At 33.8% G+C, this 57,671-nt stretch carries 40 protein-coding genes (1 of these 40 running past the window's edge); 25 read left to right on the top strand and 15 right to left on the bottom strand.

Features of this window, described 5'->3' with window-relative positions:
• Positions 1–100: the final stretch of a VOC family protein gene (locus tag IC221_RS12820; protein WP_188169349.1), read on the top strand. It extends 581 nt beyond the left edge of the window; 100 of the gene's 681 nt are visible here — the last part of the coding sequence; its start codon lies beyond the left edge, outside the window; it ends in the stop codon at positions 98–100.
• Positions 101–237: 137 nt separating this feature from the next.
• Positions 238–606: a phage holin family protein gene (locus IC221_RS12815; protein ID WP_044205843.1), complete on the top strand. Its 369-nt coding sequence runs from the start codon at positions 238–240 to the stop codon at positions 604–606.
• Positions 607–727: 121 nt separating this feature from the next.
• On the opposite strand, the gene IC221_RS12810 is transcribed toward IC221_RS12815, so the two are convergent.
• The gene (locus tag IC221_RS12810; protein WP_188169348.1) at positions 728–2,044 is read right to left on the bottom strand and encodes an O-acetylhomoserine aminocarboxypropyltransferase/cysteine synthase family protein; all 1,317 of its coding nucleotides are present in this window, start codon (positions 2,042–2,044) and stop codon (positions 728–730) included.
• Positions 2,045–2,472: 428 nt separating this feature from the next.
• On the opposite strand from IC221_RS12810, the gene IC221_RS12805 reads away from it, so the two are divergent.
• Complete coding sequence (locus IC221_RS12805; protein WP_188169347.1) at positions 2,473–3,333, top strand: hypothetical protein; 861 nt, start codon at positions 2,473–2,475, stop codon at positions 3,331–3,333.
• Between the two features lie 238 nt (positions 3,334–3,571).
• On the opposite strand, the gene IC221_RS12800 is transcribed toward IC221_RS12805, so the two are convergent.
• From IC221_RS12800 to IC221_RS12770, 7 genes are all read right to left on the bottom strand, one after another.
• Positions 3,572–4,729, bottom strand: a complete 1,158-nt coding sequence (locus IC221_RS12800; protein WP_188169346.1) for a PepSY domain-containing protein — start codon at positions 4,727–4,729, stop codon at positions 3,572–3,574.
• A 159-nt stretch (positions 4,730–4,888) separates the two neighbouring features.
• The gene (locus tag IC221_RS12795) at positions 4,889–5,974 is read right to left on the bottom strand and encodes a heparan-alpha-glucosaminide N-acetyltransferase domain-containing protein (RefSeq protein WP_188169345.1); all 1,086 of its coding nucleotides are present in this window, start codon (positions 5,972–5,974) and stop codon (positions 4,889–4,891) included.
• Positions 5,974–7,785 carry an IucA/IucC family siderophore biosynthesis protein gene (locus IC221_RS12790; protein ID WP_188169344.1) on the bottom strand — a complete coding sequence of 604 codons (1,812 nt, stop codon included), beginning with the start codon at positions 7,783–7,785 and terminating at the stop codon, positions 5,974–5,976. The genes IC221_RS12795 and IC221_RS12790 overlap by 1 nt, the downstream gene beginning before the upstream one ends.
• A gap of 10 nt (positions 7,786–7,795) precedes the next feature.
• Positions 7,796–8,419: a GNAT family N-acetyltransferase gene (locus IC221_RS12785; RefSeq protein ID WP_188169343.1), complete on the bottom strand. Its 624-nt coding sequence runs from the start codon at positions 8,417–8,419 to the stop codon at positions 7,796–7,798.
• A gap of 5 nt (positions 8,420–8,424) precedes the next feature.
• The gene (locus IC221_RS12780; protein WP_188169342.1) at positions 8,425–9,615 is read right to left on the bottom strand and encodes an MFS transporter; all 1,191 of its coding nucleotides are present in this window, start codon (positions 9,613–9,615) and stop codon (positions 8,425–8,427) included.
• Positions 9,612–10,931 carry a lysine N(6)-hydroxylase/L-ornithine N(5)-oxygenase family protein gene (locus IC221_RS12775; RefSeq protein ID WP_188169341.1) on the bottom strand — a complete coding sequence of 440 codons (1,320 nt, stop codon included), beginning with the start codon at positions 10,929–10,931 and terminating at the stop codon, positions 9,612–9,614. The genes IC221_RS12780 and IC221_RS12775 overlap by 4 nt, the downstream gene beginning before the upstream one ends.
• An 11-nt stretch (positions 10,932–10,942) precedes the next feature.
• Entirely contained in the window at positions 10,943–12,475 is a 1,533-nt protein-coding gene (locus IC221_RS12770; RefSeq protein ID WP_188169340.1) for an aspartate aminotransferase family protein, read from the bottom strand.
• Positions 12,476–12,902: 427 nt separating this feature from the next.
• On the opposite strand from IC221_RS12770, the gene IC221_RS12765 reads away from it, so the two are divergent.
• The 5 genes from IC221_RS12765 to IC221_RS12745 all read left to right on the top strand — a co-directional run bounded on the left by IC221_RS12765 (position 12,903) and on the right by IC221_RS12745 (position 20,511).
• On the top strand, positions 12,903–13,757 hold the full coding sequence (locus tag IC221_RS12765) for an AraC family transcriptional regulator (protein WP_188169339.1): 855 nt from the start codon (positions 12,903–12,905) through the stop codon (positions 13,755–13,757).
• Between the two features lie 13 nt (positions 13,758–13,770).
• On the top strand, positions 13,771–16,110 hold the full coding sequence (locus IC221_RS12760; RefSeq protein ID WP_188169338.1) for a TonB-dependent receptor: 2,340 nt from the start codon (positions 13,771–13,773) through the stop codon (positions 16,108–16,110).
• Positions 16,111–16,133: 23 nt separating this feature from the next.
• Positions 16,134–17,381 (top strand): DUF4374 domain-containing protein, encoded by a 1,248-nt coding sequence (locus tag IC221_RS12755; protein ID WP_188169337.1) that lies wholly within the window; start codon positions 16,134–16,136, stop codon positions 17,379–17,381.
• A 503-nt stretch (positions 17,382–17,884) separates the two neighbouring features.
• On the top strand, positions 17,885–19,030 hold the full coding sequence (locus IC221_RS12750) for a PepSY domain-containing protein (protein WP_188169336.1): 1,146 nt from the start codon (positions 17,885–17,887) through the stop codon (positions 19,028–19,030).
• Between the two features lie 458 nt (positions 19,031–19,488).
• Positions 19,489–20,511, top strand: coding sequence for a LacI family DNA-binding transcriptional regulator (locus IC221_RS12745; protein ID WP_188169335.1), 1,023 nt, complete (start codon positions 19,489–19,491; stop codon positions 20,509–20,511).
• A 61-nt stretch (positions 20,512–20,572) separates the two neighbouring features.
• On the opposite strand, the gene IC221_RS12740 is transcribed toward IC221_RS12745, so the two are convergent.
• Positions 20,573–21,136 (bottom strand): carbonic anhydrase, encoded by a 564-nt coding sequence (locus IC221_RS12740; protein WP_044205810.1) that lies wholly within the window; start codon positions 21,134–21,136, stop codon positions 20,573–20,575.
• A gap of 355 nt (positions 21,137–21,491) precedes the next feature.
• On the opposite strand from IC221_RS12740, the gene IC221_RS12735 reads away from it, so the two are divergent.
• Complete coding sequence (locus tag IC221_RS12735; protein WP_156152354.1) at positions 21,492–21,800, top strand: hypothetical protein; 309 nt, start codon at positions 21,492–21,494, stop codon at positions 21,798–21,800.
• Between the two features lie 282 nt (positions 21,801–22,082).
• Positions 22,083–23,237 (top strand): BamA/TamA family outer membrane protein, encoded by a 1,155-nt coding sequence (locus tag IC221_RS12730; RefSeq protein ID WP_188169334.1) that lies wholly within the window; start codon positions 22,083–22,085, stop codon positions 23,235–23,237.
• Between the two features lie 24 nt (positions 23,238–23,261).
• Here the strand turns inward: IC221_RS12730 and IC221_RS12725 are convergent, their stop codons facing one another.
• Positions 23,262–23,873, bottom strand: coding sequence for a trans-aconitate 2-methyltransferase (locus IC221_RS12725; RefSeq protein ID WP_188169333.1), 612 nt, complete (start codon positions 23,871–23,873; stop codon positions 23,262–23,264).
• 419 nt (positions 23,874–24,292) lie between these two features.
• Between IC221_RS12725 and IC221_RS12720 the strand changes: the two genes are divergently transcribed.
• The 3 genes from IC221_RS12720 to IC221_RS12710 all read left to right on the top strand — a co-directional run bounded on the left by IC221_RS12720 (position 24,293) and on the right by IC221_RS12710 (position 28,282).
• Positions 24,293–25,393 (top strand): VWA domain-containing protein, encoded by a 1,101-nt coding sequence (locus IC221_RS12720; protein WP_044205798.1) that lies wholly within the window; start codon positions 24,293–24,295, stop codon positions 25,391–25,393.
• 12 nt (positions 25,394–25,405) lie between these two features.
• Positions 25,406–26,908 (top strand): sigma 54-interacting transcriptional regulator, encoded by a 1,503-nt coding sequence (locus tag IC221_RS12715; protein ID WP_188169332.1) that lies wholly within the window; start codon positions 25,406–25,408, stop codon positions 26,906–26,908.
• A gap of 735 nt (positions 26,909–27,643) precedes the next feature.
• On the top strand, positions 27,644–28,282 hold the full coding sequence (locus IC221_RS12710) for a DNA-3-methyladenine glycosylase (protein WP_188169331.1): 639 nt from the start codon (positions 27,644–27,646) through the stop codon (positions 28,280–28,282).
• 3 nt (positions 28,283–28,285) lie between these two features.
• Here IC221_RS12710 and IC221_RS12705 read toward each other — a convergent pair whose 3' ends face one another.
• Genes IC221_RS12705 through IC221_RS12695 form a run of 3 tightly spaced genes read right to left on the bottom strand, consistent with a single transcriptional unit; the run spans position 28,286 to position 31,317 of the window.
• Positions 28,286–28,942, bottom strand: a complete 657-nt coding sequence (locus tag IC221_RS12705; protein WP_188169330.1) for a protein phosphatase 2C domain-containing protein — start codon at positions 28,940–28,942, stop codon at positions 28,286–28,288.
• A gap of 42 nt (positions 28,943–28,984) precedes the next feature.
• On the bottom strand, positions 28,985–29,896 hold the full coding sequence (locus IC221_RS12700; RefSeq protein WP_188169329.1) for a Rossmann-like and DUF2520 domain-containing protein: 912 nt from the start codon (positions 29,894–29,896) through the stop codon (positions 28,985–28,987).
• Positions 29,896–31,317, bottom strand: coding sequence for an MBL fold metallo-hydrolase RNA specificity domain-containing protein (locus IC221_RS12695; protein WP_188169328.1), 1,422 nt, complete (start codon positions 31,315–31,317; stop codon positions 29,896–29,898). Before IC221_RS12695 ends, IC221_RS12700 begins: the two co-directional genes overlap by 1 nt.
• 624 nt (positions 31,318–31,941) lie before the next feature.
• On the opposite strand from IC221_RS12695, the gene IC221_RS12690 reads away from it, so the two are divergent.
• From IC221_RS12690 to IC221_RS12665, 6 genes are all read left to right on the top strand, one after another.
• Positions 31,942–34,347 (top strand): TolC family protein, encoded by a 2,406-nt coding sequence (locus IC221_RS12690; RefSeq protein ID WP_188169327.1) that lies wholly within the window; start codon positions 31,942–31,944, stop codon positions 34,345–34,347.
• 7 nt (positions 34,348–34,354) lie between these two features.
• Positions 34,355–35,464, top strand: coding sequence for an efflux RND transporter periplasmic adaptor subunit (locus tag IC221_RS12685; protein WP_188169326.1), 1,110 nt, complete (start codon positions 34,355–34,357; stop codon positions 35,462–35,464).
• A gap of 7 nt (positions 35,465–35,471) precedes the next feature.
• On the top strand, positions 35,472–38,576 hold the full coding sequence (locus tag IC221_RS12680; protein WP_188169325.1) for an efflux RND transporter permease subunit: 3,105 nt from the start codon (positions 35,472–35,474) through the stop codon (positions 38,574–38,576).
• A 299-nt stretch (positions 38,577–38,875) separates the two neighbouring features.
• The gene (locus IC221_RS12675) at positions 38,876–40,876 is read left to right on the top strand and encodes a SpoIIE family protein phosphatase (protein WP_188169324.1); all 2,001 of its coding nucleotides are present in this window, start codon (positions 38,876–38,878) and stop codon (positions 40,874–40,876) included.
• 86 nt (positions 40,877–40,962) lie between these two features.
• A complete protein-coding gene (locus tag IC221_RS12670) occupies positions 40,963–43,977 on the top strand; it encodes a response regulator (protein WP_188169323.1) in 3,015 nt (1,004 codons plus the stop codon).
• A gap of 129 nt (positions 43,978–44,106) precedes the next feature.
• Entirely contained in the window at positions 44,107–44,727 is a 621-nt protein-coding gene (locus IC221_RS12665; protein ID WP_188169322.1) for a 3'-5' exonuclease, read from the top strand.
• Here IC221_RS12665 and IC221_RS12660 read toward each other — a convergent pair.
• Entirely contained in the window at positions 44,720–45,265 is a 546-nt protein-coding gene (locus tag IC221_RS12660) for a hypothetical protein (RefSeq protein WP_188169321.1), read from the bottom strand. The genes IC221_RS12665 and IC221_RS12660 overlap by 8 nt on opposite strands.
• Positions 45,266–45,582: 317 nt before the next feature.
• On the opposite strand from IC221_RS12660, the gene IC221_RS12655 reads away from it, so the two are divergent.
• The 6 genes from IC221_RS12655 (at position 45,583) to IC221_RS12630 (ending at position 55,062) form a co-directional block, all read left to right on the top strand.
• The gene (locus IC221_RS12655) at positions 45,583–46,635 is read left to right on the top strand and encodes an efflux RND transporter periplasmic adaptor subunit (RefSeq protein WP_188169320.1); all 1,053 of its coding nucleotides are present in this window, start codon (positions 45,583–45,585) and stop codon (positions 46,633–46,635) included.
• A 7-nt stretch (positions 46,636–46,642) separates the two neighbouring features.
• A complete protein-coding gene (locus tag IC221_RS12650; protein WP_188169319.1) occupies positions 46,643–49,681 on the top strand; it encodes an efflux RND transporter permease subunit in 3,039 nt (1,012 codons plus the stop codon).
• A gap of 5 nt (positions 49,682–49,686) precedes the next feature.
• A complete protein-coding gene (locus IC221_RS12645) occupies positions 49,687–51,000 on the top strand; it encodes a TolC family protein (RefSeq protein WP_188169318.1) in 1,314 nt (437 codons plus the stop codon).
• 275 nt (positions 51,001–51,275) lie between these two features.
• Positions 51,276–52,322 (top strand): sensor histidine kinase, encoded by a 1,047-nt coding sequence (locus IC221_RS29745; RefSeq protein ID WP_188169317.1) that lies wholly within the window; start codon positions 51,276–51,278, stop codon positions 52,320–52,322.
• 1 nt (position 52,323) lies between these two features.
• On the top strand, positions 52,324–53,085 hold the full coding sequence (locus IC221_RS12635; protein WP_188169316.1) for a LytTR family DNA-binding domain-containing protein: 762 nt from the start codon (positions 52,324–52,326) through the stop codon (positions 53,083–53,085).
• Positions 53,086–53,322: 237 nt separating this feature from the next.
• Positions 53,323–55,062, top strand: coding sequence for an ABC transporter ATP-binding protein (locus IC221_RS12630; RefSeq protein ID WP_188169315.1), 1,740 nt, complete (start codon positions 53,323–53,325; stop codon positions 55,060–55,062).
• 293 nt (positions 55,063–55,355) lie between these two features.
• Here the strand turns inward: IC221_RS12630 and IC221_RS12625 are convergent.
• Positions 55,356–57,671: T9SS type A sorting domain-containing protein (locus tag IC221_RS12625; RefSeq protein ID WP_188169314.1), on the bottom strand; the 2,316-nt coding region annotated here is incomplete at its 5' end.

The following is a 57,671-nucleotide window of genomic DNA, read 5'->3' as shown; positions in this document are numbered from 1 at the left end:
CGTTGCTCTGTCATCTAGTTTTAAAATTGACTTGGAAAACGAAGGGGAGGAGATAAGGCTTCAGTTCAAGGAAGAAGAGGGCATTTTTGAAGAAGAATAATATTTCTTTTCATTCAGATTAGAAATTCCGTTAATAAATACAATTACTTAAGTATGGAGCATTAGAATTGAGGTTTTTCAATTATTTTGGAATGACTTTTAAGGTAAACATATTATAATCAAGTATATATACGCATTATGAAAAATTTTGTCATTAGAATTTTAGTCTCAGCGATTGCCGTATGGGCATGTGCAGGCTTTTTCCAATGGATAGCACCTAGTTCGGGAATACATTTAACAGATTATGGGACTGCAATTTGGGCAGCCTTGGCCATTGGTTTTATGAACGCTATTGTAAAGCCAATTCTAACTATACTAACATTGCCAATTACAGTTTTGACGTTAGGTCTTTTCTTGTTGGTTATCAATGCACTGATGTTTTACTGGGCAGGATCATTGATTGATGGTTTTGGCACGGGTGGTCTAACAATGTCATTTTTGTTTAGCCTTGTTTACTCTACAGTATTAACATTTTTGGATAGTGTATTTGGGGTACAAAGAGACTAATTGAAAGATGAATGCTGAGTTAACTATCATCAGCATTGACAATAAAAAATGGTGAATTATTAATGCTTACACTTTATAGAAAGCAATAATAATTCACCATTTATTTTTTAGAGCAAAAAACTTATGCTACAGGAACTTGCGTTTTCTGTAAAGCTTGCTCGATATCTGCTAAGATGTCGTCGATATGCTCATAACCTGTTGAGATTCTGACCATACCTGGAGTTACGCCACTAGTCAATTGCTCTTCAGCACTTAATTGTTCATGCGTAGTAGATGACGGGTGAATCGCTAAAGTTTTAGCATCGCCCACGTTGGCTAAATGAGAAACTAAGTTTAATGAAGAGACAAAAGTTTTTGCTGCTTCATAACCTCCTTTCACCTCAAAACTAAATACACCACCGGCACCATTTGTCAAGTACTTTTGAGCTAACTCATAATATTTACTTGATTTCAAGCCTGGGTAGTTTACTTTTTCTACTAACTCATGTGCTTCCAATTTTTCAGCAAGAGTTTGAGCATTGGCTACAATTCTTTCCATACGAAGAGAAAGTGTCTCTAAACCTTGTGTCAACTGGAAAGAGTTGAATGGGCTGATTGCTGGACCATAATCACGAAGTCCTTCCACTCTGGCTCTGATTGCAAATGCAATATTTGGTAAACCAAGAGGGTTGCCTTCACCAAATACTTCCCAGAATTTCAATCCATGATACCCTTCAGAAGGTTCAGTGAAGATTGGGAATTTACCATTACCCCAATCAAAGTTACCACCATCAACGATGATACCACCAATTGAAGTTCCATGTCCACCAATCCATTTTGTAGCAGATGCTGTTACAATGTTAGCACCATGTTTTAGAGGCTGGAATAAATATCCACCAGCACCAAAAGTGTTGTCTACAACTAATGGAATTTTATTATCTTTTGCGATTTCGGCAATTTTCTCAAAATCGGGAATGTTTAATTCTGGATTACCGATTGTTTCCAAATAAATGGCTTTTGTGTTCTCATCGATTTTAGCTGCGAACGCTTCAGGAGTATCACCTTCAGCAAAGCGAGCCTCAATACCAAGACGTTTAAATTGTACCTTGAATTGATTGTAAGTACCACCGTAAAGGAAAGAAGATGAAACAAAGTTATCTCCATTTTCCATGATGTTAGTCAAAGCAAGGAATTGAGCTGACTGACCTGATGCCGTAGCAACGGCAGCTACACCACCTTCTAAAGCGGCCATTCTTTTTTCAAAAACATCAGTTGTTGGGTTCATGATACGAGTATAGATGTTACCAAACTCTTTTAAACCAAAAAGGTTGGCAGCATGTTCTGCGTTATCAAAAACGTAAGATGTAGTTTGATAAATGGGTACGGCTCTTGAATTAGTTGTTGGGTCTACTTCTTGGCCTGCATGTAATTGTAATGTTTCGAATTTGTAATCGCTCATTTCTTAGTATCTATTTTTAAATAAACAACTTGATTTGAATTAGTTTGGATTCAGGTGAAAAGTAATACTCTACTGAATCTATAGGTAAAGTAAAGGAAAGTTACTTTACCTACAAAATATTCTACATGATTTTTGCAGTTTTTAATATAACCCTTCTTTTCTTTAAAAGATAGAAATTTAAGGCCTATTTTATTGAAATATGATAAAAGTAATGAAGAAATCGTATGTAGAATGGAAATGAGATTTAAGAATGGAATTGTTGTTAAAAAAAGTCAGAAGAGTTAATGTGTATTGCGTTATTTCACAATCTATCTTAATCTTTCTAAATGTATGATTATGGAGTTCACAACTCCTTTTTAAAGCAGGTAACTTTATGATTAAATACTAAATCTGATGTATTGAACTATAATACTTACTACTTTACTAAATTGAGATATATACTTTACATTACCGTCACTATTTCTTTTGGATTTAGTTTGTTCAGTTGTAAATCAATTGAAAATCAAAACGAGATTCCTAAAAAGATAACTTATAAGACTATTCAAAAACAAGAATTAGACTTAAATAAAAAGAATATAACAGGAATGGTTTATTCGGATAATTTGAAGTCCTTGTGGATTCAGACCAAAACCGAAAATGAACCCTATTTATTCCTAGTTAATCCTAAAACCGGGAAAACAAAGGAAAAGGTTTTTGTCCGAAGTATTTCCTTTGGTTGGCAGGGTATTTCCAATTATGAAAATACATTACACATAGGTGATATTGGCGATCCATCTAAAAAGAGAAAAAATATTCAAGTATTTTCAATTGCTGAAAGTGAAATCAGAGATCAATTTGTGGTGCCATCAACTAAGACTTTTATTTACCCTGAGGGTAAAAAAGATGCAAAAGCAATGGTGTATCATCCAAAATTGAAGCAGTTTTTTATTTTTACTTTTGGTAAAGAGAAAACAGAAGTTTATGGAATTTCTTCTAAGTTGGAAAAAGGAACTTTAGAAAAAGTGGGAGAACTAGAACTTACTGAAGTGACTGATGTACAGCTTTCTAGTGATTTGACAGAAATATTAATCGTTACTAATAATGAGGTAAATGTTTATGCGATCCCCACTAAAAATGACATTTTATCATCTATCAATAATGGTGTGCCCATTTTCCATAAGAAATTAAACAAATGTGAGTACAAGAGTGGATGCTTTTATGGTGCTCAAAATGATTTGTGCTTATTGGTTTACAACCCTATCCATGACAAAACATATTATACTTTAGAACAGAAGGAAGGTTATTTTTAAGATAGGTATAAAAACACTGACAACTAAGTTTTCGTTTAATGATAATCCATATTTCTATTAGACTTTATGGGGTATACCCTATAAATTCTTGCAGAAAGGCCGATAGAAAGTTGACGATAATTTAATTCTAATTTATTGAATCATACAAAAAGAGCATGTCTGAACGCTATTCAACCAATAATGGTGATACTAGAGTTCAAACATGCTTTTTTTATTTTCTAATTTTAAGGTTAGTGCTTTAAATTATAACACTTGCTTTTTGTGGGACATTTTTCTTTTTAAAGTTTCTTCCATACCACATTAAAAAACCAGTGACGGGCAAGGTAGATACAATAAGACTAGTCAGAAATGCAATGATTTTACCAGTGAGTCCTAAGATGCTTCCAACATGAATGTCATAATTCATTCTCATGACTAAATCAGAAAAATTAGCATCTGCATAAGTTCCGTAAATACTTTCAGTAGGTATAAGTTGGCTGGAATACTGATCGTAGAATAAATAATCGATGTCATAATACCTATCACCATAAATTACTTCAACCAATATTGAAAGACTATCTTCAGAAGGAATATGCACCTCGATCGTTTCAAAGTCAGGATATTGTTCCTTTACCAACGGATAAATATTGTGCATAGCATTATTTTCATCTGTCAGAGTAATGTTCACTTCAGAGTCATTATTGGGATGCAAGAAATAAAGTGATTTTTCACCGCCTACGGCTTTGTAAGTAACAAAAGCAAACCACCCCAAACCAATAACTACACCAGTATAGGCAATCGTAAGACTTAATGCAGAAGCATAAAACCCAACAATACTGTGTAAATCATAGTTTTTTCTTTTCCATTTAGTTTTTTCGTTCCAATCAAAAGTAAAGCGTTGTTTTCTTTGTTTTTTCGAATTAGGCCACCAAAGCACAATTCCTGATATAATAATAAAAAGAAAAGTAAAAGTGCCGTAAGATGTAAGAGGTGTACCTATATCTTCGGGTAACCATAAACTGACATGTCCTCTGAGTACAAAGGCAAAGAAACCGGAAAGATGATCTTCTGAATGTAATACTTTTCCATCGTATGGATTGATATAAACGGACCTGTAAAACTCTGGGTCAGCTTCATAAAATATAACTTCAGTAGCCTTGTTATCTCCTTGGTAAGCAATACCATGAATCAAATGCCCAGGAAAAACCTCAGCGGCGATTTCTTTGATTTTTAAAGGAGAGAGTACTTCTTTATTCTGTGGTATTATTTGTGAATAGTCATCAAAGTAGTTTTTAATTTCTTTATTAAATACCCAACAACAACCTGTTATACTTAAAATAAATACAATAAGACCTGATATAAAGCCTGTATATAAATGTAGTTTTCTAAATATTTTTTTTATTGATTTCTTGTTCATGAGAGAGATGTAAAAAATGTTGCCCCAAAAAAGCATTTTTATCGACTTTTATTTACTATTTGAAAGCATTATTTCAAGCTATTAGTAATACGCCATAAAACCCTCCTCAAATATTGAGGAAGGTTTAAGTATGGACTCTTTATTTATAGGAAATTGGACTTACTGAGTAGCTAAACTTTCAGTAAGTGAAGATTTGTTTCTGAATACTTTATCAAAAACTGTTAGTATTGCGAAAACGAGAAACGAATAAATAGGTATAATCATTAATACACCTTGTTGGTTCATGGTTGCGAATCCGAAAAGACCCATTCCCCAATCAATGACCACCCATTGAAGGAAATAAATAATAGTCACATTCTTACTCGCATAAACCAGAAATTGAAATAAACTGGTGTTTAAAATAATTTTTGAGATAAAGTGCGAAAAATAGATAAACGAAGTATTTACCCCGAGTAGCAATAACATACCACCTGGACCTAAATGATAGTAGTCTCCAAAGTGATAGTCATAGTTATAGTAACAAAGAGAAGCGCCAATGACAATTGTTGTAGCAGAAAGTAATAGTACTTTCTGGAAGAAAAATGGAATATTCGTTTTATTCTCTTTGTACAATTCTCCTACAAACCTTCCTAGAAGAATAAAGCCCATCCAAGGGAAAACTGGGAAATAAACATTATACTGATTTCCCCATAAGAGATCCAGCACATAATCGACACCACCAATTCCCAAACGAATACCGCTTACTGCTCTTGTGGAAAGTACTATACTCAATGCCACTGCAAGTATTACATATTTATTCTTGAAAATAGGAACACAAAAACTCATGATAATTAATGACACCCCTGCCAATTGAAGTATGTCTCCAAGAAGTAAAAAGTGAATTGAATTATCTATAAGATGCTCTGGGTTTAATCCATGAGCAACGATCAGGTTTTCTGGGAAAAACCCCAAGAGCATCGGTATAATGAACTTAAATGTATTGAGTAAATACCCTATTCCTACTATTTTAAAACCACGAATAAGTAATGCTTTAAAACTCTGACGTTTAGAAAAAACAAAGGAAATACCCATTGCCACCATAAAAGATGGACTGCCCCTTTCTATCCATTTCATGATGAAACCAAGGTTGCTGTCGTTCCATGTTTCAGCAGATGCATACATCATCATACAGTGTAGTGGAATCAAAAAGAGGACACTTACTCCTCTAAAAAAATCGAGCGAATGTAATCGTTGTGTGCTCATCATTAAGCGTAGTTAGATTGAAATTGTCGGATTGGATTCTTAATTCTACCAATAAATTGCAAACTATTAACAGGATCTGTAAGATCCACCATTTGCTTATTGTTCTGAAGTTGAAGTCGGTTTAAACAGGAAAGAATAAAATCCTCACTAAAAAGATCGCTTTTAGCAAATTTCTCAGACAAATGAGGGTTCTCTGCTTGATATGATAGTATGCAATCACTCACTAATTCCCAGAATTGCCCCTCTTTCATCACCTCATGTTCTTCCACGATTTGACCAACGAAACGGAAGAAACAATCAAATACATCGGTTAAGATACTTAGAGCTTTGATTTCATCTGTCGTTTTGACCACTAATCGTTGAACAGGTTCTGGCAGACCTTCTTCTTCTTCAAACAAGACAACTTCTTCAGTGATGTCTTTCATGAAGATACCTACAGGAATGTTATTTTCCATTCTGAGGATAAGGTTTTCTCCATGAGGCATGAAGGCTATTTCATGTTGATATAAACAATGAAGAAGAGGTTTTAAATAAACATTCAGATAACAATTGATCCATTCTTGAGGAGAAAGTTGTGAAGTTTGAATGTATGCTTTAAGTAATGATTCCCCTTCTGGCGTGATATGTAACAAAGAAGCCATTGTAGTAGCTTTTTGGTCATTTTTTAAATAATGCTCAGGCGATTCTCTCCAGAGCACTGCCAACATTTTATTATAAGCGTTTGTTCTTCCTAAAGATTCGAAATTAGTATTTCTATATCCTAGAGTTGCCACTTCACCCAACATTTCAAAACCATATTTTCGTAAGTACTCATCGGGTTGAAGTTTTTGATTGATCCATTCAGTGATGGAAGGCGTAGACTGCATATAATAAGGTGAAAGTCCACGTAAAAAGCCCATGTTTTGAATAGAAAGTGCTGTTTTTACATAATACTTTTCAGGGTAACTTCTATTGTAAAGCGTTCTTATTGATTGTTGAGGTTGATAAGTATCAGAACCTTCTCCTAGTAAAATAAGCTTCTTTTTGGTGATATCAGAAGAGAAAATAGTAGACAACTTACTTTGCCATTGCCAAGGGTGCATTGGAAAGATGATATAATCTTCAGGGTCTAGGCCTTGTACTTTTAAGATATTTTGGAAGATTTGAAATTGAGCTTCACCCATTTCTTGATGCATTACATCTTCATAACTCAATCCAGCAATAGAGGTAAAAGTGGCGACAGAACGATGTCCTGCTAACCACAATAATTGAAACCCGTTTGATGCCTCAGGGGAATAGTGCAGGAAGTCTTGAGCAGTAAAACCAATTCTCCCACTGTTGGCAACGAAACAGGGATGGCCCTCAATCATATTACCTTCTATTGTCTGGAAACTTGAATCAGCAAGAGTAAGTGCTGAAGTGGTATGATGAGTATATTTATAATTTAAAGAGTAAAGTGTATTGGTAATTTCTTCTAGATAGGTGGGTAACATTTCAGAAGGAATTTCCAATTGATCTTTGAACTCTTGAATAAAATCAAGTAACGAGAGGTCTACATTTTTGCCATACACTTGTTTTACAATGGTTTCAGGTTTAATCCACCAATGGTCTAGTTGTAATATCTTGGCTCTGAAAATATAGCTTACTTGCTGATCTGAGCTTTGAATTTGATAAGTAGAAAACTCATCCTCAGCAATAAGTGTAGGTTGTAATAGCTTTTCGTGTGCAAATTCACTCATCGCTTTACTTACATATTTTCTATTGACTTGTTTCCAAGTGGAAGCCTTTAAATGATCAATGGCTTCTTTATGATTTGCTAGTGATAATCTATTCATGATGATAAAATCAAGGAAGTTGAATGTGGTCTAATGCTTTTTGAAAACTATTTCTATCATTAAATGCTAGAAAGGCAGTTTTCTCTTCGAACTCTATTTTTTTGTTATAAGTAAACCCTGCTTTTTTATTTAAAACATGAATTTTTTCATTATTGATATCAGGTTCAACAACCGCTCTTTCTACTTCATCTTGTTGAAATAAGAAAGTGAGCAGGTAAACGAAAATATGAGTAGTGAATTGAGAAATTACCGTTTCTTTAGGACCAGCAAGAATATGAAATCCATAATCCCCAATTTTAGCATCATAATGTTCACCTACTCTGTCTTTAGGAGCATAGTAGAACTCTACTAAAAACACTTTCTTATCATTGAGCACACCCCAAAAAACACAAGTATTCTTTCCATCTAAAATTTCTTTATAGGAAGCGTATACTGTTTCGATGGAACTATTTTCCAATTGCCAATATTTTGCATAAGGTTGGTTGACCCAATGGTGGAGCAATGGAATATCTTTGTCTAATTGAAAAGGAGCGAATTTAAATGATAAATCCTGATTAATGTTGTAACTACTTTCGGCGGCTTTTTTTGCCCAAAAGTCAATTCCGAAAGGAGTTTCATATATATTTTGTACCATTATATCTAAGCATTTGCTGTTGTTAATTCTGGTTCCTCTTCTTCTTTTTTCAAGTAGCTATTAAATCCTAAAAGGAAGAAACTACCAGTAAATAGGAACCCAACGATTGACATCCAAAATGTCATTTGTATAGAGAAAAGATCTACGGTAAATCCCGCAATCATTGAGGAAACCAAAACACCAAAGTTTTGCATCAAATGAATCCTACTGTAATCTGTAGCATAATCTGATGGTGTTGAAAGTGTGAAGGCTATGACATCAAATTGTACATAAAGCTGGAAAATGGCCCAACCATATATTAATCGCCCCACGATGACGACTCCCTCTATCATACTTCCCTGTAAAGCAATTCCTACAATGCCCAATACAACTGCAGGTAATATTTGTTTAAAACTACTTTTTTCCGATTTGAACTTGTGGTTGTACCATAGAGCTATCAAACCAACAAATGCAGGAAGTGAGTACATTAAACCTGAAATAACTTTACTATCATATTCAGAAATAATTTCCCAATAGACAGAGAAGAAAGGACGAATCAAAAATGTACTGAAATAGAGTGTCATTGTAATGGCTCCAATCATAAAAATTGGTTTTTTGATATGGAAAAAACCTTGTTGGGTGCTTGCTTCTTCATGTACAATAGATTTTACTTTTCTTCTGTATTTAAGATAAAAACAAACGCCTAACTGTGTGAAATCACCCATTGCCATAATGAAAAAGACTACATAAGTATCAATATAATCTACTATTGCACCTCCAATAAAAGCACCCATGATAGCCCCTAAATGAACAATCACCGAAAGAATACTAATCGAGGAGGTGTGTTCATCTTCTTCATCCAATTGCATGATATAAGGATAGATCAATAAATAACTACCCTTGAAGAATATCATCGTTAAAGCAATTCCCCAGAAAAGCACAATGTGATCTATCCAATAGATACTTACACACAGTAATCCCGCTATCAGCTGCGTATAAATCAGTAAAGAAAAAAGATCTGCATTCTTTTGTACTTTTGCCCAAAATGGGAAAGCTACCATAACTGTTAAACAACAAGCAGCTAAATAATACCCAACATGTTCTGAGCTAAAAACTCCAAACCTTTCTCCAAAAAACTGAGGGTAGAAGGGATGTAGCATAGTGTCGCTCACCACAGCAACAAGTGTGATGAGCATTAGTATTGTTTTCACTTTCATACCAGAACTTCTTCTTTTATGATTTCCTCTTTTTCAGATACTTTGAATTGTTGGAATGCGATTTTCTTTTCGATAGGGTAATACTCTTTGCCCGTAATCTCCTTGATGATATATGAATTACGATAGCTCCCCATACCAAGATCTGGAGAAACAAAACCGTGTGTGTAAAGTTCTGCATTTTGAACAAAAATATTTTTACTTCCCTTATCTATGGTATAATTACGATTCGCTCTTAATCTTCCCTTTTCATCCCACTGAACGTGCTTAAGTAGACCTTCCATAAAAGAAGGTAGTTTATAATGATACCCAGTAGCCATTACCACAGCTTCAGTGTCATGCTGATAGAATTTTTCTTCCTCGTTTTGGAATACCTCAAGCTGTACTTTATCACCAGCAATAGTAGAGGCGGTCACTGTTGAATTGGTACGTAGGTTAATATCTACATCATTCATCAGTTTCTTAGCATATATTGTATCAAAAATACCATTGATCAAATCTGAGTTGATGCCTTTGTAAAGGTGCTTTTGTTCTTGAAGTAGTGCTTCTCTTTTTGCCAATGGAAGTTCATAGAAATAATCCACATACTCAGGTGAGGTCATCTCTAACGTCAGTTTAGTGTATTCCATTGGGAAGAAACGATGTGAGCGTGTAATCCAGTTTAATTGATAGCCATAAGCATCAACTTCTTCTAGTAAATCACTAAATACTTCAGCCGCACTTTGCCCACTTCCCACTACAGTAATTGCTTTTTTCTTCTGAAGTTCAGCTTTATTTTTTAGGTAAGAAGCTGAATGAATTGCTTTTTCGCCTATACCTTTGAGGGCGTCGGGAACGTAAGGAGAAGTTCCAGTTCCCAACACCACTTTTTTACACCTGTAAATCAAAGGTTCATTGGTTTCAGAAGTTAGACAGGTTAGATAAAAAACTTGTTCATCATCGTTAAAGCATATCATTTCAACGTTTGTTGAAAACTTCAAGGTATTAAGTTGTTGTACTACCCATTGGCAATACAAATTATATTCGTTTCTTAGCAAGAGGAAGTCTTCCTTGATATAAAAAGAATACATTCTTCCCATTTGCTTAGCATAATTTAAAAAGGAATATGGACTGGTAGGGTCCGCTAAAGTAACCAAATCGGCCATAAATGGAATTTGGAGTGTTGTATTTTCCATCAACATTCCAGGGTGCCAATTAAATTGTTCTGCTCTATCTAAGAAAAGGCAATCTAATTCTTCAATTGGTTCAGTAAGGCAAGCTAACCCAAGATTAAAGGGACCAATTCCAACCCCAATAATGTCATATATTTTTTCGTTCATTTGTATTTTTTTTAAGCGATTTTGTTTTCGTCTTCTACGATTTGTTTTCCTATTCGTGAAAGAATTGATAAAATTTCTTCGAAGTTTTCTTCCGTCATAATAGGGTTCAAAATGGTAAACTTCAGGTAATAATTACCCTTGAATTTTGTGCCTGCAACTACAGCTTCACCATCAGCAAACAACTTTTTCCTCAACAAAATATTAAGTGAATTCAGCTGTTCATTATTCATGTTTTCAGGTTTGAAACGGAATACAAGAGAGTGTAAAGCAGGAGGGTTTAACAATTCAAATTCTCGATGCAACTCAATAATTTTGGCTGCTTTTTGGGTCAATTGTAGTGTCTGCTCATAATAGGCACCTAATTGATCTGTACCCATCAAACGGAAAGTCATCCATAATTTCAAGGCATCAAATCTTTTTGTTGTTTGAAGTGATTTATCTACTTGATTGGGAACACCTGCATCTTTATGATCTTTTGGATTTAAATAATCTGCATGATGACTAATTAAATGAAGTGAGTTAGGATCTTTCACTACAAAACCACTACAACTTACCGTTTGAAAATAAGTTTTATGATAATCTACTGTAGTAGAATCAGATTTCTCTATACCAGCTAACAGATATTTATATTCATCAGATAGTAATAATCCTCCTCCAACAGCAGCATCCACATGGAACCAAACTTGGTATCGTTGTGCAATGGTTGCTATTTTGTTTAAGGGGTCAATACTACCATAATCTGTGGTTCCGGCAGTAGCTACAATTCCGATTGGGCAGTTGCCATTGATGTATTCATTTAAAATAGCAGACTCTAAGGCTTCAGTATCCATCACAAATTGGTCAGAGACAGGAATACTCACTACTGCTTCTTCTCCTAAACCTAAGAGTGCTGCACTTTTTTTAATACTGAAATGACTACACTCAGAGCAGAAGATTTTCAATTGACCTTTAGCATTTGAAACGCCTTTCATTGTAACATCATGCTTTTGTCGTTTATGATAAAAAGCGTCTCTCATTAATAAAACAGCCATTAAATTGGATTGCGTACCGCCACTGGTAAATACACCATCAGGTGTTTTGAACCCAATTTGTTTACCCGTCCAATCGATCAATTTCTGCTCAATGAATGTACCACCGGCACTTTGATCATAAGTATCAAGAGACGAATTGACTGCTGAAAGTATTTGTTCACCAATCAGTGATGGTATTACAATCGGGCAGTTAAGGTGAGCGATGTATTTTGGAAGATGAAATGCTACTGCATGATCCAAATAAATATTTTCTAACTCATCCATGACAAATTGTTCATCAAGAGGGGTCTTATTGATGTTGATTTGTTCAAAGGCGGTTCTTAGTTCTTCATGTTGAATTCCACTAAACGGTTTTTTTCTTCTTTTTAGAAATTTAAAAATTCTCTTTGTAGCCGTAATGACTCCTTTTTTGTATCGGATGATATTATCCTCATCTTGATTAAAAAGAAATGAAAAGTTTGTAGAGTCATTGGCTTTTTGCTGGTTGTTTTCCTTTGCTAATAAAGGTATCATTTTGTTGGTAAGTTAAGATGTAATTTTAGTTTTGTTATTTAGAATAGTTATAAATAACACTGCAAATATTGATTGGGTTTTTCATCCAAAAGCATCGGATTCGGAAATTAAAATTACGAATTAGGATATAAAATCTTTGATAAGTGTAAACGTGAGATATGAATAATACAATTATAATGTTATAAATATTAGTGTTTTACCTTTTTATGGATTGTAATAGTACAATATAATATAGTGCCTTTGGTTTGGGTTATTTATTTTAAATTAATCTAAATAAGTATAATTTTGAATTGTAAATAAATCGATCACCAACAAGAAAAGCTCTCTCTATACAATGGAGAAAATTGAAATATCAGAACTATTCTACTCAAAAAACTTAGATAAACTTACTAGGGCCTCACATGTTTCTAAAGGAGACAACAAAACAATGAAGAAGGTAAAAAAATGGAATACAACTGCAGCAAGTGGTGTTGTTGAAGAATTTTCATTTTCATCTTATCAATTACAGTTTCTTAAACTAAGAACTTATCAACATCTCGACTTTATATTAGATGCATTTCATTACTATTTAATTTTTAGTTTGAAAGACAATGCCCTGACCATTCTCAATCATAAACTATTGAAGGTAGAGGAAGGAATGATCTTTCATGATAAAAAATTAGAATGTCACCTATCAAAAGGTAAAAATGTAGAGCTACTAATATTTTCTTTCGATCTCTCTTTTTTCGATTCAAGTTTTATTAATTCTTCGAGTCTTTTCAAGGAAATATTTACCAATACAGTTTCATCAACTTTTGAGTTAAATAAGAAGATTCAAGAAATACTTTGGAATATCATAGAAAATGATAAAAAAGGAGACAGTGAATATCTCTATATCAACGCTAAAATATACCAACTTCTAACTGAAGTTTATGAAGTTCGTTTTCCTCCTGAAATTAAAATAGATGTAAAAGAGGACAAGCTTCATAAAGTGAAAAGCATTATTACTAATAATCTCGAAAACCAGTATTCCATTCCTGAACTGTCTAAAGAAATAGGGATGAATGCTTCCTATCTGAAAAAGAATTTTAAGGAGGTTTTCAATGAAACAATTTTTGAATTTGCAAATAGAAAGCGAATGCAAAAAGCACAGGTTTTATTAGTATCTACAGCGCTGCCTATCGCTATTATTTCTGAGAAAATAGGCTATCAACATGCATCCCATTTTTCATATGCTTTTAAAAATAGCATCGGAATTACACCTAATAAATATAGAGCTCAACACAAACAAAATGAGGCATAAGTCTCAATTCACAATGAAAACATTTATCTCACTTCTAATTTCTCTCTTATTCAGCTCGTTTGCTTTTTCGCAACATCAATTATCTGGAAAAGTATTAGATGAAAATAAAGAGGCAGTTTCTTTTGCAACTGTTCATTTAAAAGAAACAAAAAAAACAACCCGTACTGATATTGATGGAAATTTTGAATTCCAACAATTAAATAAGGGGGAATATACCCTTCAAATTTCTTTTGTGGGTTATGAAAAGTTGGAGCAAAAAGTCAAAGTTCCATTAGCAAAACCATTCATTTTTAATCTTAAATCCTCCACAACAAGGCTAGAACAAGTCACTGTTTTTGGCAAATCAGAAGCTACTCTGCTAAGAGAGGAAGCTTATGCAGTTGAAGTAATTGAGACAGAGAGTTTTAAAAATACTACTGTAGATGCAAGCCAATTATTAGGTAGAATATCTGGTGTTAACATCCGTCAGGATGGTGGTTTGGGGTCAAATTTTAGTCTCTCTCTTAATGGACTTTCTGGTAATAGAATTAGAACATTCATTGATGGTGTTCCAATGGATTATTTTGGCTCCTCTCTCACTTTAAACAACTTTCCTGTCAATCTGATAGAAGGGATAGAAGTCTATAAGGGAGCCGTTCCAATTCACCTTTCCTCTGATGCATTGGGTGGAGCAGTAAATATCCTTACTTCTAAAAATCCAATCAGTTATTTAGATGCGTCTTATTCCTACGGTAATTTTAATACACATAGGGCTTCATTTAACACACAATACCATCATAAGAAAACAGGTTTTACAGCTAGCATAAAATCCTTTTATAACCATAGTGATAATGATTATAAAATGGATGTTCACCTTCTGGATTTTGAAAGTGGAAAACTGGCGGATGAACCTACAGAGATTAGAAGATTTCATGATGCTTATACCTCAAAAATGATTTGGGGAGAAGTTGGTTTTATGGGTAAGAAGTTTGCTGATGAGTTAATGATTGGGGTAATGTATTCGGATAATTACAAAGAGATACAACAAAACCCTTTCGCTACTGGAGTGACGTCATTTCCTAATGGTGAGGCGTACATTCAAGAAGACAAACTGATTTATAATTTCACTTATCATAAAAAGAATCTTTTTTGGGAAGGGCTTAATGCCAACAGTTATGTGGTGTATGTAGACTCCGAAAGAAATGGTGTTGATGTAAGCCCACACCGCTATGATTGGTGGGGAGGATATGAGGAAAACGCACATGTCACTACTGGGGAGATGGGTAGAAAATCAGATGTAACTTTCTATGAGAAAAACTTGCTCGGAAACTTTAATGCTGAATATGAACTAAGTAATCACCATAGTATTGCAGTGAATTACTCATTGAATAATTTATCAATCAAGGGAGAAGACAAGTATCAGCCTCAGAATAATACACAGTTTTCAGAACCAAATGATGTTACAAAGCAAGTGATAGGAGCATCTTACACCTATTCTGCATTTGACGATAAATGGAGTAATATCGTTTTTGGTAAAAAATATTACTACAATCTTTTTGCTATTCAGTCCAACTATCAAGGAACAGAGTCCGAAGAGTTTAAATATATCAATGATGCGAACGGCTACGGTTTGGCAAGTACTTTCAAACTAAATAAAATTCAATTCAAAGCATCTTACGAAAAGGCGTATCGTTTCCCAGAATCTTATGAATTATTTGGAGATGGCTTAAATGTCATACCCAATCAAGAATTATTACCTGAAGAAAGTGATAACCTTAATTTGGGGGTACGCTTTAGTTCTGCACCTGGTAAATCCAATAGGGTCTTTTTAGAAGTTAATGGCTTCATACGAGGAACCAAAAATTATATCCGTTTTGAACCTAGAATGAACAGAAGCTATTACTTAAATGATAAAAGTGTAAAAGCAAACGGGGTAGACTTGACATTAAATTATAACATCAAAAATACTTTTAATATAGGCTTTGCAGGTACCTACCAAGATTTGAGGAATAATGATTCAGAGTCGGCCTTTTATAAAGATAGAGTACCCAACGAGCCTTATCTTTTTGGAAACCTCACGTTGAGTTTCAATAAACAACTCCGAAGAAGACAAAGTATAGCAGTAACCACAATCTCTAGATATGTTCATGACTTTTATTTCAAGTGGCCAAGCCTAGGTACAGCATCTTCAAAAGCAGAAATTCCAAGTCAACTCACTCATAACTTAGACATTACATACACTCTGAGAGAGGGTCGATATAACCTTTCTCTCTTGTGTACTAATATCCTTGATGCAAAGGTTTACGATAACCTTAATCAACAAAAACCTGGTCGTGCATACAGTATAAAAGCACGTTATTTTATTCAGAATTAAAATTTAACAAACATTTTTTCAACATGAAAAAGCATTTTTTACAACTCATCTTTATTGGTGTTTCACTTTTCTCTTTCATCTCATGTGATGAAAGTAGCAATGACACCACTACTCCAGCAGGCGAACAAAAATTTGTTTTGGGTATCGAAGCAGAAGGTGGACAAGATGTTCTTTTGACAGCAGATACTATTAATCAAGGGGAAATTTCTCCAATTGGAAATGGGCTGGAGCAACCTGCATGGATGTCTTTCTTCAAAGCTGGTAATATGGTGATTGCTGCAGGATATACAAGTGACAATATTTTTACAGGATATAGCTTAAGCGGCGAAGGTGGACAATTGGTAAACCAAGGGCAGTTGATCACTGACCAAGGTGTATATGCTACTACAAATGTGAATGATAATTACTTTGTAGCCATTGGTTCACCTCGTGAAGGTTTTGAAGAAAGAACAATCTACTTGATTGACAAAAATGACATGTCAATTGAAAGTAGAGCGAAAACAAGAATTGATGAAAGAAGAGAAGAGGATTTAGTAGCTTTCCCAACAGGTGTTTCAGTTGTTGGTGATAAATTATTTATTTCTTATTTCCTAACTGGTACTGGTGCAACTGTTCCTGCATTTGCTACTCCAAAAGCTGAAACAGCTAAAATTGCCGTTTATAACTATCCTTCAATGGAGTTTGTGAAATTAATTGAAGATACTCGTTCTTCAGAAATTGGTCGTTATACAACAGACTATTCAATGCAAGAAGATGAAAGCGGTACTATTTATAGTTTCTCCACTTCATCATTGGCTTCTGGTTTCTTACCCACTCCAACAACACCGTCAGGTTTCTTAAGAATCAAGAATGGTGAAACTGATTTTGATCCTGATTACTTCTTCAACTTCCAAGAAAAGAGTGGTGGTTACAAGATCAACACTGCAGTTTATTTGGGTGATGGTAAAATGTTGGTCCGTGCAGTAATGAGCGATCAAGTACATTGGTCTGCTTATTCTCCTAACATTGATGAAGGTTTAGAACATTTAAGCTTTATGATTGCTGATTTAAATGATCAGACGATCACTCCAGTAGCTAATATTCCAATGACCGGTGGTGGCTGGGAAATGGCAGCTTTAGTAAAAGAAGGTAAAGTATATGTAAATGTTTCAAACTCAACAGGTGCAAACATCTATGAAATTGATATTGCTACTTCTTCAGCTTCAAAAGGTGCTAGTATTGTAGGTCATTACACTAAAGCAATTTTTGAATTACAAGCAGCAGCAGAATAAATAAGATATTATACAGTCGTACGTTGGAATGACTGTTTAATGAACCACTAATCAATCTAAAGGTCATAGAATTTTTTCTATGGCCTTACTTAATACATTGTAAACTAAGTTTTCGAATATTTTTAGTATTTAGAAATCAGGAGATTTCTGTTGATCTGTAGGACACGAATGCCGCTAACGCTTAACATTCGCGCCAGTGGACTTTCTTCCCAATTCGTTTGGTACTTCTTCCTTCGGCCTTGAAGGGAAAAGCGTTAAGAATTTCATGTATTGAGCCGTTAAAAAATGATTTTGCTGTTTGAGCACAGCGAGTTTAAAATCATTTAGGCTCAAGGAATGGAATTTAGCTTTTGCGTTCAAAGCCTTGAATTTTTTGCTTCGTTTTTGTTTCAAGACAAAAATGAAGAAGAAGGAAGCTTGAAAGTAGGCCCTATAAAATCTAGTAGAAATACAGATTGAAAGTTAACGGTAATTTAGTTTACAATATACTTAAATTATTACCCATGACACTTAAAAAACTTCTAGGAAAAGCTCATCTTATATTAGGTCTTATCTCAGGCCTTGTCGTTTTTATTGTTTCCATTACAGGTTGTATTTATGCATTTGAGCACGAAATTCAGGAATTAATTCAACCGTACCGATTTGTAAGAGAGGTAAAAGGTGAGATTTTACCACCTTCAGAAATCAAGAAAATTGCATTGGAAGCTACAGATGGAATGAAAGTACAGAGGATTTATTATGAGACTCCTCAAAATGCTTCAATGGCTTTACATTATGCCGATGATGCTCCCTATTTTTATCTTACATTTATTGATCAATATACTGGGGAAGTACTGAAAGTAAAGAATTTAAGGACCGATTTCTTTACGGTAGTACTTTATTTACATATATCGTTATTACTCCCTTATGGAGAACAAATAGTAGGCATTTCTACACTAATTTTTTTAGTGTTATTAATCTCAGGAATAGTATTGTGGTGGCCTAAAAACTCCAAGAAGAAAGCCTTAAAGCAGAAGTTTAAAATCAAATGGAATGCAAGGTGGAGAAGACAGAACTATGATATCCATAGTGTTTTAGGTTTTTATGCGACTTGGATTTTGATTTTTACAGTAATTACGGGATTAATTTGGTCTTATTCATGGTTTGAAAAGAGTGTTTATTATGTTTTGTCTGGAGGAAAAACGTTAGTCGAGCAAAGAGAATTATTATCTAACGCAGATTTCACTTTTGATTCAACTTCTACAAATGTCGATAAGGCATGGTACAAAGTGCTTCAGGAAGATGAGAGCATTTTAGGTTCAGTAGTGTATGTTCCACAAAAAAGTGAGGATATAATTAAGATTTACACAAGCCCTGAACATGGAAAATACGGAAAGCTGGATTGGAGGTATTTTGATCAACATACTTTAGATGAATTTAAGGTTGATGATTATAGAGGACGTTATAAGGATGCAACATTGACGGATAAAATCATCAGACTTAATTATGATATTCATACTGGAGGTATATTGGGATTAGCAGGAAAGTTTATCATGTTTTTCGCTTCTTTAATTTCGAGTAGTTTACCGATCACTGGTTTTTTATTGTGGAGAGGAAGGAAAAAGAAGAAAACAAAACAATCAAAACAAGAAGTCGGAGAGCTAGTGTAATTTTGTTTAATGTTATTGAAAGTTAATGTAGGTAGGGAAGTGATATTAAAAGGTGTATTAATAGTACCAACGAAATGTTATCCAAATAATTGAAAAGAAAGTAGTTAACGATAAATAATTTTTCATGAATTGACTAACACAAACAAACTTTGAGGATTATCAAAAAACAATAAAGCCTCACATTTTTTTATCTATTCACAACATATCTGTAGAATAAATTTACGCTTAGACTTTAAGTTGTAAATGGCGGGAAGCCTTCTCCTACATGGAGGGGCTTCTTTTTTTGGTTTTAGATTTTACGTTCACCGAAAAGTGATATATTTGTAATTAGAAGTACAAAAAACAGGTATTTTTTGCACCATATCGTTTTTAATTGTGATGCTCAAAATATAAAACCAAAATGAATTGTGTTATTCTTATTGGTGTCTGTACTTAAGACTTAAACAACATTTTTTTTCATGGGCAAGGTATATACAATTCACGACATAGCGATCCGACTAAACATATCAAAATCTACAGTTTCAAGAGCCTTGAGGAACCATCCTGATGTCAGTAAAGAAACCAAGACACTTGTCCATGAAATGGCAGCAAAGCTGAATTATCAAAAAAATATTCTGGCTTCCAATCTTGCGAGTAAAAATACCAATTTGATAGGTGTTGTCATTCCAGAAATTGCCCGTCAACACTTCTTCGCTCAAGCGCTCAGTGGGATTCAAAGAGTAGCCAAAGAACACGGTTACATTGTGATGGTTTGCCAATCCAATGAAGAATATTTAGAGGAAATTAATCAAGTAAATGCCTTGGTCAACAGTAGGGTAGCAGGTATACTTATTTCTCTTTCAAAAGAAACCAATGATTACCAACATATTCTTAATGCTCAGGATAGACACACACCTGTAGTGTTGTTCGATAGAGGAACTGATAAAATTGAAATTTCACAAGTCTTAGTCGATGACTATAAAGGAGCCTATGAAATTACGACACATTTGATAAAACAAGGGTACCAAAATATAGCTCATCTTAGTGGACCAATGTCTTTATCCATCAGTCAAAAAAGATATAAAGGTTTCATGGATGCATTAAAAGATGCAGGTCGATCTACTACGGACGCCTACGTTTTACAATGTGATAATTTAAGTTTGGACGCGAGAGAAGCGACAGAAAGAATTTTATCGCTGAAGAAAAGACCCGATGCTATTTTCTGTATGAGTGATTATATGGCAATTCAAGTATTAAAAGAATTAAAGTCTAATCAGATTCAGGTTCCAGAAGAAATTGCATTGGCTGGTTTTGCGGGTGATCCAATCACTGAGATTGTGGAGCCTCAGCTATCTACGGTAGAACAACCTGCTTTCGATATTGGGGTACAGGCTGCCAAAAGGTTAATTATGGAGATTGAAACAGAAGATAGGGATACGCTTGGGTTTATCCATAAAATATTAGACACCAATCTATTAGTTAGAGAATCTACTACCTCATAAAAAAGGCTGTTCTAAAGAATTATTTCTTCAAAACAGCCTCAGTGTATATTAGAGATTTTGATTATAAGAATTTCACTTCTCCGTTGTGCAATTGATAATAAGCTGAAACGATTTTTACCTTACCGCTATTCACGGCGTCGGCAATAATTTTAGAACGCTCTACTAATTCACTTGCATTTAATTTTGCATTGGTTTTCACTACTTCATTGACATCTGGACTATCAGTAGCTTCTATTGCAGGAGTAATCTGACATAATAAGTGGTTTAAATTGTAGCCATTATCACCACCATTTACTGCAGCTGTTACAGCACCACAACTTTCATGTCCTAAAACGACAATTACTTGTGAACCTAAGTGAGCTACGGCATATTCAATGGAAGCAATACTATCTGTATTGGCAATATTACCTGCTACACGAACGACAAAAAGTTCACCTAGACCTTTATCAAAAGCTATTTCAGGTACAACTCTACTATCCGCACAGCTTAGAACAATAGTATCTGGGTTTTGGCCATTGGTAAGTTCTGTGATTCTGGCTTTATCTCTAAGTTTTCCTTCGGCTTTCTCTGAAACGAATTTTTGGTTTCCTGCAATAAGACTATCAATGATTTCCTGTTGTGTCATAATTATTTAATCATCTTTAAAGGTTATCTACTTGTAGATAATATAAATGATTGGAGAAAGGAATCAAAATTTGGTCAATTAAGAAAATACAAACAAAACTAAACATTTGAAAAAGGAAATTGTTTTAAGGAATAGTACAATTTTAGTAGTAAGATATTCGAAGTGATTGAATATCAATGTAAATTGAATTGGAGTCTATTGAAGTAATGATTTTTCTATTCAACTAGATGATTAATACTAGAAGACTGGATTTGGACTTTTAGGGCAAAACTTTGAGCATATAAGTAAAAAAGAGAAAGTAGATCGGGCGTATAAATAGATATAAAAACAATAACTCGTCTTAATGCTTAAAAAAATGATTACAGATAGATACGAATTAGAGGTTCATCCTGATTTACTAGAATCAGTTTTAGATTACTTAAATGAAAGAGATGTAGAACAACATGCAATATTTTCCTTCGTAACAGAGGAAAAGAAACTTCTAAGAATGTTAAATGAAATATTCTTTAAAAAACAAACAGAGGCAAGTTTTTGGTTCAATGATCAAAAATATAAAACTAGAACTTTAGAGATGTTAGATGTGATGTATGATTTAGCGAAAAGGCTTGAGTATCCAAATGACATCTTTCTATATAAAAAATACTTCCAAAAAATGTTTGGATAAACAAAATTCTTACAGCCTCACTACCTTTAAGTAGCGAGGTTTTTTTGTAAAAAATAAAAATAGATGCTGTACTAAAAGTGATTATAAAATTGGTTAGGGACAATAAAGTGATGAGAATGTTACGTTAATGAAAACTTTTTTTTCTGATTTATGGTTTATTAGGTTGAATTATTACATATGTAAAATTAATCCATTAAAAACCCGTAAATTGAATATAATTACAATAACCAACTCATTTTCAAATACTATTTCATTATTTTCCAACAGACCCATTAACACTCAATGAAATTAACCATCGTAGTATTTCTCTTATTTTCTTGCACGTACAGCTATGGGCAAGAACATGATGAAGACAACAAAGAACTCGAACCTCATCCAAATCTAGTTGACAAATTATTAGAGTTGATTACATACAGGAATGAAAGGTTTTCTTCTGTTTTTTATCCCATAGGTGGGTTTAGTGAACAGGAGGGAATATCCATTGGAGTCATGCCCGTAGTGACCTTTAATGACAAGGATACATCTAGTAAAAGTCAAAAAAAATACAACCGTCCAACTACTTTCATCCCTTCATTTTCAGTATCGACAAAAGGACTTTTCAACCTGGATGCAAGCTTGATTATGTTTGGTAAAGGAAAGTTTAATATGTATTTCAATGGAGTGTATCAAAACGTTCCAAATACCTATTATGGAATTAACGAAGAGACTCCCACTGATACTACTTCCTATTTTAATAGACGCTTTTCAACATTTGGGGAAGTAAGTTACGAATTGACTGAAACGCTCTTTTTAGGACTTCATTATGACATCCAAAATAATACCATTGAAAACGTAGAAAGTGTACCTCATCTCTATGAAACATCAGAGGGGATTGCAGGAGGTTTTAATTTTGGACTAGGGCCTATATTGAAATTCGATACTAGAGATAACATTGTATATCCTACAAAAGGAAGCTTATTGGTAACTTCCATTACAGCTTATCCTAAAATGTTGGGTAACGATTATGTTTTTTGGCATTTCTATTCGGAAGTCAGTCACTTTTTCAAAATAAAAAATGAAAAAAATATATTAGGTTTCTTTGGTGCATTTCATATGAAAAGTGGAAACATACCTTTCTATTATCTTAATACGCTGGGTGGTTCAAAGAAGATGAGGAGTATCGCTCAACCCAATCGTTTCATTGATAAAAACTATTATTTGGCTCAGATGGAATACAGAAGACATCTATGGTGGAGAGTTGGATTGGTTACTTTTGCCAGTGTGGGTAATGTTTATGGCTCCAATGGAACTAATGCATTTGAAAACGTGAAATACACTTTAGGAATGGGATTTAGATTTCAGTTAGTTGAAAATATGAAGTTGAATTTCAGAATTGATTACGGTTTTGGAAATTATGACCAACAAGGCTTATGGCTTACAAGTAGAGAAGCTTTTTAAACTTTGTTGATCATCTTTATATCTTTAAATCTGGAATAATACCGAGGTTTCAATTGTAGTATCTGTTTTTTGTGTGGCTTCAACTTTAGCTACGCAATCAAAAGGGAAATATTCAATCATCTCTTCCATCGAAGTAAAATAATCAGTACCATACTTTTGTGTACCTTTATAAAAGACTTGATTGATCATTAAATATTTACCAGAAAAATTTTCTTTCAGTGTCTTGAATAAACCTTCAAGATCTGGAAGGATATACCAAATAATCTCACTAAGAAGGATGCAATCGTATTCTTTATACATCTCCAAACTTTTGGTAATATCACCCACTTGAAAATCTAAGTGAGGAAATAATGAATTGGCTCTTGCTATTGCTGTTTCTGAAATATCAATACTTTTAGGGATAATACCTGTTTCTCTATAGACCCATTCGGCATAATAGCCCAAACCGCAGCCACATTCAACAAGTGACTTTATATCAAAATTTCTCATATGAAGAATACCTGATAGTCGGGAGTAATTGTTGGGTTGTGTAGATTGGGTCCACGGGTCTTTACATTCTTTGTACATAGTCTCAAAGTCACCAATGAATTCGCCTTCTTTAATCACATAATCGTGATAGTTTTTCTCTGTTTCCATAATTTATTCAATAAATAAGTTTGTCATTAAAAAAAATATTGGCCGGGTAAATTTTATTGCATTGAGTAATATAACGTTAATTGCTAATAAATGTAAGTAAACTTCAAATTAAAATTGGAATAAGACTATTCATTGATGAATTAGCGTCAAAATGATTAAAGTCAAGCTTCCTTCTTCTCAATATTGAAAAGGCTTAGAAAATCCAGAATCAACAGTCATTCAATATTTATAAGTGAATTCATAAATAATAAGAAAATGGACCTAGCTTTCTACGAATTGAAATAATTCGAAAACAAAATAAATCACTTAACTGTTCCTTTTTTGTTATCTTGTTTTAGCTTAAGTCAATTTTTATAGAAAAACATATAATTATTTACTCTAAGATTAACTCATCTTCAACTTTAAACAACAAATATGCTATGAGTGGTTATAGGTTCACACAATATATCCCACCAGAAAATAAACAAAATAATACCTTTCAAGAACTCTTAAAAATATTTTTAGAACTGATCAATATTACTTCAGGTGATGTTTCAGAAACATTATCATGGATGAATGATCTTGATAAACAATATAATCTCACAAATGACAGTTATGGCATGGGTGACTTTTATGATGATCTCAAGAAAAACGGTTACATAAAGGAAAACCCAACCCAAACCGGAGACGTGACAATCACTCCAAAAAGTGAACAGAGTATACGTCAACAAGCATTAGATGAGATTTTTGGTAAATTAAAAAAAGGAGGCTCCGGTGATCACAAAACACCATTTGCAGGTAATAAAGGAGATGAATTTACACCCGATAAACGTGCTTTTGAATTTGGAGATGCTTTGAGTCAAATTTCAATGACAGACTCCATCCGCAATGCTCAAGTCAATCATGGTATTGATGATTTTTCGATTAATGAAGACGACCTTGAGGTAGTAGAAAAGGAGTATAGAACACAGACTTCTACTGTTTTGATGATTGATATTTCCCACTCTATGATTTTATATGGAGAGGACAGAATAACTCCAGCGAAGAAAGTAGCGATGGCCTTGGCAGAAATGATCAAGCGAAAGTATAAAAAAGATACGCTTGATATTATCGTTTTTGGCAATGATGCTTGGCAAATCAATATCAAAGATCTTCCTTATTTACAAGTAGGGCCATACCACACCAATACAGTAGCAGGTTTGGAGTTGGCAATGGACCTTTTGAGAAGAAAGAAAACGACCAATAAACAAATTTTTATGATTACGGATGGGAAACCTTCTTGTATAAAAGAGGGGGCGAAGTACTATAAAAATAGTTTTGGATTGGATCGCAAAATCGTCAATAAAACCCTCAATTTGGCGGCTCAGGCCCGTAGGTTGAAAATACCAGTGACCACTTTTATGATTGCTTCTGATCCTTATTTACAACAGTTTGTTCAGGAATTTACTCAAGCCAATAACGGAAACGCCTATTATAGTGGCTTAAAAGGTTTGGGAGATATGATATTTAGTGATTACAGCAGAAACAAGAAAAAAAGATAAATAAAGAAATACATGAAAAATTACACTCAACTTTCTACAGAGGAAAAAAAACAGATTCAAACGCTTGGTGAATTAAAAGCTTCAGGTTATCAGTCCAAATCCGTTAAACAAGAATTAAGGGATAATTTAATAGAAAAATTAAAGCAAAATGAAAGTCCTTTTCCAGAGATTTGGGGTTATGAGGAGACCGTGATTCCGGAACTTGAAAGAGGAATTTTGTCGATGCATAACATCAATTTATTAGGTTTGAGAGGTCAAGCAAAAACTAGAATTGCTCGACTTTTGATCAATCTTTTAGATGATGTAATTCCGGTGGTGAAAGGAACAGAACTGAATGATGATCCACTAGCACCTTTATCATTTAAAGCAAAAGAACTCATCAATACAAAAGGAGATGAGACAGAAATTGAATGGTGGTCGAGAGATGACCGTTACACTGAAAAATTAGCAACGCCAGATGTAAGTGTTGCTGACTTGATTGGTGACATTGACCCTATCAAAGCCGCGGCAAATAAATTAAGTTACTCCGATGAAAGAGTTATTCATTATGGGTTAATTCCTCGATCACATAGAGGTTTATTTGTGATCAATGAATTGCCTGATTTACAACCAAGAATTCAGGTTTCCCTTTTCAATATATTACAAGAAGGAGATATTCAAATCAGAGGTTTCAAGCTAAGATTACCGTTGGATATCCAATTTGTATTTACAGCCAACCCAGAAGATTATACAAATCGTGGTAGCATTGTTACTCCTTTGAAAGATAGGATCGAGACACAAATTATAACACATTATCCTAAAGATTTACAGATTGCGAAGAAGATCACAGAGCAAGAGGCTAATATTAAACCTTCACAAAAGGAAGTGATCAAGGTCAACGATATCACTCGTAATCTAATTGAACAAATTGCTTTTGAAGCGAGAGCCAACGAGTTTGTGGATGAGAAAAGTGGAGTTTCAGCCCGTTTAACAATTTCAGCACTTGAAAACTTGTACTCTTCGGCTGAGCGTAGACTTTTAATCAACAATGAAAATGTAACTTATGTAAGGGTGGCAGATCTTATAGGGACTATACCTGCCATTACAGGAAAAATTGAATTGGTATACGAAGGAGAACAAGAAGGAGCAGGCGAGGTTGCACAAAGTCTTATCAGTAAAGCAATCAGAAAACAATTTACTAATTACTTCCCATCTCCCGAACAGGCCAAAAAGCTTGGGGATAATTTATACCAGCCTATCGTAGAGTGGTTTGGAGAAGGTTATAAAGTGGATTTGATTCATGCATCGAGCAATGAAAAATTTAGAAAGGTATTGGATTCAGTTCCGAACCTTAGAGCAATTGTAGAGAAAAAATATCCGAATGAGCCTGTAGATGAAATTTACTACAGAATGGAATTCGTACTGCATGGTTTAGCTGAATTCAGTCAGTTAAGTAAACATAATCTTACGTCAAGTATGAGTTTCTCTGATTTACTGACAGGTATGATGAACTTTTCGGATGATGAAGATTTATAAAAAATACAACTTGGACAAATTGGTATAATAAAAGACCTTTTAGGGTAAATCGATCTATTTGTAACGCCGTTAAAAATAGTGAGTATAAAAAAATAGTAGTTGTTAGATATAACAATTATGATAATCATATCAATTTAGTTGTGACAGTGATGGGTTAATGATCCATCACTGTTTTTTTATTGCCCTAATTCTAATCTCTATCATTTGAGGTTACAACTGCTTATATTTGAATTTTAGCAGTTTTCCAATTTTAAAGGTTCAGCTGCTCGTTACGTTTTAAACTAAGTTTTCGTTAAATTATAATTCATATTTCTTCTAAACTTTATAGGGTCTACTTCCAAGCTTCCTTCTTCTTCATTTTTGTCTTAACACAAAAACGAAGCAAAAAAGTCTAGGCTTAGAAGTCAAAAGCTAAATTTCATTTCTTTCGCCTAAATGATTTTAAACTCGCTAAAGCTCAAACAAGAAAATCATTTTTAACGGCTCTATACATGAAATTCTTAACGCTTTTCCCTTCAAGGCCGATTTAGATACTACTAAATGACTGCCTGATTACAGATCAAAAAAATAGGGTTTAATAATTATCTTCTAAAATGCAGTTCTGTAGGGTCGTTGCATTGCAACGTCCTCGCGTACCATAATACACAACCATTTATACTTCATAGTAGAAATTAAATTAATTAACGAAAAAACTTATTTTACAACATTCATATTATTCTAATAACTAAAGGTAAAATGTCAAAATACTTCCAATACAGTGAAATAGAAATAGAGTTTCTTAAGAAAAAAGATAAAAAACTAAAAGCAGCCATTGAGAGAATAGGTATGATTCAGCGGAGCGTTAACCCAGATCTATTTTCTTCCATCATTAAAATTATTATTGGTCAACAAATCTCCACAAGGGCACAAGAAACCATTTGGGAAAGGCTAAAAGATAAAATAGGAGATGTGACAGCAGAGAACATTGAGAAACTGTCTGATGAATCTTTACAAAGTATTGGAATTTCTTTCCGAAAAGCATCTTATATTAAGAATTTTACATCAAAGGTAATTACCAATGAATTTGATATTGAGTGTTTACAGCAACAGTCAGATGAATCAGTAATTGAAGCACTTTCTTCCTTAAAAGGAATAGGTGAATGGACAGCAGAGATGCTCATGATCTTTTCAATGCAAAGAAAAGACATTTTATCGTATGGTGATTTAGCAATTATTAGAGGCATAAGAATGTTATATCGTCATAGAGAGGTTTCAAAAGAAAGATTTTTGAAATATAAGAAACGCTTTTCTCCTTACGGTTCTGTGGCCAGCTTATATCTATGGGCTATTGCAGGTGGAGCGATAGAGGAGTTAAATGATCCTATTTCTAAATAATTTTCAAAGTTGAATAAAGACCATACTAATATCGTCATAATGCTCCTTGGAGGAGCAAAGTTCTGAGATATACTCATAATTAACAGTAGCTAAATCAATCTTGTCCTTGAAACTATAAATACCATCTGTACTGATGATAACAGATTCTTTAAAGTGATGGGTGAAATGGATAATATGATGATTGAACCAGTTTTGGAAACTATGCTGTAAGTGGTAGCATAAAAAGTCTGGGACATTGTTTTGGTCTATTTTTTTCCAATGCCCATCAATGCCTATCAAACCATCTCCAGCACAATAAGTCACAGTGTATTTGGTGTTTGTATCCGTTACGTTTAAGAGTAAAGTACTCGCCAATTCATCATAGCTTAACGAAAGTAATCGTTGAGTCAATTGTATTTGGGTGAAAAAAGAATGTAGGATTTCATTCCCAATCATAGAAAGGTTTAAATCCTCTAAGCTGTTATGGTGTGATAATAAACGCTGACATGAATTACTCAATACCTTTTTAAAGAGCAAAGAAGCAAACTGACTTTCAATGGCTGAGGTACAACCGTCCATCACGGCACTAATTACAAATCTATTCTGAAGAATACGATAGAAAAGAGCATCTTCATTGTTTTCATGTTGATGCCCTCTTTTTGATAAAGTTTGGATAATCATTTTTCTTTTAAAAGCGTTTTTTTCCAATGATTACCCTATTTTTTATTCTTCTAAATCAAGATAATCTTCATCTTCTTGAGAAAGCGTGTCACCCATGTCATTCAATTGTGCTTGTAGATCTTTTTGTTCTTCCAATTCATGGAGCTTTTTGATCATCTCAGCATTGACATACTGTCCTTTCTTATTTTGAAGAATGTCTGTAAAATGTTCATATAGGTATTTGTATTCATCAGACTCCAATGACAAAACATCTAAGTGTCTTTTGATTGTCTTGTGATCATGACGTACAGCGGGGCCTGTTTGTCCATCAATAGGAGAAGGAAGTGAGAAGGCTTTATCTATCGTTTCTTGAACAAGAGGTTGAAGTTCCTGAAAAGATAAACCTGAAGTCTCAATGATTTGAGAAGAAACTTCAAGAAGATAATTTGTGAAATTACAAGCAAAAACGGCCGCGATATGAAGTCTTTTTCTTTCCTCACTATTCAAATGAAACACCTTTGGAGTAATGACTTCAGCCAATTGTGCCAACTGATCTAATGCTGTTTTAGCAGTAGCATCGATACAGATGGGAACTTCACTAAATTTAATCTTTTTGCCAAAAGAAAATGTCTGTAGAGGATAGAATACGCCAGTGTACAAAGTGCTACCTGACAGTACTTCTAGCGGTGTAGCACCAGAAGTGTGGACCAAGATCGCTTTATGATTTGGCAACTTGATAGTATCAGCCACTTCTTGAATGGCATTATCTGCAACGGCTATGATAAAGATCTCAGCAATACTATCTGAAAAATCTAATTGATCAGTAGGTCGTGCATCATAAAACTTCTTTGCTAGTTTTTTGGCGTTCTTTTTATTTCTGCTGTACACTTCTTCAATCACTACACCCTTATCTTCCAGTACCGTACCTAAGTGAGTAGCTACTCTCCCCGAACCTATTAAAGTTACCCTCATCATTATACTATAAATTCATGTCCCTTTTGTGGGATCACAACGTTTTTATATCCTAAATTTTCGATTCTTTCTTTAAATGCGACCATGGATTCTTCTTCACCATGATTTAAAAAGATTTGTGTGACTTTATTTTTGTCTTGCTGTTGAATGAAGTTTTGTAGATCATTGACATCCCCATGACCACTGAAAGAATCCGTTTGTTCAATTTTACAATTGACTTTCAAGTCTTCATTTCCAATCCTTAAATAGCCTTCATTATCTCTAAGTCTTGCTCCAAGAGTACCTTCGGCAGAAAAACCTACCATAAGCACAGTGGCATAAGGATTTTCCATATTTGCTTGTATATGATGTTGGATGCGTCCTCCCTCTAACATTCCAGAAGATGAAATAATGATATAGGGCTCATTATAATTAGAAATGGCCTTGCTATCATTTTGCTTCTGAGCGTATTCAATATTTTCAAAATTGAATAAAGAGTCGTAATCTTCTTTGAAGTCTTTGGCCTCTTGATTAAGTAAATATAGGAAATCTTCGTAGATCCTATTACTCTGCATGGCTAAAGGAGAATCTGCAAAAACCTTAATTCTTGGTAACTTCCCCTCTTCAAAGAGTTTATGTAATTCAAAAAGTACTGCTTGTGTTCTTCCAATACTGAAAGCTGGAATAATCAAGCGTCCCGGAATATCAATACACGCTCTTTTGATAACCTCTTGTAATTCCTTTGTAGAATCATCGATTTTGCTATGTTCTCTATTACCATAAGTAGTTTCACAAATTACATAATCGGCTTGAGGCAATTCGATGGGATCTTGTAAAAGAGGGTAGTTTTTCCTTCCGATGTCGCCAGAGAAGAGAAATGATTTTTCCACTCCTCCTTCTTCTACTTCCACTAAAATATGTGCGGCCCCTAAAAGGTGACCTGCGGGAAGGAATGTGACCCAAACTCCTGGCTTTATATTAAACCTTCTTTTGAATTGAATAGGGACCACTTCTTTCATGGTGTCACTCACTTCGGGTGTAGTGTAGAGGTTTTCGGGAATAAAGTTGAAATGATCTAAACTTAAACCTCTGGATTTCCTTTTGCTGTATGCCTTTAACTTACGTTGGTTGATACGAGCAGAATCTTCCAATAGGATTTGAGTAAGCGATGCAGTGGCAGAGGTACAAAGAATTTGTCCTTCAAATCCTTCTTTATATAAATTGGGAAGTTTTCCCGAGTGGTCTAAATGGGCGTGCGATAATAAAACTACATTGACTAATGAAGCATCAAAAGGTAAAGCTGAAGTAGGGTATAATGGGTCCGTTTCAGCCATATTTGACATATCTATCCCGCAATCAATTAATATTTGATATCCATCATCCAAAGTCAGTAACGTCATACTACCTGTTACCTTTTCGGCTGCTCCCCAAAATGTAAGTCTCATTCAGTTATTGTATTTATAATCTAAAAGTCATATGTATTCTATCAACAATCCTTTTAAAGCTTCCTACTGATATGTGATAACTGTATTTAATAAACTTTGAATCACACTACAAATAGGTGTTGCATTAATATTTATATTTTACTCACAAAAAGAAAGCAAGACAAAAAGGATAACGATTTTTGATAGAGTACTTACAAATTTAATATGAACGTCCACTAATAGAAGTAAAATCCAATAATTATTTTCAATCATCATGAAATAACATTTTATGTAGGACGATTATTATTTACCATTTGACTTATAAACTACCCTTTGGGGTAGTAGAAGTTTGTTTTGAACCCAATACCTTTGTTGACAAACAGGTATTAAAATGAGAACATTCTGTTTTACTACTTTCAGTTAACTAAGTATATTAGAAATTACTGATTCTTTACCATTCAAGAGGACAGGGTGCTTATTGTAAAAGTATTCTGTTCTTTTTTTATGTTAAGAATGTAACATTGTAACAGAAAATTATTTTAATCTAAGATTTTTTGACATTATAGAAAGTCAGATAAGTTTTTTCCTTCATTTCTAGTACACATTTTTGTAGCTTATAACAAAGTAAATTGTATACTACAGAATATGTTTAACACTACAAAGAACTTAACCTTATCAATATTCTTATTACTATCTATTTCTTCTTTTTATACTCCAAGAGCATTTAGTCAAGATCCAGTCAAAGACCTTAAAATAGGTATTTTGTATGATGCTCAAGTATATAAAGAGTCTAAGTTTATTGATATTTTAGAGAAAGAGGTCCCTGCCGTGATGGGCTCCTCCTACAATGTTACCTTCCCAGACCAATATCAGCTGTCAAGTGATTGGGATAATACGTTAGCTCATCAACAATTTGAGCGTTTACAAAAAGAGGAAGAGGTGGATGTTGTGATATGTTTGGGCGTTTTAGGTTCGACCATCGCAATACAAAAAAAAGAGTTAACAAAGCCTACAATCTTATGGGGAGTAATAGACCCCAAAGGCCAAGGAGTCCCTTTGACAGAAAATGGAACGACAGGGATTGATAACCTCAACTTTATATTGACGAGTTCCTCCTTGAAAACCGATATTATTACTTTTCATGATGCCATTAAGTACGAAAAAATTGCAGTGCTATTTGATGACTACATCCATCATCTGTATTCTCCCGCCAAACCTTTAGATAGAATAGTCAAAGAAATAGGAGTGGAATATACGGCCTTTGGGGTAAAGGATGATATTGATGAACTGTTGAATCAAATAGATACAACTTATGATGCAGTTTATGCTTCTTATATGTTTAAACTCCCTGATGAAAAGAAGCAGCAATTGTTTGAAGCATTAGCGGATAGAGGATTATTTGTTTTTTCTGCTGAAGGAGAACAAGGGGTTCAAAATGGTGCTTTGGTAGGCCTTAAAACAGAAGATAAGTTTGATATAATTGCAAGAAGAGTGGCATTGAATATAGAATCTATCTTTTATGAAAATGTGAATGCTAAAGATTTACCTGTACGAGTTGATTACGATGAGAAAATTGTACTGAATGCCGAAGTGGCAGGTAAATTATCATACCTCCCCAAATGGAATGTCATTTTCAATGCCGAATGGATCGATGCAGTGCCAGATGAGAGTGAACAATTGAGTTTGGAAAATGTCATTGATGAAGCCATTGCAGAGAATATGAACTATAAAGCATCTCAATATGGTACATTGAGTGGGGATGAACTTCGAAGAGTAGCCAATTCAGCATTAATGCCTTCTATAAATGCCTCTTTGGCTGGAACATGGATTGATCCTCAGACTGCAGATAGAGCATTTGGAACACGAGCAGAAAGGCAATTGTTAGGAACATTGGAACTCCAACAGGTGATTTATTCAGAAAAGGTTTTTGTCAATGCAAGAGTTCAAAAATACCTTCAACAATCAAGAAAAGCAGGAAATGAGCAAGTAATGTTAGATGTAGTTTATCAATCAGCAGTAGCTTATTTTAATTTACTCTACGCAAAAACACAAATCCAAATCACGGAGCGCTACTTAGAGTCAACCAAACGTAATTTAGAAATCGCTCAATTAAGAGAAAATGTAGGTTACTCTGGAAATTCAGACGTCTACCGTTGGCAATCGAATTTAGCACAATCAGAACAACAAGTGATCGATGCTAATCTACAGGAAAGACAACAAATGTTGGTTCTAAATAATCTATTGAACAGACAAATGAGTGCTCCTATTTATGTAAGAGATGTGGAGTTGACCGATGGGATATATGCAGGTTTAGCTTCCGAGGGGATGGCCAATCTAGTCAATGACCCCATTTCTTTGCTAATTATATCAGATTACATAGTAGAGAAAGCTGTAGTTCAAAGACCAATTGTTCAGCAGTACGCAGCTCAAATGTTAGCCATACAACGCCAACAATCATCCGATAGCAGAAACAGGTTTATTCCAGAAGTGGCTTTACAAGGATCTTACAATCGATTTTTAGCAAGAGGAGGAAGTGGAACTGAATCCATTGTTATTCCAGGTGGAACCACTGGTTTAGATCCATTAGATCAAAATTGGAGTATATCTGTTGTAGCATCCATTCCTTTGTTTTCGGGCTTTCAGAAAAGTAGGAATTATCAAAAAACGAAATATGATAAATTACAATTAGAGTCTCAGCAAAGGCAAATCAATCTTGATGTAGAGAAAGAGGTGAGAGCAGCATTGTATGAGTTGGCAAGTACGAGTACTAATATTACAAATTCTAGAGAAGCAATGGAAGCGGCTCAAAAAAACTTTGAAATTGTAAGAGATAACTATTCAAAAGGTAGAGTATCAATTATTGAATTAATTGACGCACAAAACAACGCCTTTGAATCAGAACAAAATGCAGCCAATGCAGTCTATCAGTTTTTACAGTCTTCAATGAAAATACAAAGAGCTGTAGGAACTTTTAGCCTTCTTCAAACAGATGCGGAAAGAGAAGCAACGGCCAGCGAAATCAATGAATTATTAAATAATCTAGATAGATAACATCCAAATGAAAAATATATTATTAAAGTTAATTTTTTTCTTATGCTTCGGACAATTATTAGGGAGTTGTGCCAAAGAAGAAGAAAAACAGGAAGAAGTGATTAGACCCGTTCGCTATACACAAGTTTATTTTTCGGGAGGAGAAGCTTTCCAAACTTTTGCAGGTGTCTCTAAAGCAGGAACAGAATCTCAACTGAGTTTTAGAGTGAGTGGCGTTTTGACAAGTATTAAAGTAGTGGAAGGAGATGTAGTGAAAAAAGGACAACTCATAGCAACCATTGATGATTCTGATGCTAAAATTGCTTTTCAACAAACGGTAGCTCAAACTCAAAGTGCCAAAGTACAATTGGAAACGATGAAAGCAAGTTTGGACAGGACAAAGAAGTTGTATGAAGCGAATAACGTTTCACTTTCTGAATATGAACAGGCAAAAAATTCTTTTTCTTCTGCAAAAGCAGCTTATAAAAATAGTCAACAAACGGAAGACCTTAAGCGACGAGAGTTGAGCTATTATAAACTGTATGTCCCGATGGATGGAATTATTGCGGAGAAGATTGCCTCAAGAAATGAAAATATCATGGCAGGTAATCCAGTGGTGAAATTCGCTTCAGGTAATGACCTTGAAATAAAAGTTGGAATTCCAGAAAAATACATTTCTAAAATTAAAGTAGGCGATAAAGTTGATGTGTCTTTTACATCGGTAAGTGGTAAGAACTTTAAAGGGAAAATTACAAAGTTATCTTATGTTGCGGATGTGTCGTCTACATTTCCAGTTACCGTATTACTAGACTCTAAATCGCAAAATGTAAGACCTGGTATGTCTGCAAATGTAACTTTCCAAGTTCAACAAAAATCTTCAGAACCTTATATGATTGTACCAGTAGATGCAGTGGGAGAAGCTGTTAATGGTCAACGCTTTGTATATACCGTTGAAAAATTAGATGATAAGACGGGAATAGTGCATTATAAAGCAATAGAGATCGGAGACTTGAGTGGTAAAGGTTTCATTGTAGAAAAAGGATTAAAAGAAGGCGAAATAGTGGTGACAAGTGGCGTCACAAAAATCAGTGATGGCTTAAAAGTAAAGTTCCTTAAAAAATACCAACAGAAGATTTAGAAGCCCTATGAACATTACCGAATTTTCAATTAAATACAACGTTCTTACTTTCACCCTTGTGGTCTTGTTGGGCTTTATTGGTTTTCAAACTTATGAAACCATGCCACGAGATAGTATGCCTCCTTTTACAGTAAGGTTTGTTTCCATTATTACCACTTATCCAGGAGGATCACCTGAGAGAGTGGAGATGTTGGTGACCGATAAGATAGAGAAGCAATTACAGCAAGTTTCAGAACTTAAATCCATAAAATCTGAATCGAGAAATAATGTATCCATCATTACATTAGAAATAAAAGAGATGTATTCAGAGATGCAACCTATCTATGATAAGATTAGGAGGAGAGTGGATGAGGTGAAACCTGATTTACCCAGTGGTTGTGAAGTTCAAATCAAAGATGAAGACATTGTAGATGTGTTTGGTGTAATTTATTCCATCACTGGAGAGGGTTATTCTTACAAGGAACTTTATGATATTGCCAAGGATGTGAAAGATGGTTTGATAAAGCTTCCTAACGCCGCTCGTGTTGAGATTGTAGGAGAACAAATAGAAAATGTTTTCGTGGAATTTGACAATGCAGCCGTCTCAAAATACGGATTAACAACCAATATGATTAAGAATGCGATTGCCAATACAAATATTATATTTCCTGGTGGTGATGTGAAATTTGGCACAGAAAGAATCATTTTAGAACCAACTGGTAGTTTTGATGCGGTGAGCCAAATAGAGAAAGTAGTTATACCGTTACAAAATGGTCAATCGGTTCATTTAGGAGACATTGCAAAGATTAGAAGAGGATATAAAGATCCGACAGAAAGTATTGTAACGGTTTCAGGACAACCTGCTATTTCATTAGGTGTGAAACTCAAAGATGGAGGTAATATTGTGCAGTTAGGACAAGAAATTGATGAGAAAATCAAGTATTATCAGGAACAATATCCTTGGGGAATCGAGTTTACGAGAACTGCTTCAGCTGATTTATATGTTGAATCTTCTGTAGATAGTTTTGTCAGTAATCTATTACAATCTGTCGCTACAGTATTAGCAGTAATGCTTCTTTTCTTAGGATTAAGAACCGGTCTTGTAGTGTCAGCTTTAATTCCTTCAACGATTGTTATAACATTTGTGATAATGGGTTTGGTAGATGTAGGTCTAAATCAGATTTCATTGGCTGCTTTAATTATGGCATTAGGCATGTTAGTAGATAACGCCATTGTGATGTCAGAGTCAATCATGGTGAAAATGGAAAGAGGGGTAAAGGTATATAATGCAGCAATTGATTCAGCAAAAGAATTGATGGTGCCTTTATTGATTTCTACATTGACTACATCGGCAGCTTTCCTTGCTTTTTTCCTTGCAAAGTCCACGATGGGAGAAGTCGTAGGGCCAATATTCGTGGTAATTACAATTGCTTTAATGAGTTCATGGGTCATGTCAATTACTTTGATTCCATTGTTATCTATCTACTTGATAAAAGTAAAACCTAAAGATGTAACGAATGAGGCTGATAAGAGCTATTTTGATAAATTGATGGGCTATTATAAACCGTTTTTAGTGTGGAATTTAAAACGTCCTATTTTGTTTCTTGGAATAATAGCCCTTTGTTTTTTATCCATGACAAAAATAGCACCTCATGTGCCTTTCATTTTTATGCCTGATTCGGATAGGGCTTTGGTCACTGTCAACCTCGAATTACCAATGACATCAGATATTTCAGTGACAAAAGATGTAGTTAAAAAGGTCGATGAATATTTGAAAAGATTCTTGTTAAGTGCCGAACAGGCTCAAAATAATGAAGAAGGAATTTTAGACTATACTTCATATGTTGGAGAAGGTGCTCCAAAATATGATTTGGGTTATCAAGCACCTGAAAAATCATCCTATACCGCCCATATTTTAGTCAATACAACATCCAATGAATTTAATCAAGTTGTCATTGATAGTTTGGATTGGTATTGCTTTAATAATTTCCCGGATTTGCAGCCACGAATAAAACGACTGGGAAGTGCAGGTGGAGCCGATAATCCAATTGAAGTTCGTATTTCAGGCCGAGACCCGCTGGTTTTATATGAGTTGGTCAACAAGGTTAAAACAAAACTTGCAGAAACTCCTGGTACAAAAGATATTAATGACGATTGGGGATTGAAAACCAAGAAGTTTATTATTAAAATTGATCCGGATCGTGCAGAATTGGCAGGGGTAACCAATCAAGATATAGCAATGTCAATGTTGACAAGTATTTCTGGTGTAGAATTGGACCGTTATCGAGAAGATGATGAGTCTATTCCAATTATGATGAAAGACAGTCATGATGGAGAGTATTCTTTAAGACAGTTGGAATCGATCAACATTTATTCTCAGATGAATGGAAATAATGTACCATTAAAGCAAGTGGCTGACATCATTACGAATTGGCAGTTTACTAAGATTAAGAGATACGACCTTTTCAAGACCATAACAGTGACGGCAAATGTCGATAAAAATACTACCTCCAATGCCGTGATGAGTCAAGTGACCCCTTGGTTGGAGGAAAATCAAAAAGAATGGGATACAGGTTATTTTTATGATTTTGGTGGAGATATCGAAAAATCACAATCAGGTATCGGTTCTGTTGTAGCTTTTTTACCTCTTTCGTTTTGTATTATTATTTTATTATTGGTTGGACAATTCAATTCTATAAAGAAAGCATTGATTATTTTATTAACGATTCCAATGGGAGCTATTGGCGTCTATTACGGTCTCTTTATCACAAATTCTTACATGGGATTTTTTGGATTTCTTGGGCTCGTTTCATTAGCTGGAATTGTGATCAACAATGGAATTGTATTGATTGATAGAATAGAGATAGAATTAACGGAGAATAGCAGATCGGCAGCAGATGCAATTGTAGCCGCTGCTACAGAGCGATTTAGACCAATATTATTGACAACCGCCACTACAGTTTGTGGTTTAATCCCTTTATGGTTAGGAGGAGGAATTATGTTTGAACCTTTAGCCATCAGTTTACTGTTTGGGTTGTTGTTTGCTACTGTACTCACTTTAGTATTAGTGCCTGTTTTTTATAGTTTGTTTTATAAAGTAAAATTTAAAAATTACGACGGCTCAAATTTATAATGCTCTTTTGTAGTTAAAACCGTATCATTATCGTGAGGATATTGTATTATTTATGCATTATCCTCACGATTTTTTTTGAATAACTATTTTATAATTCATGCATATAACATTGTGAAATTATCAGTAAATTCAATTGCACACGTCCGTTTGACACTACATCCATAAAAAAACTTGGATTTAGCTAAGTATTTTTATAATTTTATATAACAAGACTCTATTCATATCATACAAAAGGCTTGCGAATAAATATTGTCTATATAAAAAAGTTTGGTTCTGAACTTACCCTTTTCATAATACTATTGTTATGTTCGTTTGGTATTTCTCTCGCTGAGAATACCCCTAAGGCTGATATTGCCTCTTTGAAAGACACTTCCTTAAAACATTTGAATTTACTCTCAGATTCAACGCTTTTCTTTACAGAAAGGTTAAAGCAGTTGGCTTTAGATATTGGTGATAAAGAGGCAGAAAGTTTTTCTTATCAGTTAAGTGGAAGCTATTTTTTAAAGAAAGGGGAGATCACGAAAGGGTTTGAGAATACCATAAAGGCATTGCACATTTCAGAAGAAATCAAAGATTGGCCTGATGTATCCACCATTTGCAATAATATAGGAGTCTATTATTTCAGAAAACGAGATTACAAAAAGGCTCTTGAATATTATTTGAAAGGTTTAGAATCCATTCGAAGCGGAATGTACGAAGCGGATGAGATTACACTCGAACAAAGAAGGCACGAGGTGAGTATGCTACTCAACATTGGTGAAGTATACATGAAGTGGGGGCATAATCAATTAGGTTTGAAATATGAAGATGAAGCTTACGTTAGTGCCATTAAATATAATTTCAAAGAAGAAGAAGCGTACGTTTTAGCCATTAAAGCACAGATATATGCCAACCTTGGTGAAATGGAAGAGGCAACAGCTTATATTAACGAAGCACTATTACACTTCGAAGTTTTTGATGATCAATATGCTTTGTGTGAATATAAATTGATGTCTGCTGAATATTACTTCATGTCCTCAAACCTTGAATTAGCTAGAAAGCAAGCTTTAGAAGTTTATGAGCTTGCAAAATCATTGGAGGCAATGTTTTTCATTAAAGATGTATGTGAATTATTGGCCAATATTGAGCATGAGGATAACAACTGGAAAGCAGCATATCATTATGTAACGGAGTTTAATGAAGTAAAATCTAAAATTGATAATATTGAAATTGAAACAAGGGTAGAGAAAATAAAATCATCGTATGAATCTGATAAGCACATCTCAGAAATCTATTCTCTCAAATTAGAGAAAGAGTATAATGAGCGAGTGATGAACGACCAAGAGAAGTTTATTTATGTGTTAGTCATCATTTTCGTAGTCAGTGGTATATTTATTTACTTTCTATATAGATTTTATAAAGACTTGAAGGTGGCGTATCAAAAAATTTCTGATAAGAACTTCAAGATTGAAATTCAAGCGGAAGAAATTGCTGCACAAAGAGATCATTTACAAGAATATGTAGAATTAATTGACTCTAAGAACAGAAGGATTTCGGCAGGGGTAAACTATGCCACAAGAATCCAAAATGCATCACTCCCAATACGTTCGAATATTGAAAAATTGTTTAAAGAGTTAGTGTTATTTTATAAGCCAAGAGATCTCGTTTCTGGTGATTTCTATTACTCTTCAGGGATGCTTGAAGGCGTAGAAGATGAAATGGCAATAATAGCATGTAGTGATTGTACCGGGCACGGTGTCCCTGGTGCTTTTATGTCACTTATTGGTACAGGGCTTTTGAATGAGATCATAAAAGTGAAACATATCACTTCACCAAAAGATATTTTAGAGAACCTTCACCTACAATTACAGAAAACTTTAAAACAACATGAGAGTTATGGAGTTCAAGATGGTATGGATATATCAATAGCATTAATTAACTACACAAAAAAGAAAGCTGTGGTAAGTAGTGCAAAAAATTCTTGGCTTTACTATCAAAATGGTAGGCAATTTGTTATGAAAGGAGATCGAAGAAGTATCGGTGGAATGGACTTGAATAGCTCTTCTTTTAATAACTATGACGTCGATTTTAGTAAAGAAGAGACTTTTATTTATTTCTATTCCGATGGTTATCAAGATCAATTGGGCGGACCTAATAATAAAAAATTTTTAGTGAAAAGGTTCAGACAGTTGATGGAGGAAATACATCAGTATCCTGCACAAGAGCAAGAAAAGATATTGTTGAACCGTTTTGAATCGTGGAGGAAGCAACAAAACGAAACACAAACAGATGATATATTAGTTCTTGGTTTTAAGCTTTAAATAATAGAGAACAATTTTTTTAAACACATTAAATAGTGAACAAAAATATACTGCTACTAACTTTTTTACTCTTTACTTCGGTCCCATTGCTAAGCCAAATACCTACTGCTGGTAAAGAGGGAGAAGAAAAATACGAGCATATTAAACAGTATCTGGAGAAAGTTAAATATAAAAGCACTTCAGAGACCGTAAATACTATTGATTCCTTACTTAGGCTGGATGAATATGGGTCAATTACAGAAAGAAAAATTGACTTAATTGAGATAAAAGGAAGGTCCTATATGATAGGAGGGTACTTAGATAGTGCCAAAATTTACCTAACTCAAGCTAAAAAAATGAGTTTTGAGGCCGATTATTTGAGAGGAAAAGGAAAAAGTTGCTTATGTCTGGGATCGGTTGAATTTTTCATGGCTAATGATTCTTTGGCTTTCATTAATTTACTAGAAGGCTTTGAATACCTGGAATTATTACAAGACTCAACTGAAATAGCGGAAGGGTGTAATCATATGGGGTTGTATCTAAAAAGTAAAGGGGATTTTGATCAAGCAATCCACTATTTTCAAAGAGCCAAAATGATTTATGAGGAAAATAATAATCTTCAAGGGTTGTATAAAGTATTGACTAATGAAGCTCTCATTTGGAAAAACAATAGCGTAGAAGGGAATGAAAAACTCCAACAAGAAAATTATTTAAAGGCTATAGCCTCTTTTGAAGAAGCTCTACAGGTAGGTCATCAATTAAAAAATGACTATTTTGTGGCTACTGTTTACATTAATATGTCAGGTACTTTTTCTTCTCTGAGTAGTACACTGAAAGATTCATTATTGAAGCGAGAGAATATCGATAAAGCGGTTTCAACAGCTAAGAAAGCAAGAACAATTTTATTAAAAAATAATCTTAAAGAGAAACTTGCACCTGCTTCTACGTTAATTGGTATAGGCTTTATGAAATTGCATCAGTTCGATTCTGCTGAACATTATATTTATGAAGCAATTGACTTGATTAATAAATACAAGTATAGCTACTCTACTCATGCAGCGGCATTAGAAGTGATGGGAATCATTGCTCTCGAAAGGGATAAAGATGATAAGAAAGCAGAGAAATATTTTTTGGAAGCTTATAATATAGCTGGAGATAATACTACAATTCAAAGAAAATTTAAAATATTAAGTTCTTTAATTCAGATCTATGCGAATAGAGGTGATTATCAAAAAGCGTATGAATCACAGCGAAAATTAATCAAAGTCAATGAGGAGTTAAATAATCGATCTGAATTTAGAAAATTGACTCAGTTAGAAGCTAATTTCAGAAATAAAAAACTAATTAAGGAGAAAACAATAAAGGATAATTTATTAAGATCGGCTCAGAAAGAAAGAACGTTATGGTTCTGGATTGTTATTTTAGTTTGTGTTCTAGCACTAGTGGTAATTGTGTTGTACTTTATCAATATTCGCTTAAAAGAAGCACAACTGAAAATATCAGAAGAGCAAAAAGCGAATGCCATTGAAAGGGAGAAACGATTAGAGGAATTAGATGAGTTTAAAACTAAATTCTTTGCAAATATTTCACATGAATTTAGAACTCCACTGACATTGATGATTGGAGCTGTTGATGATTTAAAAGGGCAGGTTGAAAGAAATGATAGTTTGAGGTCACTTGAATATCAAACCAAGCAACTTTTAGAATTGATCAATCAGATACTTGACTTGACAAACTTAGAACTTCAAAATAACAATACTTTGAAGTTAAGTGAAATAGATATTAAAGAATTATTGACCGTTGGTGTGGCATCTTTCCACTCTTATGCTGAACAAAGAAATGTCAAATTAGATTTCATTTTTAAAGGGACTCGAAACGTTGGTTATACTGATAAAAATAGTATCAATAAAGTAGTAAATAACCTTATTTTTAATGCAATCAAGTTCTCAAAAGAAGAAGGTGAAATAGTTGTCAAAGCAACTATAAAGGATGGTATATTAAGTATGTCGTTTTATGACAATGGTAAAGGAATTGCTCCGGATGATCTTCCATACATCTTTAATCAATACTATCACTCTAATATAGGTCTTTCCACAACCAATGGAATTGGATTAGCTTTGACACAAGGAATTATCACAAAGTATTTTGGTACAATAAAAGTGGAAAGTGTGGAAAATGAGTGGACGAAGTTTGGTGTGGAAATTCCAGTAGACCTGTCTTATTTTGAATCTAAAGAAGTGGAACTAGAAATAATAACTTCTGATATTGAGCATCAACCTATAGTAGATCAAAATATAATTCCAGAAACTCCTGAGCCAATTTTAGAGGTAAGTAAGGAGGAAAATTTACCTTCTATTTTAGTGATTGATGATAATGAAGAAATAAGAAAATACCTTCATAAGATACTTAAAGAGAAGTATGATGTAAGCCTTGCAGAGAATGGTAAAAAAGGTTTTGAGATGGCCAAAGAAATAATGCCTGATATTGTTCTATCTGATGTTATGATGCCGGAAGTAGATGGTATTGAAATGACTCGATTATTGAAAGAAACTGATCAGACATCACATATTCCAGTCATATTGCTTACTGCAAAAGCGGATCAATCGACATTACTACAAGGCTATACAACTAAAGCAGATGCCTACATTACGAAGCCATTTAACAAACAAGAATTATTAATAAGAATTCAGAATTTACTTGAGAACAGGAAGATACTTCAATCTAAGTTCAGAGAGCACTTCCTAGTGAAGAAAGATGTGGTAGAGTTTTCAAATAATGATGAGAAATTAATTAAATCATTTACTTCAATCATTGAAGATAATCTTGATAACACGGAATTAAGCGTAGAAGAAATCGCTCAAAAATTATTTATCAGTAGAAGTCAGTTACACCGTAAAATTAAAGCGTTAACAGGAAAGTCTTCGAGTGTATTTATGAGAGATATAAGATTGAGATACAGTGCTGAGCTACTCAAAAATTCTGATACGAGTATCTCAGATATTGCCTATCAGACTGGATTTAACACACCTGCTTATTTTACAAAATGTTTCTCTGATCTTTATGGTGTCTCTCCTAAGAGATATAGAGAGGGAGAAGATTTTAAATTAAAAAATTACAATTAATTCTTTAAAAATTATTGTAATGAAGTGTTCTAATGCTTAAATTAATACCTTTGATAAAAGTGCAGTAACAATAGTAGAAAGGTTTCTTTTGCACTTGGTTTTTAAGAATTAAATCAGCTTATTTTTACTATGTTTGATGATCTTATCAAAAATAAAAAAGAACAATCTGAAAGCAATCTTCAGGAAGAAAAGTTTATTACAGAGGACTTTTTAATCCTCGACACTGAAACCACGGGTTTAGACGCAGGAGTTGACGAAGCTTTGCAGATAAGTATTATCAATGATAAAAAGGAAATTCTTCTAAGCACATACATTAAACCTAAATACAGAAAAACATGGCCTGAAGCAATGGCTGTCAATGGAATCTCTCCCCAAATGGTAGAAGATGCTCCTGTATATGATTTTGCCATGCAAGATATGATCAATGACCTTGTAGAAGATCAAAATGTGATCATTTATAATGCACCTTTTGATATGAACTATGTGGACCTTAGAAATGCTAAAGGAATTTACTGTGCAATGAATGTTTTTTCTACAGGTGTGATAAAGGAATGGAATGAGAAATACAATAATTATACTTGGCAACGTTTATCAACGGCATTTAATCATTTTAAAAGTCATTTAACTTTAGAAGATAAAATACTTTTAGATAATGCCCACAATTCTTTATCTGATAGTTTTATGACTTTGTTTGTTTGGGAACAATTAATGCAAGCCGGATACGAAAAAGGGACCAATTATCTTAAATAGCTCTTTCATAAGATTTAGCCTCTAACCAAGATTTCCATTTTCTATAAAAATCAATTTCTTGAGTGGCAATTTGTCCATCAGCTTTAATAGTTAGTGTAATAAGGTGATCTACTACAATCCATGTATCTTCATGCATTTGCCCCACAAAACTCATTGCTGTATTAAAATTTAAGAAAATCATATTTTTGATAGCATCCATTTTATCATAATAACGTTGAGGTAATTCGCTATGTGTGATGAAATCAATGAAATTCCCAATCTCAATTTTTTCTTCTTCTACAATTCTACCATCACATCGAGCAACAGCCATACCTACAGCAAAAAGGCCAATTACATAAGGTTCGTAATATTCTGTATTGTAAAGTTTTTCTGAAGTATGGAGAATTAGATGATGCATGTACTCGTTAGCGGCAGAGTCATTTTCCTTTAATAATAATAGATCATCTTCTTGAAGAGAAATCTTTTCAGGAGCATTGAGTTTCTGGCGATTTGGAGAATTATCTAAAACTGCATTTTCAAGAGCTTTCCAAATTGACATGTTTCTAGATTAAGTTTATTTACAGATACACATAAAAAAATAGTCTTCTACAAATTTAACATATTTGCTAAAAATCCAAAATGCTAATAGATTTTTTTGACATTCATTTGCACCATTTTAAAATTTGAGAAGAACGTTTTATGAGATCACTTAAAGGGTGATTCAGTTTGATAAATAACTGTTACAGTACTTTATTTAGCGGTTTCAGTAGTTGAGATGCTTCACAATGAACGTATTTGAGTATATATGGATAGATTAATACGATTTATTTACACGATCATTATCATAATTTTTATACTCTATAATTACTATCTAAAATGAGGCATTTATTTCTGTATACAATATTAATTGTATTTACTTCTTGTACAGGAGAGAAAGTTCAAGAGAACACTACTAAAGATCAATTGGTCAAAGTAGTTCAAGTACTAGAAGATGGAGCTAATAAAACCAATATAGCTACTGGGGTTTCTATCCCACAAAAAGAAGTACAATTATCTTTCAGAGTAAGTGGTCCTTTAAAGACTTTTGACTTGGAAGAGGGACAACATGTACGAAAAGGACAAGTCTTAGGTATAATTGATCCAAGAGATTATAAAATTGAATTGCAGAAAGCAAAATCCACCTTTCAGTTAGCAAAAACCGCAAAAGATAGAGCTGAAAAGCTTTTTCAAAAAAATAATATTTCAGAGCAAGCTTATGATAAAGCTGTTCTTGATTTTGAACAAGCGTCTTCAAACTTAGAATTTGCTGAAAATGCTTTAGTAGATACTAAATTAATAGCTCCTTTTACAGGGCGAGTTAAAAAATTAACGATAGAAAAAGGCGAGCATGTCACGGCGTCAAAAACAGTAATTACTTTACAAGATTTTGAAAATACGAGGGTAAGGTGTACTGTACCAGAAGAGGTTGTGATGAAAGTCAATGAATTGGATAAAATTGAAGTTGTTTTTGATTCTAAGCCAGGTAAAACGTATTGGGCAAAAGTGATTGAAGTACTACACGATACAGAGCAGTTGAATTATGCTTACCCAATGTTATTAGAAGTTCAGGAGGTTGAAGAGCTTTTTTTAGCAGGTATGACAGCAGAGGTATACTTCAGTTTTAATACTAATGATGCATCTACGGTTACTTTACCTTCAAGTGCGGTAATTGGCGAGGCCAATGGTGACTACTTTGTTTGGGCGGTTTCCCCTGAAGAAAATACGCTTAAAAAAGTGAATGTACAATTACTACAATTGAAAAATGAAAGTAAGGTTGAAGTAAAGATGCTGGGGAATGCAGATTTTGTGGTTGCAACGGGTGGTTCTCTATTGGTAGAAAACCAAAAAGTAAGAGCCAACTTTGAAAATTCTTTAATCACTAAGAACTAATAAACCAATGAACTTAACGAAATTTTCAATTGAAAATAAACCGTTTACCTGGTTTATTTTAGCCTTGGTAATATTAGGAGGTGTGATTGCCTATCAAAAAATAGGTAAGTTAGAAGATGCCCCATTTACGATCAAACAAGCTATAGTTTTAACCACTTATCCGGGTGCTTCTGCAGAAGAAGTAGAACAGCAAGTGACAGATAAATTGGAGGAGGCCATTCAAGCCATGGACGGTTTGGATTATTTAGACTCTGACAGTAGACATGGAGTTTCAAGAATACTTGTAGTATTAAAAAAGACTGTTCATGGAGATGATATTCCCCAAATGTGGGATATGTTGAGAAGAAAAGTAGGAGATGTACAATCACAGTTGCCTGCAAATGCAAATCCCTCAATTGTCAATGATGACTTTGCTGATGTACTAGGACTTTTCTATGGTATTTATGGTGATGGTTTCACATATAGAGAACTCAATGATTATGCTGACGATATTAAAAAGGAGTTATTAAAAGTAGATAATGTCGCTAAGGTATCACTTTTTGGTAAAGCACAAGAGAGTATTGACCTAAAATTATCTTATTCGGCAATGAATCAGTTGGGTGTATCATTAGAAAATGTGATGCTTGCACTTAATCAGCAAAACAAGCTTGTAAATGCTGGCTTTGTCAATACCCATGAACAAAGATTAAGAGTTAAAATCGGTGGAGATTTTAATGATACAGAAGAAATTGGGAATTTCCTTATTACAACTTCGAAAGGAAATCAAATCAGATTAAAAGAAATTTGTGCGATTGAGGAAGGGTACGTCACTCCCTATACTTCCAAAATGAAAATACAAGGGATTCCAGCGGTAGGTTTTGCTATATCTGCTTCAGCTGGTGCCAATGTAGTGGAAGTAGGGGAAGATGTACGTGCTCAATTGGAGGTAATAAAACAGAATCTTCCAGCAGGATTATTCATCAAAAATATCTATGACCAAGGCAATGAATCTAAAGTAGCCAATGATGGTTTTGTTTTTAACCTTATTGCTTCAGTTGGGACAGTAGTATTAATTCTTCTTTTCTTTATTGGTTTAAAGAATGGTATCCTAGTAGGGTCAGGGTTAGTATTTTCAATCCTCGCAACGATCATTATAATGTGGTCTTTTGGAATCAATATGGAAAGGGTTTCATTAGCAGCATTGATTATTGCCATGGGTATGTTGGTTGATAACTCCATTGTGGTCATCGAATCCATTTTAATGAAAATGAAAATGGGTATTCCTAAGAAACAGGCCATTATGGAAGCTGCAACGGCTTCAGCTTGGCCACTTTTAGGAGCAACCATTATTGCAATTCTTACCTTTTTACCAATCAGAATTTCACCAGACTCAACCGGTGAATATTTATCATCTCTATTCAGTGTTTTAGCCATTTCACTTTCTCTAAGTTGGGTTTTTGCACTTACGCAGTCGGCATTAGTATGTGATGTTTTTTTAAAGGATGAAAAGAAAAAAGAAGGAGAATCAGATGACCTATTCCGAGGAAAATTCTATGATAAATTCCGCTCTTTCTTAAAACTTGGTATCCAATATAAATATATTTCATTAGGCATTTTCCTAGGATTATTCGCTTTCTCATTGTTCACGGCTAAATACATGTCTATCGTATTTATGCCTGAACTTGAGAAAAATCTCTTCAAAATTAATGCTTTCACTCCGGAAGGGACAAGAATTGAATACACGGAAGAACAAGCGGATAAGATCTATGATTGGTTGATGGAACAAGAAGAGGTGAAAGAAGTGACAATGACTTTGGGTAATACACCTCCAAGATATTTCCTTGCCTCATCAGCTTATGGTCCCCAATCCAATGTGATGCATTTTATTGTAGAATGTGAAGATTATGATAATGTAGATAGAGTTTTTTCAAGGTTAGAAAAAGAGAAATATTCTAATTGGCCAGATATATTTATCCGTCCCGAACTTTACTCTGTAATGTCACCATTAGACGGTAAGGTAGAGGCTCGATTTATGGGTAATGATATTCAAGTCTTAGATTCTTTGGTGAATGAAGCCATGATGATCATGAGAGAAAGTGATCTTTCAAGACATGTTCATAGCAGCTGGTTTAATATGGCTCCAGTTTGGACAGCGGAGTACTCAAATAACAAGGCAGCAAGAGCAGGGGTAACAAGAGCAGAAATTGCGAACTCATTTAGAGTAGTGAGTGAAGGCTTGCCAGTGGGTACTTACAGAGAGGATAATGAATTAATGCCAATTGTTTTGAAATTGGATGAAGGAGAAATTCCAAATATTGAGAAAGTGGAAAACATGAAGGTGATTTCAGGGGAAAAAAATGTTCCTCTTCCACAACTTACTAACGGAATGAGTTTAGGTTATGAATACCCTCTTATTCAAACGTACAATCGCCATAGAGCTTTATCGGCATTATGCGATCCTATCGATGGGGTAACTACTGCAGAATTGCAAAAAGATATTGTAAGTAAGATCGAAGCAATGGAACTTCCAGAAGGATATACTTTCATGTGGGATGCTGAAAAGAAGAATCAAAAAGAAGCTGTAGATGCAATTGTCACATTCTTCCCATTGGCTTTCTTACTGATCATTGCCATTTTGATTGCATTATTTGGTAATTACAAACAACCTCTGATTGTGATGGTGTTACTTCCATTCTCCCTAATAGGAGTGATCTTCGGGTTAGTTGGATTAGGAAGAGCATTTGACTTTATGTCATTTATTGGGTGGATTGGTTTGTTAGGTATGGTGATTAAAAATGTCATTGTATTGTTGGATGAGGTAAATATACAGAGGAAAGAAGGACTATCACATCTTGATGCCATTGTTTATGCAACAATTTCAAGAACCAGACCAGTATTAATGGCAGCTATCACCACCATGTTTGGTATGATACCATTGATTCCAGATTCAGTTTTTGGGGCTATGTCCGTGACTATTATTTTCGGTTTAGGGTTTGCTACATTCTTGACGTTGATAGCCGTACCTGTATTTTATGCCATTTTCTATAACATCAAACTAAACAAATAATATCCATGGAAAAATTACATAAACACTTCGTAGTTCTCCTGATATGTTTAGGAGCAATAGAAGCTCACGCTCAAGTCAATGATCCTTATTTATTGCAATATAGAAAAGAAGCGATTGAGCATGAACAATTAGTGAAAATGGCTGAAAATACGGTAGAAGTAGGATATCAAAACTACAAAGCCGCCATGGCGAATATGATGCCGAAGATTGGTGCTAGTGCAGATTACTGGTACGTTCAAAATCCATTAGCAATGGCTTTGCCAGATGATCCAAGGTTTGGAGATTTAGCGGGAGAAACATTAGGGCAAGGTGCTCAACATCAATATGGACTTTATACTACGTTGACTCAGCCTATTTATAAAGGAGGTCAGCTTCAAGAGCGTAAAAAGAGAGCCGATATTCAGTATAAAATTGCTTCTGAACAACTGCAAATCACAAGTCAGGATGTCATCATGGCTACAGACCTTCAATATTGGCAATCTGTCGCTCAAAATGAGCTGGTTTTTGCAATGCAAAATTATAAAAATGATTTATCTAGAATTGCAGGTTTAGTAGAAAATAAGGTTGAGGTTGGAACGCTTGACAGAAGTGATCTATTGATGACGGAAGTAAGAGTGAACAGGGCAGATTTAGCTGTTATTCAAGCGGAAAATGACCTGAAAGTATATAAGATGTCTTTGAATAGAATATTAGGTAGACCCTTTGAAGATGAAATTACTTTGATTGATTCCATTGAATTGGAACATTTTCAATCGCATGAAATGCAGATGAGTGTTCGTCCTGAATATAAAGTGGCCGAATTTAATGTAGAGAAGCGTATTAAAGATATGAACATTGTAAAAAGTATGTATAGATTTCAATTAGATGGGATTGCTACAGCTTCTTACTCTGCTCCAGGTTATAATATGTTGCCGGGTGCAGTACCCAATGTTCAAGCAGGTGTAATGCTAAGTATTCCATTATTTCATGGTGGAAGAAAGCAGCATTTAGTGGCAAGTCAACAACTTAAAGTGCATAATGAGCAATTGGCACTTGAAAGAACAAAAGAACTTTTGGACTTAGAAATTGCTCAGAAAAGAGTGGCTTGGCAGAATAGTTTAAAAGAGAATACTGTTGCTAAGATGTCTTTAACAAAAGCACGTCAGAATGCATCGGTAATGGAAGAAAGATTCGAAGAAGGGCTAATTGATATTTTAGAGGTGATTGACTCTCAATTATATCTCGAACAAGCTGTCATTGAATATATACAATCAAAGTTAAAGGCTCAGATACAATGGACACATTATGTCCGTTCGATGGGAAATTTAACAGCTAACTAACAGCTAAAACAATTAACGGTAGGAAAAAGTAGGGGAGATATTTTGTTATATCTTCCCCCTTTTTTTATAAAATAAAGGAACAAGTTATACATGTGAAATTACATATATATCGATTTGGAGAATGAAGCTTGAAAGAAGACCTAAGAAAACTTGTATTAATGTGCATTGAAAGTTGACGATAACGAAGTCCACATAGTACTTGATAAGAGAATTTATTAAGTTTAACAATTTACGAGAAGAAGCGGAATAATACACTTCAATAAAACAGTTCATCAATGATTTTATTAGAAAGAAATTATAAATGGTTGACACCAGCATTAAGTATAACATTGTCTTTACTACTGTTATATTTTACTTACTGGTCAATAATTGAAGATTTTAAGGTGATAGATGTATTTAGTTATATCTCAACTTACTTATATTTAATTTGGTTCAATGGGGTGGTGTATTTGGGGAGGCATCTTTCAAATTTTTACGAAAACGTATTACCATTTAAGAAGAACCCAAGTTACAGGCTTACTCTAGAATTAGTCTCTCTTTTTATAATGGCTTTTGTATTTTTTTATGTAGTTCTGATTACTATAAACTTACATTCCAATATTCCTTCACCACATATTATTAATAAGAATAATTTGATTCTTGGTGTTATTCAAAGCTTAATTTTATTACTCTACTGTTCCTTAACCATTACAGATGACTTTCTAAGAAAATGGAGAGATGAATCTATCAAAACAGAGACATTAAAACAAGATAAATTAAGAGCAGAAAATAGAGCTTTACAGGCTCATCTTAATCCACATTTCCTATTTAATAGTTTGAATGTACTAATTTCTGAAATAGAATACGATCCTGCTCAAGCGAAGAAGTTCGCTATGGATTTATCCTATACTTACCGGTATGTCTTGCAGACCAAAGAGGCCACCGAAGTGACTTTTGAAACCGAGTGGGAAGCCATGAAACATTATTTGGATTTACACCAAGTAAGATTAGGAGAAGGGCTTCAGTTGGAATTAAACATCAATGATGAGCATAGTCAGAAAATTATGCCACCGCTAAGTCTTCAGTTACTTTTAGAAAATGCATTTAAACATAATGTGGCTACACTTCGGAAACCATTAACTATAAAAGTGGATATGAATCAGAATTATGTTAAGGTGGAAAATAACAAACAGTTAAAAAATAAAAAGCAAGAATCTTATCATATAGGCCTTACTTATTTAAAAGAGAGCTTTAAGGCATTGGATAAAAAAGCACAAATTGATATAATTGAAACAGACGATTATTTTTCCGTAACCATTCCATTATTAAAAAAGGAAGCATAGCATGAAAGTATTGATAATTGAGGATGAAGTACCTGCTCAACGTTATTTAAAAAAGGTAATTCAGGAAATCAGACCAGAATGGGAGTTTTTATTCCCACTACAGTCTATTGAAGAAAGTCTTGAGTTTTTTGAAGGAAAAGAAACTAAACCTGATGTCATATTTATGGATATTCAGTTAACGGACGGTTTAAGTTTTGAGATTTTAGAAAGTACAGATATAGACATTCCGATTATTTTTGTCACTGCCTATGATGAATACGCATTGAGAGCATTTCAAGTCAATAGTATTGATTACTTATTAAAACCTGTCGAAGAAAAGTGGGTTCAAAAAGCCATTCAAAAGTTTGAAAATCAAAATACATCTGTTGTTTCAAAACAAGAAATTAAAAATATTCAAAAGCATGTATCAGAACAAACTAAGGCCTATAGGAAACGCATTTGGGGAAATACAGCTGTTAGTATGGAAGCTTTAAACGTAAAAGATATCGCCTGTTTTCATTCCCAAAATAAAACCACCTTTGCACATACAGATCAGCAAGTGACAATTACCATCGATTATACTTTAGATAAACTGGAGTATGAACTAGATCCCACTCTTTTTTTTAGAGTCAACCGTCAATACATCGTGAATGTCAATGCTGTAAAAAGTATTGAACCATTCTACAACGGAAAATGGGTGTTAAGATTAAAGGACATGGAAGAGGAGGAAATTGTCATTCCAAAAGAAAAAGCACCAAAGTTTAAGAAGTGGGTGGTAGGGTGACCTTTCACTTCTTAAATCTATAACATTGTATAAGTAGTTTATTTCTATATCATTTTAGTACTTATGCTATATTATCAAATTATGAATGATAAAAGAAAGAACTAGCCAAATCATACATTTTGGACTTATAATTCCCTTGCTTCAGCCAATTCTTCTATATTTGTGTCGCTAAACAGTATTCAAACGCAAATAATCTACGAATTCAACAAGAATAATAACTTGAAGAACTTTTTTAATATGAATATCATTTTCCAAACCTTACAATTTATTCGTTCCATTTTACCCAAAGATCAAAAAGTAAAAGCATTAGGAGTAAGTATTCTTTTATTTATTAATTCTGGCTTAGAGTTGATAGGTTTAAGTGCCATGCTTCCCGTTTTTGCAGTCTTATTAGAAGATGATGTTGTCAATAAGTACGATTGGGCCAATTGGATTTATACTTTTTTCGGTTTGACGGATGATAAACAATTTATTATTCTTTTGACGACTGCCTTATTTTTAATAGTGGTGATAAAAAATATTGCTGGAATGTTTATCGTAAAATTGCAAAGTGAATTTGCAATGGGCTTGTATAGTGATTTTGCACAACGATTACATCAAATTTACTATCGTAAAGGTTTTATTTTCTTTAAAGAGGAGAATTCTAATATATTAAATAGAAATGTTCAGGGAGCAACACAATCATTTGCAAATAGTCAGTTATTAGGAGTATTAAATATATTAAATGAGATTATCATTTTACTACTAATAATTATAAGTATAACTATTTATGATTTTAAGGTTCTGACCTTGTTATCAGCAATTGTGATACCTTCATTTTTGTTACTGTATAGATATGTACGAAATAAATCAATTGAAATTGGTTCAATAAGACAGAAAGTAACACCAAGGTTAAATAAAAATATTTTTCAAAGTATTTTTGGTTATGTAGATGTTCTTATATCTGGGTCAGAACAACTATTTCGTAATAGAATGGGTGACGATGTTAATCAATTAGTAGATGTTAATATAAGAGCTAATATTTATAACCTTGCTCCAACAAGAGTGATTGAGAGTGCACTGATGTTAGCCGTTTTAGTGATGAATATTTATGGAGTCTATTATTTAGAGTCAAGAATTGAATTACTACAATTACTAGGGCTTTTTGCTATAGCAGGATTCAGAGTGATGCCATCAATTAATAGAATGATGACTTATTTAAATGGCCTTAATCAAAATAAATGGACATTTAATGTATTAGAACCCCTAAAAAAAGAAATGCACTTTGAGAAACCACAACAAAAAGAATTGAAGTTTGAAAATTCTTTGATTTTAGAAAATGTGTCTTTTCATTATCCAAATGCTGAAAAAAATATCTTAAAAGACTTTTCTTTGGTAATAAAAAAGGGAGAGACTATTGGTTTAATTGGTGCGTCAGGTTCTGGTAAAACGACAATAATGAATATTCTTTTAGGTTTTCTAAAGGTAACAAAGGGTCAATATTTAATAGATAATCAAGTATTTGGAGAAGAATATATTGATGCATTTTATCATAAAGTAGGCTACGTACAACAGTCAGTATATATCATTGATGGATCGCTTGCTGAAAACGTAGCATTTGGAGTTAAGGATGAAGATATAGATTTTAAAAAACTTGACGTAGTTTTAAAAAGGGCATCTCTTTATGATGTCAGCCAAGAATTGGAAAATGGAATTCATACAAGAATAGGAGAGAATGGTACTAAGCTGTCAGGAGGACAAAGACAAAGAGTAGGTATTGCAAGAGCACTTTATTTTGATGCAGAAATTTTATTTTTTGATGAAGCAACTTCAGCATTGGATACACAAACAGAAAAGGAAATTACGGAGTCAATCCATAAATTATCAGAGTCAAACCTTACTATTATAATTATTGCTCATCGATTAAGCACTTTGGAAGATTGTGATCGAATTATTGAAATTAAAAAGCGAGATGAAGTAATAAGTGAGTCAAACTAAATACATTAATCTAATTCTTTCCAAGGAAAATAAGAATATACTCTCGCTTTTCAGTCATCGTGAATTAGTGTAAATCCCTCTATTAATAGCGAATAATTATGTATTATGGGTCATGAGGATTTTTACGAAAACACCCCTAAAGTAATGCACTTTATATTCATTTGCTAAAATGCAGTTCTGTAGGGACCTTGCATTGCAACGTCCTCACGAATCACAGCATAATACCCTTTATCCTCCATAAAAGAAGTTGTACATTAACGAGAATTTAGTTTACAATGTTTTGGAAGTCAACTTTATTGTTTAGTAATTTTCAATAAAGTAATACCTTGGTCTGTTTGAACATTGATTAAATACATTCCATTAGGGACCTTTGTAAGATCAAGGGTCCATTGAGTGATAGATCGAACATTCGTCTCAATCTTATATTTTTTACCTGTTACATCATAAATTTGAACATCTAAAATTTTGATATTCTCAGTAGTTTGTACGGTTGCTATATTTTCAGTTGGATTCGGATAAATCGATATTTTATTATTAATAGGACCTTCAATATTTGTTACACCATCGACTTTAATAGGGAAGGAAGTTAACACAATATTATCATAGTTCGAATTTGTAATGGTATAATTGTAATCACCTGTAGTATTAACTATTACTGAATTATTTGTAGCATCTGCTAAAGGTTTTCCTTGATAATACCATTGATAGACATCATTTTCAGTTTGAATAAATGAAGGAATATAAATAGTATTGTATCCATTTTCTAGTGTAACAATTTCTCCTTCGACACCTATTAACTTTTGATTGGTATAGACAAAATTAATTTTATCGTTGGTGTCACTTAATCTTATTTTATCTAATTCTGCAAATGAAAAGTGATTTTGAGAGGCATTAAAATATGCTAATGTGATTGCTAAATCACCAATGTTTTCTGGAAGTTCAGATAGGTTATTCGAACTTAGATTTACATTTTTAAGAGCATTCAATGCTGCAAAATTATCAGGTAAGACATCAAGGTTTTTATTCCAAAGATCTAACTCAATAACTTTTGCAGTAATACCATCTACTCTTACACCTTCCCAAAAAGCAACAGGTTCATCATCAGGCCAATCTAATGTGTTTTCAGTATTTAAAGCTTTGATAGCCTCTAAGATTAATTTGTCATTTTCGTCAATCTCATCAGTTTCTACAAAAATACTAGCTACTGTTAATGTCAAATCAGTGTATTCAGTATTATTGATAATACATTGATATTCCCCATAATTTCTATCCACAACTAGCGTCCTTTCTTTTTCTCCTGGAATCAAAACACCATTGTATAACCAAGTGTATTGATTGGTATTCACATCAGGGTCAATACTAGGGTCTATCTGAATCGTAATAGCTCCAGCTGAGGCAATTTGTTGCTCTTCACCAATAATTTGTTGAGGAGAGTACGTAAAACGATTTCTTTCTAATGGAATTTGTTGGATATCATCGAAAGTAAAATAGTTGTCTTGTATATGTGCTTGTTGTAATTGACTGAGTTGTGAGATTTTTGGGTCAATAGAAGAAATTTGATTATTGCTAATATCTATAACTTCTAATTGCTCTAAATCATAGAGTTCATTGACCAAATCATTGAGTTGATTACTATTGATTTTGAACTCTTTTAATACTTTCAACATTCCAATACTGTTTGGGAGTTCATTTATTCTGTTATTCCCAACTTCTAACAGTTCAAGTTCGGTAAGTTCTCCTAAATTTTCAGGGAGTAAATCTAATTGTTTAGCATTTAAAATTAATGCTTTCACCCTACCTCTCTCTCCTCTTAATTTTACTCCTTCCCATGTATTAATTGGTGATAAGATATCCCAATTTAATGTATTGTTAGGGTTGTTAGTATATATTGATGCTACAATGGTTGAATCACTGATGAAATCATCAACGCTATAAATAAATGTACTTGCAGATTGTAATGTTAAAGAACTAAAGTCATTATTGGTCACTAAGCAATAGTAACCTCCTAGTTCATTCGTAGTATATGTAGGATCAGTAGCTCCATCAATAATGATATTATCTTTATACCATTGATACTGATTTCGAGTGTCAACTAATGTAGGATCGAGCGTTAACGTGATCATTTCCTCTTTAAAGCCTATGGATTGTTCTTCTCCTACAACCGCCTGTTCAGAATAGTCTATAAAAGCACCTTCTTGATTAATTATGGCTTGAGCATTGTATAAATCATAGAATGTCAATTTATTATTGGAGATATCAAAAGTATCCAAATTTAGTAATGCACCATCATTCATAAAGTCGGAAGGAATTGTAGAGAGTCCAATATTTTTCAGTTTTACTGCACTTACAGGATCCCCTTGAAACCCAGTATGAGTAACACTGTCCCAATTCACCACTTTAAGTGACGTACTCCAATTAAGGTTTACATCAGGATTAGCCGATTTTAAAGAAAGTATTGCAAGTGAGTCCGCTTGGAATTCACTAACATCAATCATGGTATATTTACCAGTTGTAATATTATTTTGAGAAGGGTAATCAGGGTTTGTTATAATACAATGATAAGTACCATCTTCAGAAACAGACAAATTTCTATTATTTTCATTGTTTAA

Origin of the sequence: Flammeovirga sp. EKP202 (genome assembly GCF_014534745.1) — a bacterium.
In the GTDB taxonomy this organism is placed as follows: Bacteria; Bacteroidota; Bacteroidia; order Cytophagales; family Flammeovirgaceae; genus Flammeovirga.
Note: the sequence above shows the minus strand (reverse complement) of the source record. Positions and strands in the feature narration are given on the sequence as shown.

Coding starts and splice junctions, on each gene's coding strand:
- IC221_RS12815 (WP_044205843.1), top strand. CDS start 238: ATGAAAAATTTTGTCATTAGAATTTTAGTCTCAGCGATTGCCGTATGG.
- IC221_RS12810 (WP_188169348.1), bottom strand. CDS start 2,044: ATGAGCGATTACAAATTCGAAACATTACAATTACATGCAGGCCAAGAA.
- IC221_RS12800 (WP_188169346.1), bottom strand. CDS start 4,729: ATGAACAAGAAATCAATAAAAAAAATATTTAGAAAACTACATTTATAT.
- IC221_RS12795 (WP_188169345.1), bottom strand. CDS start 5,974: ATGATGAGCACACAACGATTACATTCGCTCGATTTTTTTAGAGGAGTA.
- IC221_RS12790 (WP_188169344.1), bottom strand. CDS start 7,785: ATGAATAGATTATCACTAGCAAATCATAAAGAAGCCATTGATCATTTA.
- IC221_RS12785 (WP_188169343.1), bottom strand. CDS start 8,419: ATGGTACAAAATATATATGAAACTCCTTTCGGAATTGACTTTTGGGCA.
- IC221_RS12780 (WP_188169342.1), bottom strand. CDS start 9,615: ATGAAAGTGAAAACAATACTAATGCTCATCACACTTGTTGCTGTGGTG.
- IC221_RS12775 (WP_188169341.1), bottom strand. CDS start 10,931: ATGAACGAAAAAATATATGACATTATTGGGGTTGGAATTGGTCCCTTT.
- IC221_RS12770 (WP_188169340.1), bottom strand. CDS start 12,475: ATGATACCTTTATTAGCAAAGGAAAACAACCAGCAAAAAGCCAATGAC.
- IC221_RS12765 (WP_188169339.1), top strand. CDS start 12,903: ATGAAGAAGGTAAAAAAATGGAATACAACTGCAGCAAGTGGTGTTGTT.
- IC221_RS12760 (WP_188169338.1), top strand. CDS start 13,771: ATGAAAACATTTATCTCACTTCTAATTTCTCTCTTATTCAGCTCGTTT.
- IC221_RS12755 (WP_188169337.1), top strand. CDS start 16,134: ATGAAAAAGCATTTTTTACAACTCATCTTTATTGGTGTTTCACTTTTC.
- IC221_RS12750 (WP_188169336.1), top strand. CDS start 17,885: ATGACACTTAAAAAACTTCTAGGAAAAGCTCATCTTATATTAGGTCTT.
- IC221_RS12745 (WP_188169335.1), top strand. CDS start 19,489: ATGGGCAAGGTATATACAATTCACGACATAGCGATCCGACTAAACATA.
- IC221_RS12740 (WP_044205810.1), bottom strand. CDS start 21,136: ATGACACAACAGGAAATCATTGATAGTCTTATTGCAGGAAACCAAAAA.
- IC221_RS12735 (WP_156152354.1), top strand. CDS start 21,492: ATGATTACAGATAGATACGAATTAGAGGTTCATCCTGATTTACTAGAA.
- IC221_RS12730 (WP_188169334.1), top strand. CDS start 22,083: ATGAAATTAACCATCGTAGTATTTCTCTTATTTTCTTGCACGTACAGC.
- IC221_RS12725 (WP_188169333.1), bottom strand. CDS start 23,873: ATGGAAACAGAGAAAAACTATCACGATTATGTGATTAAAGAAGGCGAA.
- IC221_RS12720 (WP_044205798.1), top strand. CDS start 24,293: ATGAGTGGTTATAGGTTCACACAATATATCCCACCAGAAAATAAACAA.
- IC221_RS12715 (WP_188169332.1), top strand. CDS start 25,406: ATGAAAAATTACACTCAACTTTCTACAGAGGAAAAAAAACAGATTCAA.
- IC221_RS12710 (WP_188169331.1), top strand. CDS start 27,644: ATGTCAAAATACTTCCAATACAGTGAAATAGAAATAGAGTTTCTTAAG.
- IC221_RS12705 (WP_188169330.1), bottom strand. CDS start 28,942: ATGATTATCCAAACTTTATCAAAAAGAGGGCATCAACATGAAAACAAT.
- IC221_RS12700 (WP_188169329.1), bottom strand. CDS start 29,896: ATGATGAGGGTAACTTTAATAGGTTCGGGGAGAGTAGCTACTCACTTA.
- IC221_RS12695 (WP_188169328.1), bottom strand. CDS start 31,317: ATGAGACTTACATTTTGGGGAGCAGCCGAAAAGGTAACAGGTAGTATG.
- IC221_RS12690 (WP_188169327.1), top strand. CDS start 31,942: ATGTTTAACACTACAAAGAACTTAACCTTATCAATATTCTTATTACTA.
- IC221_RS12685 (WP_188169326.1), top strand. CDS start 34,355: ATGAAAAATATATTATTAAAGTTAATTTTTTTCTTATGCTTCGGACAA.
- IC221_RS12680 (WP_188169325.1), top strand. CDS start 35,472: ATGAACATTACCGAATTTTCAATTAAATACAACGTTCTTACTTTCACC.
- IC221_RS12665 (WP_188169322.1), top strand. CDS start 44,107: ATGTTTGATGATCTTATCAAAAATAAAAAAGAACAATCTGAAAGCAAT.
- IC221_RS12660 (WP_188169321.1), bottom strand. CDS start 45,265: ATGTCAATTTGGAAAGCTCTTGAAAATGCAGTTTTAGATAATTCTCCA.
- IC221_RS12655 (WP_188169320.1), top strand. CDS start 45,583: ATGAGGCATTTATTTCTGTATACAATATTAATTGTATTTACTTCTTGT.
- IC221_RS12650 (WP_188169319.1), top strand. CDS start 46,643: ATGAACTTAACGAAATTTTCAATTGAAAATAAACCGTTTACCTGGTTT.
- IC221_RS12645 (WP_188169318.1), top strand. CDS start 49,687: ATGGAAAAATTACATAAACACTTCGTAGTTCTCCTGATATGTTTAGGA.
- IC221_RS29745 (WP_188169317.1), top strand. CDS start 51,276: ATGATTTTATTAGAAAGAAATTATAAATGGTTGACACCAGCATTAAGT.
- IC221_RS12635 (WP_188169316.1), top strand. CDS start 52,324: ATGAAAGTATTGATAATTGAGGATGAAGTACCTGCTCAACGTTATTTA.
- IC221_RS12630 (WP_188169315.1), top strand. CDS start 53,323: ATGAATATCATTTTCCAAACCTTACAATTTATTCGTTCCATTTTACCC.